Origin of the sequence: Streptomyces sp. NPDC048419 (assembly GCF_043200415.1) — a bacterium.
Lineage (GTDB): Bacteria > Actinomycetota > Actinomycetes > Streptomycetales > Streptomycetaceae > Streptomyces.
In genome coordinates this window covers 1-56,282 of record NZ_JBICXT010000024.1, presented here as the reverse complement: position 1 = coordinate 56,282, position 56,282 = coordinate 1, and the positions used below count along the sequence as shown (strand labels likewise).

At 69.8% G+C, this 56,282-nt stretch carries 50 protein-coding genes and 3 pseudogenes (1 of these 53 running past the window's edge); 35 read left to right on the top strand and 18 right to left on the bottom strand.

Annotated elements, in window-relative coordinates; genetic code table 11:
• Both ACGFYN_RS36575 and ACGFYN_RS36570 read left to right on the top strand, forming a co-directional pair.
• Positions 1-268, top strand: partial view of a LuxR C-terminal-related transcriptional regulator gene (locus ACGFYN_RS36575; RefSeq protein WP_393870263.1) — the final stretch only. The gene continues 386 nt to the left of window position 1, outside the view; the window shows 268 of its 654 coding nt (coding positions 387-654); its start codon lies off the left edge, out of view; it ends in the stop codon at positions 266-268.
• A gap of 189 nt (positions 269-457) precedes the next feature.
• Complete coding sequence (locus ACGFYN_RS36570; protein WP_393870262.1) at positions 458-2,014, top strand: DUF1996 domain-containing protein; 1,557 nt, start codon at positions 458-460, stop codon at positions 2,012-2,014.
• Positions 2,015-2,107: 93 nt separating this feature from the next.
• On the opposite strand, the gene ACGFYN_RS36565 is transcribed toward ACGFYN_RS36570, so the two are convergent.
• On the bottom strand, positions 2,108-2,524 hold the full coding sequence (locus ACGFYN_RS36565; RefSeq protein WP_393870261.1) for a hypothetical protein: 417 nt from the start codon (positions 2,522-2,524) through the stop codon (positions 2,108-2,110).
• Between the two features lie 115 nt (positions 2,525-2,639).
• Between ACGFYN_RS36565 and ACGFYN_RS36560 the strand changes: the two genes are divergently transcribed.
• From ACGFYN_RS36560 to ACGFYN_RS36540, 5 genes are all read left to right on the top strand, one after another.
• Positions 2,640-3,149, top strand: coding sequence for a tetratricopeptide repeat protein (locus tag ACGFYN_RS36560; protein ID WP_393870260.1), 510 nt, complete (start codon positions 2,640-2,642; stop codon positions 3,147-3,149).
• Between the two features lie 49 nt (positions 3,150-3,198).
• On the top strand, positions 3,199-5,145 hold the full coding sequence (locus ACGFYN_RS36555; protein WP_393870259.1) for a hypothetical protein: 1,947 nt from the start codon (positions 3,199-3,201) through the stop codon (positions 5,143-5,145).
• Between the two features lie 69 nt (positions 5,146-5,214).
• Positions 5,215-6,087: a metal-dependent hydrolase gene (locus ACGFYN_RS36550; protein WP_393870258.1), complete on the top strand. Its 873-nt coding sequence runs from the start codon at positions 5,215-5,217 to the stop codon at positions 6,085-6,087.
• Positions 6,087-7,163, top strand: coding sequence for a PDR/VanB family oxidoreductase (locus ACGFYN_RS36545; RefSeq protein ID WP_393870330.1), 1,077 nt, complete (start codon positions 6,087-6,089; stop codon positions 7,161-7,163). The genes ACGFYN_RS36550 and ACGFYN_RS36545 overlap by 1 nt, the downstream gene beginning before the upstream one ends.
• A 57-nt stretch (positions 7,164-7,220) precedes the next feature.
• On the top strand, positions 7,221-7,910 hold the full coding sequence (locus ACGFYN_RS36540; protein ID WP_393870257.1) for a TetR/AcrR family transcriptional regulator: 690 nt from the start codon (positions 7,221-7,223) through the stop codon (positions 7,908-7,910).
• Positions 7,911-7,939: 29 nt separating this feature from the next.
• Here ACGFYN_RS36540 and ACGFYN_RS36535 read toward each other — a convergent pair whose 3' ends face one another.
• The 3 genes from ACGFYN_RS36535 to pulA form a co-directional block, all read right to left on the bottom strand.
• Complete coding sequence (locus tag ACGFYN_RS36535; RefSeq protein WP_393870256.1) at positions 7,940-8,302, bottom strand: 5-carboxymethyl-2-hydroxymuconate Delta-isomerase; 363 nt, start codon at positions 8,300-8,302, stop codon at positions 7,940-7,942.
• 33 nt (positions 8,303-8,335) lie between these two features.
• Positions 8,336-9,958, bottom strand: coding sequence for a SpoIIE family protein phosphatase (locus tag ACGFYN_RS36530; protein ID WP_393870255.1), 1,623 nt, complete (start codon positions 9,956-9,958; stop codon positions 8,336-8,338).
• Positions 9,959-10,033: 75 nt separating this feature from the next.
• The gene (pulA, locus tag ACGFYN_RS36525; protein WP_393870254.1) at positions 10,034-15,403 is read right to left on the bottom strand and encodes a pullulanase-type alpha-1,6-glucosidase; all 5,370 of its coding nucleotides are present in this window, start codon (positions 15,401-15,403) and stop codon (positions 10,034-10,036) included.
• A gap of 297 nt (positions 15,404-15,700) precedes the next feature.
• Here pulA and ACGFYN_RS36520 point away from each other — a divergent pair, with 297 nt between their 5' ends.
• Positions 15,701-16,024 (top strand): carbohydrate-binding module family 20 domain-containing protein, encoded by a 324-nt coding sequence (locus ACGFYN_RS36520; RefSeq protein WP_393870329.1) that lies wholly within the window; start codon positions 15,701-15,703, stop codon positions 16,022-16,024.
• On the opposite strand, the gene ACGFYN_RS36515 is transcribed toward ACGFYN_RS36520, so the two are convergent.
• The 5 genes from ACGFYN_RS36515 to ACGFYN_RS36495 form a co-directional block, all read right to left on the bottom strand.
• On the bottom strand, positions 15,963-17,336 hold the full coding sequence (locus ACGFYN_RS36515) for an alpha-amylase family protein (protein WP_393870253.1): 1,374 nt from the start codon (positions 17,334-17,336) through the stop codon (positions 15,963-15,965). The genes ACGFYN_RS36520 and ACGFYN_RS36515 overlap by 62 nt on opposite strands.
• 123 nt (positions 17,337-17,459) lie before the next feature.
• Positions 17,460-19,139 (bottom strand): glycoside hydrolase family 13 protein, encoded by a 1,680-nt coding sequence (locus ACGFYN_RS36510; RefSeq protein WP_393870252.1) that lies wholly within the window; start codon positions 19,137-19,139, stop codon positions 17,460-17,462.
• A gap of 213 nt (positions 19,140-19,352) precedes the next feature.
• Entirely contained in the window at positions 19,353-20,261 is a 909-nt protein-coding gene (locus tag ACGFYN_RS36505) for a sugar ABC transporter permease (RefSeq protein ID WP_393870251.1), read from the bottom strand.
• A 13-nt stretch (positions 20,262-20,274) separates the two neighbouring features.
• Positions 20,275-21,282, bottom strand: coding sequence for a carbohydrate ABC transporter permease (locus tag ACGFYN_RS36500; protein ID WP_393870250.1), 1,008 nt, complete (start codon positions 21,280-21,282; stop codon positions 20,275-20,277).
• Positions 21,283-21,386: 104 nt separating this feature from the next.
• Complete coding sequence (locus ACGFYN_RS36495; RefSeq protein ID WP_393870249.1) at positions 21,387-22,661, bottom strand: extracellular solute-binding protein; 1,275 nt, start codon at positions 22,659-22,661, stop codon at positions 21,387-21,389.
• Positions 22,662-23,023: 362 nt separating this feature from the next.
• Here ACGFYN_RS36495 and ACGFYN_RS36490 point away from each other — a divergent pair, with 362 nt between their 5' ends.
• Positions 23,024-24,058 (top strand): LacI family DNA-binding transcriptional regulator, encoded by a 1,035-nt coding sequence (locus tag ACGFYN_RS36490; RefSeq protein ID WP_393870248.1) that lies wholly within the window; start codon positions 23,024-23,026, stop codon positions 24,056-24,058.
• Positions 24,059-24,189: 131 nt separating this feature from the next.
• On the top strand, positions 24,190-25,029 hold the full coding sequence (locus tag ACGFYN_RS36485; RefSeq protein ID WP_393870247.1) for a phosphatase PAP2 family protein: 840 nt from the start codon (positions 24,190-24,192) through the stop codon (positions 25,027-25,029).
• Between the two features lie 31 nt (positions 25,030-25,060).
• Here ACGFYN_RS36485 and ACGFYN_RS36480 read toward each other — a convergent pair.
• From ACGFYN_RS36480 to ACGFYN_RS36465, 4 genes and pseudogenes are all read right to left on the bottom strand, one after another.
• Positions 25,061-26,219, bottom strand: a pseudogene (locus ACGFYN_RS36480) (amidohydrolase family protein); the annotation flags it as partial.
• Positions 26,195-26,323, bottom strand: coding sequence for a hypothetical protein (locus tag ACGFYN_RS36475; protein WP_393870334.1), 129 nt, complete (start codon positions 26,321-26,323; stop codon positions 26,195-26,197). The pseudogene ACGFYN_RS36480 and the gene ACGFYN_RS36475, both read right to left, overlap by 25 nt.
• A gap of 69 nt (positions 26,324-26,392) precedes the next feature.
• The gene (locus ACGFYN_RS36470; RefSeq protein WP_393870246.1) at positions 26,393-29,419 is read right to left on the bottom strand and encodes a bifunctional [glutamine synthetase] adenylyltransferase/[glutamine synthetase]-adenylyl-L-tyrosine phosphorylase; all 3,027 of its coding nucleotides are present in this window, start codon (positions 29,417-29,419) and stop codon (positions 26,393-26,395) included.
• Between the two features lie 325 nt (positions 29,420-29,744).
• Positions 29,745-30,047: a hypothetical protein gene (locus tag ACGFYN_RS36465; protein ID WP_393870245.1), complete on the bottom strand. Its 303-nt coding sequence runs from the start codon at positions 30,045-30,047 to the stop codon at positions 29,745-29,747.
• A 146-nt stretch (positions 30,048-30,193) separates the two neighbouring features.
• Here ACGFYN_RS36465 and ACGFYN_RS36460 point away from each other — a divergent pair.
• The 7 genes and pseudogenes from ACGFYN_RS36460 to ACGFYN_RS36430 form a co-directional block, all read left to right on the top strand.
• Positions 30,194-30,259: pseudogene (locus ACGFYN_RS36460) on the top strand (hypothetical protein); the annotation flags it as partial.
• 166 nt (positions 30,260-30,425) lie between these two features.
• Positions 30,426-30,938, top strand: a complete 513-nt coding sequence (locus ACGFYN_RS36455; RefSeq protein ID WP_393870244.1) for a pyridoxamine 5'-phosphate oxidase family protein — start codon at positions 30,426-30,428, stop codon at positions 30,936-30,938.
• A gap of 22 nt (positions 30,939-30,960) precedes the next feature.
• Positions 30,961-31,401, top strand: a complete 441-nt coding sequence (locus tag ACGFYN_RS36450) for a VOC family protein (protein WP_393870243.1) — start codon at positions 30,961-30,963, stop codon at positions 31,399-31,401.
• A 140-nt stretch (positions 31,402-31,541) separates the two neighbouring features.
• Positions 31,542-32,444 (top strand): alkaline phosphatase family protein, encoded by a 903-nt coding sequence (locus ACGFYN_RS36445; RefSeq protein WP_393870242.1) that lies wholly within the window; start codon positions 31,542-31,544, stop codon positions 32,442-32,444.
• 1 nt (position 32,445) lies between these two features.
• Complete coding sequence (locus ACGFYN_RS36440) at positions 32,446-33,768, top strand: MFS transporter (protein WP_393870241.1); 1,323 nt, start codon at positions 32,446-32,448, stop codon at positions 33,766-33,768.
• Positions 33,765-34,784 carry a TolB family protein gene (locus ACGFYN_RS36435; RefSeq protein WP_393870240.1) on the top strand — a complete coding sequence of 340 codons (1,020 nt, stop codon included), beginning with the start codon at positions 33,765-33,767 and terminating at the stop codon, positions 34,782-34,784. The genes ACGFYN_RS36440 and ACGFYN_RS36435 overlap by 4 nt, the downstream gene beginning before the upstream one ends.
• 39 nt (positions 34,785-34,823) lie before the next feature.
• Positions 34,824-35,249 carry a VOC family protein gene (locus tag ACGFYN_RS36430; RefSeq protein WP_393870239.1) on the top strand — a complete coding sequence of 142 codons (426 nt, stop codon included), beginning with the start codon at positions 34,824-34,826 and terminating at the stop codon, positions 35,247-35,249.
• Between the two features lie 21 nt (positions 35,250-35,270).
• Here the strand turns inward: ACGFYN_RS36430 and ACGFYN_RS36425 are convergent, their stop codons facing one another.
• Positions 35,271-35,492: a hypothetical protein gene (locus tag ACGFYN_RS36425; protein WP_393870238.1), complete on the bottom strand. Its 222-nt coding sequence runs from the start codon at positions 35,490-35,492 to the stop codon at positions 35,271-35,273.
• 376 nt (positions 35,493-35,868) lie between these two features.
• Between ACGFYN_RS36425 and ACGFYN_RS36420 the strand changes: the two genes are divergently transcribed.
• Both ACGFYN_RS36420 and ACGFYN_RS36415 read left to right on the top strand, forming a co-directional pair.
• Entirely contained in the window at positions 35,869-36,417 is a 549-nt protein-coding gene (locus tag ACGFYN_RS36420) for a SigE family RNA polymerase sigma factor (protein ID WP_393870237.1), read from the top strand.
• Positions 36,414-37,133 (top strand): hypothetical protein, encoded by a 720-nt coding sequence (locus ACGFYN_RS36415; protein WP_393870236.1) that lies wholly within the window; start codon positions 36,414-36,416, stop codon positions 37,131-37,133. The genes ACGFYN_RS36420 and ACGFYN_RS36415 overlap by 4 nt, the downstream gene beginning before the upstream one ends.
• 129 nt (positions 37,134-37,262) lie before the next feature.
• Here the strand turns inward: ACGFYN_RS36415 and ACGFYN_RS36410 are convergent.
• Positions 37,263-37,349 (bottom strand): annotated as a pseudogene (locus ACGFYN_RS36410) (glutamine synthetase); the annotation flags it as partial.
• Positions 37,350-37,874: 525 nt separating this feature from the next.
• Between ACGFYN_RS36410 and ACGFYN_RS36405 the strand changes: the two are divergent.
• The 3 genes from ACGFYN_RS36405 (at position 37,875) to ACGFYN_RS36395 (ending at position 40,989) form a co-directional block, all read left to right on the top strand.
• Positions 37,875-38,978, top strand: a complete 1,104-nt coding sequence (locus ACGFYN_RS36405; protein ID WP_393870235.1) for a hypothetical protein — start codon at positions 37,875-37,877, stop codon at positions 38,976-38,978.
• Positions 38,979-39,193: 215 nt separating this feature from the next.
• On the top strand, positions 39,194-40,429 hold the full coding sequence (locus tag ACGFYN_RS36400) for a helix-turn-helix domain-containing protein (RefSeq protein WP_393870234.1): 1,236 nt from the start codon (positions 39,194-39,196) through the stop codon (positions 40,427-40,429).
• The gene (locus ACGFYN_RS36395; protein WP_393870233.1) at positions 40,426-40,989 is read left to right on the top strand and encodes a flavoprotein; all 564 of its coding nucleotides are present in this window, start codon (positions 40,426-40,428) and stop codon (positions 40,987-40,989) included. The genes ACGFYN_RS36400 and ACGFYN_RS36395 overlap by 4 nt, the downstream gene beginning before the upstream one ends.
• 216 nt (positions 40,990-41,205) lie before the next feature.
• Here the strand turns inward: ACGFYN_RS36395 and ACGFYN_RS36390 are convergent, their stop codons facing one another.
• The gene (locus ACGFYN_RS36390; RefSeq protein WP_393870232.1) at positions 41,206-41,601 is read right to left on the bottom strand and encodes a GntR family transcriptional regulator; all 396 of its coding nucleotides are present in this window, start codon (positions 41,599-41,601) and stop codon (positions 41,206-41,208) included.
• Positions 41,602-42,036: 435 nt separating this feature from the next.
• On the opposite strand from ACGFYN_RS36390, the gene ACGFYN_RS36385 reads away from it, so the two are divergent.
• The 10 genes from ACGFYN_RS36385 (at position 42,037) to ACGFYN_RS36340 (ending at position 50,753) form a co-directional block, all read left to right on the top strand.
• Positions 42,037-42,294, top strand: a complete 258-nt coding sequence (locus tag ACGFYN_RS36385; RefSeq protein WP_393870231.1) for a DUF6284 family protein — start codon at positions 42,037-42,039, stop codon at positions 42,292-42,294.
• A complete protein-coding gene (locus ACGFYN_RS36380; RefSeq protein WP_393870230.1) occupies positions 42,291-43,154 on the top strand; it encodes a DUF2637 domain-containing protein in 864 nt (287 codons plus the stop codon). Before ACGFYN_RS36385 ends, ACGFYN_RS36380 begins: the two co-directional genes overlap by 4 nt.
• The gene (locus tag ACGFYN_RS36375; RefSeq protein WP_393870229.1) at positions 43,154-43,543 is read left to right on the top strand and encodes an RRQRL motif-containing zinc-binding protein; all 390 of its coding nucleotides are present in this window, start codon (positions 43,154-43,156) and stop codon (positions 43,541-43,543) included. Before ACGFYN_RS36380 ends, ACGFYN_RS36375 begins: the two co-directional genes overlap by 1 nt.
• Positions 43,544-43,545: 2 nt before the next feature.
• On the top strand, positions 43,546-43,710 hold the full coding sequence (locus ACGFYN_RS36370) for a pRL2-8 (RefSeq protein WP_393870228.1): 165 nt from the start codon (positions 43,546-43,548) through the stop codon (positions 43,708-43,710).
• A 2-nt stretch (positions 43,711-43,712) separates the two neighbouring features.
• Entirely contained in the window at positions 43,713-44,027 is a 315-nt protein-coding gene (locus tag ACGFYN_RS36365) for a hypothetical protein (protein ID WP_393870328.1), read from the top strand.
• A gap of 304 nt (positions 44,028-44,331) precedes the next feature.
• The gene (locus tag ACGFYN_RS36360) at positions 44,332-46,230 is read left to right on the top strand and encodes an FtsK/SpoIIIE domain-containing protein (protein WP_393870227.1); all 1,899 of its coding nucleotides are present in this window, start codon (positions 44,332-44,334) and stop codon (positions 46,228-46,230) included.
• Positions 46,231-46,331: 101 nt separating this feature from the next.
• The gene (locus tag ACGFYN_RS36355) at positions 46,332-47,204 is read left to right on the top strand and encodes a bifunctional DNA primase/polymerase (RefSeq protein WP_393870226.1); all 873 of its coding nucleotides are present in this window, start codon (positions 46,332-46,334) and stop codon (positions 47,202-47,204) included.
• A gap of 2 nt (positions 47,205-47,206) precedes the next feature.
• Positions 47,207-48,679, top strand: a complete 1,473-nt coding sequence (locus tag ACGFYN_RS36350; protein ID WP_393870225.1) for an ATP-binding protein — start codon at positions 47,207-47,209, stop codon at positions 48,677-48,679.
• 485 nt (positions 48,680-49,164) lie between these two features.
• Complete coding sequence (locus ACGFYN_RS36345; RefSeq protein WP_393870224.1) at positions 49,165-49,404, top strand: helix-turn-helix domain-containing protein; 240 nt, start codon at positions 49,165-49,167, stop codon at positions 49,402-49,404.
• 80 nt (positions 49,405-49,484) lie between these two features.
• Positions 49,485-50,753, top strand: coding sequence for a tyrosine-type recombinase/integrase (locus tag ACGFYN_RS36340; RefSeq protein WP_393870223.1), 1,269 nt, complete (start codon positions 49,485-49,487; stop codon positions 50,751-50,753).
• Between the two features lie 75 nt (positions 50,754-50,828).
• On the opposite strand, the gene ACGFYN_RS36335 is transcribed toward ACGFYN_RS36340, so the two are convergent.
• A complete protein-coding gene (locus ACGFYN_RS36335) occupies positions 50,829-52,190 on the bottom strand; it encodes a glutamine synthetase family protein (RefSeq protein WP_393870222.1) in 1,362 nt (453 codons plus the stop codon).
• Between the two features lie 309 nt (positions 52,191-52,499).
• Between ACGFYN_RS36335 and ACGFYN_RS36330 the strand changes: the two genes are divergently transcribed.
• Positions 52,500-53,687: a globin domain-containing protein gene (locus tag ACGFYN_RS36330; RefSeq protein ID WP_393870221.1), complete on the top strand. Its 1,188-nt coding sequence runs from the start codon at positions 52,500-52,502 to the stop codon at positions 53,685-53,687.
• A gap of 414 nt (positions 53,688-54,101) precedes the next feature.
• Here the strand turns inward: ACGFYN_RS36330 and ACGFYN_RS36325 are convergent, their stop codons facing one another.
• Positions 54,102-54,536 (bottom strand): RrF2 family transcriptional regulator, encoded by a 435-nt coding sequence (locus ACGFYN_RS36325; RefSeq protein ID WP_393870220.1) that lies wholly within the window; start codon positions 54,534-54,536, stop codon positions 54,102-54,104.
• A gap of 177 nt (positions 54,537-54,713) precedes the next feature.
• Between ACGFYN_RS36325 and ACGFYN_RS36320 the strand changes: the two genes are divergently transcribed.
• Both ACGFYN_RS36320 and ACGFYN_RS36315 read left to right on the top strand, forming a co-directional pair.
• A complete protein-coding gene (locus ACGFYN_RS36320; RefSeq protein WP_393870219.1) occupies positions 54,714-55,382 on the top strand; it encodes a DUF3105 domain-containing protein in 669 nt (222 codons plus the stop codon).
• A gap of 1 nt (position 55,383) precedes the next feature.
• A complete protein-coding gene (locus tag ACGFYN_RS36315) occupies positions 55,384-56,013 on the top strand; it encodes a DUF305 domain-containing protein (protein ID WP_393870218.1) in 630 nt (209 codons plus the stop codon).
• Positions 56,014-56,282: the final 269 nt, after the last annotated feature.

Sequence of the window (56,282 nt, the reverse complement as noted above, 5' to 3'; positions counted from 1 at the left end):
GATGGACCCGCAGGTGATCCAGCAGTTGCTGTCGCGGCGGGCCGCCGACGACCGGCCGCTGGCCCGGCTGACACCCCGTGAGCGGGAGGTGCTGGAGCTGATGGCGCAGGGCCGCTCCAACGCGGCGATCGCCGGGCAGCTGGTGGTGACAGAACGGGCGATCGCCAAGCACACCTCCAACATCTTCACCAAACTGGACCTGGAGGTGTCGGACGACGACAATCGTCGCGTTCTGGCCGTCCTCGCCTATCTGGACCAGGGCCGGTGAGCGGCTGTTGATTCTCTGTAACTTCCGCTGTTCAAGGGGCGGTTGAGGCCGGTCGGCCGATCAATCCTCTGATTTGTTCGTGGGGCTGCTGAACACCGCTGGGACCCCGTCCGTATCCATGGGAGCCGCTTCACTCCTGTCGGGCGCCTTGATGCCCCGCCAAGCCCGCAAGGAAGTCAGAGGAGTTCCATGGGACGCAACACACGAAAACGCCGTACGCCGCTGGCCACCAAGGCCATAGCCGCATCGGCGGCCCTAGCGCTCGGTGGGGGCGGGCTGATCTGGGCGAACTTCTACGCCTCGGCGCACGAGTCGAACTCGGGACAGAACCAGACGAAGGCCGCCGCCGGTCAGGTGGCGACCATCTCCTGCCCCGACGTCGGCCAGAAGCTGACGAACGTGCCCCAGCGGGCCCGTCAGGGTGTGGCGACGGAGCTCGCGAACCTCGACAAGCAGATCACCGAGGCCTACGCCCGTCTCGCCTCCACCCGCCAGGCGCAGACGCAGGACGCCAACTTCGTGCAGAACGCGATCGTCGGTCCTCTTAAGGAGAAGCGGTCCGCGACCCTCGACCGGATCCGCCTCGACATCCAGCGTGTCGGCGGTCAGGTCGACACCTCCGGGCTGGGCGCTCTCGCCGCCTGTACGACGCAGTCCGCCAACCAGACCAACGCCGGTGGCCAGAACAACGGCGGTCAGCAGCAGGGCGGTCAGCAGCAGGGCGGCCAGGACAACGGTGGTCAGCAGCAGGGCGGCGGTCAGGCCTCGGCCGACCCGAGCGCCAGTGCCAGTGCCGGGGCCGGCCAGAACGTCGGCGGCCAGGCCGGCAACGGCCCCGTCGCGGCCGACTTCGTGGACATCACGAAGGTCGCCGCGAACGTCCAGGCCAAGCCGAACAAGTCCGGCCAGGCCTCGTCCGGCACCTTCACCACCCGGTGCGGCGTGAACGCGAACAAGAACCACAACACCGACAACGTCATCGTGGCGCCCGGCGTGACCAACGGCGCGCACCACCTTCACGACTACGTCGGCAACCAGAAGGTCAACGCGTTCGCGACCAACGACACGCTGATCGCGGACCAGACGAGCTGCCAGAACCAGGGCGACCTGTCGGCGTACTACTGGCCGGTGGTCCGGGTGCAGGACGGCACGCAGGACTTCGACCAGAACGCGGACGGCGGCGGCAAGGAAGGCAACGTCGGCAAGATCCTGACGCCGGTCCAGGCGCAGATCAAGTACGTCGGCAACCCGACCAGCAAGGTCACGGCGATGCCGCAGTTCCTGCGCATCATCACCGGTGACGCCAAGACCACCACCAACGGTCTGGCCAACGCCAACGCGCACTGGAGCTGCACCGGCTTCGAGAACAAGGTCCAGCTGACCGAGCAGTACCCGATCTGCCCGCAGGGCAGCAACGTGGTGCGCACGTTCGCCTTCCAGAGCTGCTGGGACGGCCAGAACATCGACAGCGCCAACCACCGTACGCACGTGGCCTTCGCGGACCCGGCGAGCGGTGCCTGCGGCAACGGCTTCAAGGCCATCCCGCAGCTGACGATGCGCCTGGTGTACAAGATCACCCCGCCGACCCTGCAGAACGGCCAGGTGAAGAACGCCTACGCGGTCGACGGATTCCCGGAACAGCTCCACAAGCCGTCCACCGACCACGACGACTTCATCGCGGTCTTCAAGAACAACCTGGCGAACAAGATCGCCAACTGCATCAACAACGGGCAGCGCTGCCAGTGAGCCGCCGGTGACGAGCCCCTGAGGAAGCGGGCGGTGGGAATCTCCCACCGCCCGCTTCCTCGTCCGTCCCGCCGAGGGAGGAGGCTGCGCGGCTCAGCCGCTGTGACCGGCGTGCGCGCTGTGGTTGGTGCCGATCTCCTCCTCGCCGCCGAGCGTGCCCTGCAGCGCCTTGACCACCTTGTCGTCGCCGACGGCGACCCACTTGCGGCCGACGAGGTAGAAACCGCCGTAGTCCTTCGCGTCGTTGATCCACTCGCGCTGGCCGCGGTCGGTGGCGAAGGTGGCGAAGACGTACTTGCCGTCGGACGTCTTGCAGATGGCCTGGCGGACCTCGTCGGAGTCGATCTGCATGTCCGGCTTGCACTTCGCCTTGGCCGCCAGGCTCTCCAGGCTGCCGGTGGCGGTCGTCGGCACCTTGGCCGCCGCGTCGCTGTCTCCGGATCCACAGCCCGCCAGCGCCAGGACGGCCGCGGCGCCGGCCACGGCGAGCATCGGTCGGGTCAACCTCATCTGTTCCTCCGGTCGCGTTGCTGGCCCTGAGGCCCGTCCCCTTCGATACGGCTGCGGGGCGCGGTGCGCTCAAATCCGGTGGGAGTGAGGGTACGGATGTGCGAACGTATGGCCCGTGAACCAAGACTGGGAAGATCGCGTGACCGCCGCCTGGGCCACCTTCGACGACTACGCCGAAGAGGACGCCGCCGATTTCCGGGCCGTGATCGACACACTCGCCGCCGAACTGCCGGACGGCAGCCCGCTCGGCCCCTTCGAGCGGGCCTGCGCCTGGGACTCGACGGGCCATTCGGACAAAGCGGTGCCGCTGTACCGGGAGGCGCTGGCGCGCGGGCTGAGCGAGGCCAGCGGTTACAAGGGGCGGCGCGCGAAGATCCAGTTGTCGAGTTCGCTGCGCAACATCGGGCAGGCCGAGGAGGGCGTCAAGCTGCTGACCCCCGAACTGGACGCCCCTTCCGACGAACTGGACGACGCGGTACGGGGCTGTCTGGCGCTGTGCCTGTCCAGCCTCGGCCGGGACCGCGAGGGACTCTCCCTCGTACTCGGCGCCCTGGCCCCTCATCTGCCGCGCTACCAGCGGTCCATGGCGAACTACGCGCGGGCCCTGGTCCAGCCCGGGGGCTGACTCACCCGGGCGGCGGTGACCATCGCACGATTCGCTCGTTCTGCTGAACGTGCAGTCACAGGATGTCGCCCCGCGCCCCGCACCTTCCTCCGCCGACCCGGTCGTCGACGTCGAGCAGGCGGAGGCCGCGCTCGTCGAGCACTACCCGCGGCTGGTCCGGCTCGCCTACCTGGTACTGCCGCCCGCCCTCGGCCGCAACCGGCGCGTGGTGACCGCACACTCCCTCACCCAGCGCGCCCTGCCCCGCGGCCGGACGGCCGCCCCCGCGATCCCGGCGCAGTCGACCGGCCGCGACGGCGATCCCGGGTACGCCTTCGTGCGCCGGCAGGTGCTGCGCACGGCGCTGGAGACGGGCCTGCCGCTGAAGCGCGCGGCCTGGCCCAAGCGCTCCCAGCTGCCGCCGCTGCTCCCCCAGGTGTGGGGCCTGCGGCTGTTCCCGCGCTCGGGCGGCGCGGATGAACTCGCCCTGGACCAGGCCCTGTCGACGCTGTCCGGGCCGGCCCGCGCGGCCTACGTGCTGCGCGGCCTGGAGCGGCTCGCCGACGCCGATGTGCGCGCGGTGCTGACCGCGGCCGGCTGCGCGGACCCGGCCGCCGCGCTGGCGGAGGCCGACGGCGTACCGGAGCAGTACGCGCTGCTGGACTCCCCCGAGTTCGACCCCTGCTCGCTGCAGGCCCGGCCCACCGACCTGATGCGGCGCAGGCAGCACGCCAAGGCCGCGCTCGCCGCCGCCGCGGCGCTCGCCGTGTGCGGGGCGCTGCTCGGCCTGCCCGGTGACGGCTGGGCCCCCGACGGCGCCGCCGCCCCCGCGTACGCGAAGAACCCGGCCGCCGAGGCCGCCCTCGATCCCGCGAAGCTGACCAGGGTCGCTCCCACCGCCTGGGAGGCCGCGACGCGCACGGACTTCTCCGTCTGGCCGGCCCGCGGCGACCTCACCGGCGACAAGGCCCTGCTGCGCCGCGCCCTCGCCGTGTGGGCCCGCCGCGGTGAGAGCGTCCAGGTCTCCGCGACCCCGGGCACCCCGTCCGGCGGCCCCTCCGGCCCGCCCCAACTGCTCTACGCCGGGAACGTCGACAGCGCCCGCGTGGTGATCCTCTACGACGGGCTGCGCATCGTGCGGTACGCCGAGCCGCAGGACGGCACCAAGGGCGCGGCCCTCGACTTCGCGCGCGCCGACGGCGCCGGCCGTGCGGACGCCAGCGCCCTGGTCCTGGACCGGGCCGACGGCAACGTCCGCTATCTGACGGCTCCCTGGGTGACCAAGGCCGCCGAGCGCGACCTGCTCAAGCCGGGCGCCGGCGTGATGGACCTGCCCATCACCGGCGGTGTCACGGCGCCGCTGGCGAGCGCCGCGGCGCAGAACGGCGGCTGCACCTCGTGGAACGTGATGCAGGTGACGGACGCCACCGGCACGCGCCTGTCGACCGACCTCGGCGAGCTCGTCCCCGCCCGTCTCACCACCGGACGCCCCGGCGCCACCCACGAGGTCTCCGGCGCGCAGGCGCTGCGCACCTGGGCGCCGTACGCCTGCTCGCTGGGCGCGCTGCGCTCGGCCGGGGTGCGCAGCGTCAACGCCTGGTCCTACGCCGAGCAGCCGCTGCCCGACGCGTGGGGGTCCCCCCGCCCGCAGGGTGGGGGAGGATCTGCGGACTGGGTGTGCACGCGGGCGGAGACCTGGCGCGGCGGCGGTACCCGGGTGCTGGCGCAGTTCCACACGCCGGGCAGCACGTACGGCGCGATCGCGGCGAAGGCGGAGAACGTCCCGGCGTGCGGCGCGAAGGACCCGCAGGTGCTCGCAGGGGTGCTGTGGAAGGCGGAGTCGGGCCACTGGTATCTGCTCGCGGCCGGGAGCAGGGGGACCGCGTCGATCAGCACGACGGGCGGGGTGCGGGCGAGCGCGCGCGGCAGTCTGCTGGCCGCGCGGGCCGAGCAGGGGGTCCGCGCCCAGCTCAAGGGCGTCACGGACGACGGGCAGCCGGTCACCGGGCTGGGCTAGCTGACGCCCGCGTCAGCAAGTACCCGCCGAAGGGTTCCCCTCGGACTTACCCGTCAGTACATTGACGCCATGTCTAATACGCAGGTCCACCTCAAGGCACGGAAGGTGTCCTTCTCGTGGGAGGAGACACCGCTGCACTGGGTGCCGGGGGATCCGTTCACCGCGCACACCATCAACGTGCTGCATCTGCTGCTGCCCGCCGGCGAGCGGTGGTTCGTGCACGTCTACAAGCAGGTGCTGCCGCTGATCCGGGACGACCGCCTGCGCGAGGACGTCATCGGGTTCATCGGGCAGGAGGCGATGCACTCGCAGGCCCACGACGAGGTGCTGCCGCATCTCAAGGAGCAGGGTCTCGATCCGACGCCGTACACCGCGCAGGTCGACTGGCTCTTCGAGAAGCTGCTCGGTGACCGGACGCTGCCGCCCGGCAGGGCGCGCAAGTGGTGGCTGCTGGAGCGGGTCGCGCTGATCGCGGCGATCGAGCACTACACCGCGTTCCTCGGCGACTGGGTGCTGAACGCCGAGGAGCTGGACCGGCGGGGAGCCGACCCCACCATGCTGGACCTGCTGCGCTGGCACGGCGCGGAGGAGGTCGAGCACCGGTCCGTGGCCTTCGACCTGTTCGAGCACCTCGACGGCAGCTACCGGCGGCGGGTGCGCACCTGGGCCACCGCGTTCACGGCGCTGGTGTTCCTGTGGCAGCGCGGGGCGCGCTTCTTCATGGCGAACGACCCCACGCTGACCGACGGAAAGGCGAGCTTCAAGGACTTCTACGTACGCGGCAGGCGGGGCACCCTGCCGGCCACCGGGGACATGCTCAGGTCCATACCGCGGTATCTCAGCCACTCCTACCACCCCTCCCAGGAGGGCTCCACCGAGCAGGCCGTCGCGTATCTGGCCTCCTCCCCCGCCGCGACGGCGGCCGAGAAGGGAGCGGCATGATGCCGAAGCTGCGCACGGTCGTGGCCGTCGCGGGCGCCGCGGTGCTGGTCAGACGGGCGATGCGGCGCCGTATCCGAAGCTCGCCGCTGTGGCCGATGCCCGCGCTGGAGGAACCGATCTCCGGGCGGCCCCGCTCGCGGGCGCTGAGGCTGACGGTCACCTCGTACGAGACCGTCGCCGACGGCGTCGTACAACTGCGGCTGGAGGGAAGCGACTTGCCGCGCTGGGAGCCCGGCGCGCATCTCGACCTCGTGCTGCCGTCCGGGCTCGTGCGGCAGTACTCGCTGTGCGGCGACCCGGAGGACACCTCCTCGTACACCGTCGCCACGCGGCTGATCGAGGACGGGCGCGGCGGCTCGCGCGAGGTGCACGAGCAGGTGCGCGCGGGCATGGAGCTGGAGGTGCGCGGGCCGCGGAACCGCTTCCCGCTCGTCGAGGCGTCCTCGTACGTCTTCGTCGCCGGCGGTATCGGGATCACGCCCGTGCTGCCGATGCTGCGGGCGCTCGGGGACGGCACGCCGTGGCGGCTGCTGTACGGCGGGCGGACGCGGGCCTCGATGCCGTTCCTGGAGGAGCTTCGGAAGCTGGGCGGCATGGAGGTCCCCCCGGGCGAGCGAAGCCGAGCCCGGGGGAGGGTGACCGTCGTCGCCGAGGACGAGGACGGACTGCCCGATCTGGACGGCCTGTTGGCGGATCTTCCCGAGGGCACCGCCGTGTACTGCTGCGGGCCCGAAGGGCTTCTCGCGGCCGTTCAGGAGCGCGTCCCGTCGGTCCGTCTCGAACGCTTCAGCCCCCGCGCCTCCGGCGACGGCAACGCCGCCTTCGAGGTCGAACTGCGGCGCAGCGGGCGGACGTTGACGGTCGCCGCCGACTCGACGGTGCTGGCCGCCGTGCGCGCCGAGCTGCCGGGCACCGCCTACTCCTGCGAGCAGGGCTTCTGCGGGACGTGCCAACGGCGGGTGCTGGAGGGAGAGGTGGAGCACCGGGACGAGCTGCTGACGGACGCCGAGCGCGCCGACTCGATGCTGATCTGTGTCTCGAGGGCACGTGGTGAGCGGCTGGTGCTGGACCTGTGAGCGGCCGGCGGTCGGTCCGGTCCGTCCACGGCCGGATCCGATCGGTAAGGTGTTCGCATGACTACCGGAGTGCGCCGCAGAATGGGAGTCGAGGAGCGGCGGCAGCAGTTGATCGGCGTCGCCCTCGAACTGTTCAGCCAACGCTCTCCCGACGACGTCTCGATCGACGAGATAGCGTCCGCCGCGGGCATCTCACGCCCGCTGGTCTACCACTACTTCCCCGGCAAACTCAGCCTGTACGAGGCCGCGTTGAGGCGTGCCGCGCAGGATCTCGCGGGCCGGTTCGACGAGCCGCGGGACGGGCCGGTGGGCGTCCGGCTACGCCGGGTGATGCACCGCTTCTTCGACTTCGTGGACGAGCACGGGCCGGGATTCTCGGCGCTGATGCGCGGCGGACCGGCGGTCGGCTCCTCGGCGACCAACGCCCTCATCGACTCCGTACGGCAGGCCGCGTATGACCAGATCCTTTCGCATCTGGACGTCGAGGACCCGCCCGCGCGACTGGAACTGGTCGTACGCTCCTGGATCTCGCTCGCCGAGTCGACCGCGCTGATCTGGCTGGACGGCCGTCGCATCCCGCGCGCCGAGCTGGAGGCCCAGCTGGTGCACGACTTCGCCGCGCTGGCCGCCGTGAGCGCCGCCCACGACGAGGAGATGGCCGGGCTGCTGCGCCGGATCCTCAAGGACGAGCCGGCCGACGGCCCCTTCACCGACCTGGTCGCCCGGCTGATCTCACTGGCGTCCTGAACGGCCTCCGGGACGTCTGCGGAAACGTCTCAGCGGTCGAACTTCCGGTAGGACGGGTCGAGGTCGCGCACCTCGGCCGAGGCGTGCAGCACGATCCCCTCGTCGGCGATGTGCTTGCGCAGCAGCTCCAGCACGGCCTCGGTCAGCTTCGCCTTGGTCTCCTCGGTGCGGCCGGCGAGCAGCCCCAGGGTGACGTGGACGATCCCGTGGCGCTGCTCGGCGGGGTCCTCGTAGCCGTAGGCGGTGAACTCACCCGGCCGGAACTGCGTCTTGCACGCCTCCGGCTTGGCCGCGGCGATCTCGACCGTCGCCTCGTGCAGGGCGCGGGCGAAGGCGTCCCGGTCGAAGGCGGGCGCGATCGTACGCGAGTAGTCGACGGTGATCTGCGGCATGGGCACTCCTGTTCTACGGCAACAGGGCCCACCCTAGTTCTTCAGCTGCACCGCGAGCATCGCGATGTCGTCCTCGCGGTCGTGGCCGAAGCAGCCCAGCAGGGTGTCGCACAGGGCGTCCAGTCCCGGCAGGGAGCCCATGGCCGCGCAGCGCAGCTGCTCCATGGAGACGGACAGGTCCGTGCCGCGGGTCTCGATCAGCCCGTCGGTGACCATGAGCAGCCGGTCGGCGGGTCCCAGGGTCAGCTCGGTGGGCTCCGGGTGGGGCAGCCCGAGCCCGAGCAGCGGGCCGTCGGCCTTGGCGTAGGCCACCTCGCCGCTCCCCCGCAGGATCAGCGGCGGCAGGTGGCCGGCGTTGGCGATCCGGGTGCGGCCGGTGGCGGGGTCGATCAGTGCCAGGCACACGGTGGCCGTGACCTCGGGGTGGTAGTGCTGGAGCATCCGGTCCAGGCGCGCGGCGAGCAGGGCCGGGTCGCTCTCCTCGACGCAGTAGGCGCGCAGGGCGTGCCGGATCTCGACCATGACGGTGGCGGCGTCCAGCGAGTGCCCCACGACGTCGCCGACCGCGGTGAGTACGCCCTCGCCGGTGCACAGGGCCGCGTAGAAGTCGCCGCCGATCTCGGTCTCCCGGGACGCGGGCACATAGCGGACCTCGATGTCGATGCCGGGCAGCGCGGAGAGCCGGTGCGGCCGGGGCAGGAAGCTGTGCTGGAGGGTGAGGGCGACATGCCGCTCGACCTGGTACATGAGCAGGGGCTCGGCGGCGAGCGCGGTGGCCTGCGCGAGCTGCGCCACCAGGGCCTCGTCGCCGGGGTTCAGCCGGCGCATGCCGCGGGTGGGCGTGGCCAGGCACACCGGCGCCCTGCCGTCCTGGGTGAGGATCAGCGCCAGCCGGGCGTCGTGCTGGACGCCGGGGCGGAAGAACCCGGCCGGCCACAGCGGGGCGGGCACCGTGGTGAGCTGCACCCCGGCCTGCCCCCGGGTGAGCCGGCGCAGCAGGCCGGCCACGGTCAGGTGGGCGCCCTCGTCCGGCAGGGCGAGGGAGGTGCGGTCCCGGGAGACGCCGCGGTAGAGCTCGTCTTCAGGACCGAGGACGAAGACGGCGGCGGGACCGCCGGTCAGCAGCGCGGTGCCGTCGGCGGCCGCGTCGGCGAGTTCCTGGAGGGAGCGCGCCGACTGGATGGTGATGATGATCTGCGACAGCATCGTCAGCCGGCGTACCAGCGCCTTGTCGTCGGCGCGCAGCCGCGCGGTGCACACCGCGGCCCGCACCACCGCCTCGATCTCCTCGGGTTCGGCGGGCACCGTCAGATAGGTCTCGGCGCCCGCGTCCAGCCCCCGGCAGCGGTCCCCCGGCGCCACCGCGGCGGCGGAGAAGTGTACGACGGGCAGGCCCGCCATGTGCGGCCGTTCCTTGACCCGGCGGCAGAGTTCGAAGCCGCTCATGTCCGGCAGGTCGACGTCGACGAGGGCCACGTCGGGCAGGATGCCCTTGCGCAGCCGTACGTCGAGCTCGACGAGCGCCTCCCGGCCGCTGGCGACTGGGACGACCTGATGTCCGGCGCGGCGCAGCACGGTGCCCATGGCGTACCGGCTGGCCGCCACGTCGTCCACGACCAGCACGGTCGTGTCTGTCAGCATGCCGTCGACGTCCATCTCCCGAACCCTTGGGAACAACAGCGGTGGGGCAGACCCGGGTTCTGGGTCTGCCCCACCAACGTAATGCCCTGATCAGGGGATCCGGGAGAATATTGCAACAGTGCGCCCCGGAACGGCGAACGTGCCCGATTCCCGATCATAAGCAGAGGACTTCACGACAGAGTCCGTCCCGGCCGACTGCACCGGGTGCAGCCGGTAGCCGGTTCCGGCCAGCGACGCGACGTGCTGCTCCTGCTTGTCCGGCGTCGCGTTGAACACGACGACCAGGTCGCCGAGTTCCATCGTGATCACGCCGGGCGTCTCGTCCTTCCCGGACAGCGGGAAGGACAGCGCGGACTGCACCTGCCCGGCCGTGCCGAGCGAGAACGCCTTCTCCGTGGACCGGATCTTCAGCAGGTCCTGGTACGCGGCCGAGGAGCCCTCGATCTGCGGGCAGCCCACCTGCACCGAGCTCAACAGCGGCTTGGCGTACGGCCACTTGGACTCGTTGTCGCCCGCCATCGGCAGCCCGCGGCCGAAGCCGTTGCCGTCGGCGCAGTTCCAGTGGATGGCGTTGAACCAGTCGCCGCTGTCGAAGGAGTTGCGGTCCAGGGACTTCGACCGCAGCAGGTCCGAGCCCGCCTGCGAGAGGGACGGGCCCTGCGAGAGGGCGGCCGTCGCCATCGCGAGGACCTGCATCCGGGCCCGGTCGGCCGCGGACGTGCCCTTGGGCAGCTTGTAGGTGAGGGCGTCGAACAGGGACTCGTTGTCGTGCGCGTCCGCGTAGGCGACGGCGTCGCCGGGCGCGTCCGCGTAGCCGGCGGGCTGGCCGTTGTAGTCGACCTCGGCGCCGGTGACCTCCTTGCCGTCGGTGTCGGTGAAGCGGTACTTGGCGAGGTTGCCGGAGAGCCCGACCTTGATCAGGTCCTGGTAGTGCAGCAGCCGGGCCTTCTGCTCGGCCGAAGTGCCGTTCGCCGTGGACGAGTTGGGGTCGGTGTAGAGACCGGACGCGAAGCCCTGGACGCCGGGGTCGGAGTCGAAGGGGCTGCCGCCGCGGACGGCGTCCCGGGCCCGGTCGGAGAAGGTCGCGATCCCGGTGCCCGCCATGTTCTTCTGTGTGGCCTGCACGAAGCGGGCGTCGTCGGCGACCTCGCCGAAGTTCCAGCCCTCGCCGTACATGATGATCTTCTTGCCGTCGACGCCGTCCTTCGCGAGGGTCAGGGCGTCGAGCGCCTTGCGGACCGCGAGGATGTTGGCCTTCGGCTGGTGTCCCATCAGGTCGAAGCGGAAGCCGTCGACCTTGTACTCCTTGGCCCAGGTGACGACGGAGTCGACGACCAGCTTGCCCATCATGGCGTTCTCGGTGGCCGTGTTGGCGCAGCAGGTGCTGTTCGCCACCGAGCCGTCCGCGAGGAGCCGCTGGTAGTACCCGGGCACGACCTTGTCCAGGACGCTGGTGTCCGCCTGGCCGGCGGCCGCCGTGTGGTTGTAGACGACGTCCATGACGACGCGCAGACCGTCCTGGTTCAGGGACTGGACCATCTTGCGGAACTGGACCGTGCGGCCCGTGCCGTCCGGGTCGGTCGCGTACGAGCCCTCGGGGACCGTGTAGTGGAACGGGTCGTAGCCCCAGTTGTAGGCGTCCTTCGCCGCAGCCTTCGCGACGCACTCCTGCTGCTTGTCGGAGTCGGCCGCGTACGAGGCGAGGTCGCAGTCGGGGCTCGCCTGGTCCGCCTTCTTCTCGGGGATGGTGGCGATGTCGAAGGCCGGGAGCAGATGCACGTACGAGGTCCCGGACCTGGCCAGTTCACGCAGGTGCGCTGAGCCGTCGCTGCCCTTGTCGGTGAAGGCGAGGTAGCTGCCGCGGTGAGCGGCCGGCACCGACTTGTCCTCGACCGAGAAGTCCCGGATGTGCAGCTCCTGGATCTCGGCGTCCTTCAGCGGCACCGCCTTGGGCTTGGGCAGGGACGACCAGCCCTTCGGCGCGAGGGACCCGTCGTGCAGGTCGACGACGAGGCTGCGCTCGGAGTTCGCGGTCAGGGCGACCGAGTAGGGGTCGGTGACCTTGTTGGTGACGACCTTCCGTACGGACGGCGCCCACACCTTCACGACGTACCGGTAGGGCTTGTTCTTCCAGGACTTGGACCCGGTGACCGACCAGACGCCGGTGGCGTCGTCGCGCTTCATCGTCTTCAGGGAGCCGTCGAGCTCCAGTGCGACGCTCTGCGCGGTCGGCGCCCACACGGAGAGCGTGGGGCGGCCCTTGTCGAACGTCGGCCCCAGCTTCGACCTGGTCGCGCTCGCGTACACGTCGTCCAGCACGCCGGCGATCTGCACGCCCGTCGCCGCCAGCACGGCGCCGTTCGCGGCGCGCTGCGAGGCGACGATCTGGCCGTCCAGTGCCGCGCGCACCCGGCCGCGGTCGCGCGGGTCGACGGAGAAGGCCGTGTAGTCCTTCAGATACGGGAACTTGGCCTTCTGGGCGTCGGTGAGCGTGGTCTTCGTCAGGCGCAGCCAGCGCTCGTCGTCGCTGGTCAGTGCCCCGTCCTTGACGGCGATCGAGCCGTCGTGGGAGTAGAGCAGCTGGGTGGAGACGGCGGCGTCGGAGCCGTTCCAGGCGACGGTGTCCCGGTCGATCCAGACCGCCTTGGAGGTGGTCAGGTCGAGCGCGGCCGAGGAGCCCGCGGGCTGCGGCAGCAGGTACTTCTCCTGGCCGTTGAGCAGCCACACCTCGTAGCCGTTCGCCTTGAGGTCCAGCGACTGGTCGGTGGAGAGGTCCTTCTCGTCGCCCTTGTGGATGATGTAACTGAGGCTGGTGGCACCGTCGGTGAGCGGTACCTCGAAGACCGCGCCGTAGGCGTCGGTCTTCACCGGCTTCAGCGGGCTCGACCAGTCCGTGGGGTTCGCGGCGCCGGTCCACACGTGCAGACCCCAGCCGTCGTAGTTCCCGTCGGCGCGGTGGTAGTGGACGACCGCCTTGGTCTTGTCCTGCGCCGGGTAGTCGGGCCGCGTCGTCTGCACGGCGTCCTTGCCCTGCTCGATCCAGACCTCGCCGGTCTTGGTCACGTCGATGGTGCGGTCGGCGGAGACGTCCTTGTTGCCGTCCTTGTCGACGACCAGGAAGCCGACGCTTGAGGCACCGGGCTTCAGCTTGACGTAGGCGAAGGCGCCGTAGGCGTCACGGCCGGTGAAGGGGTGGCCGGCCGGCCAGGTGGTCGCCTCGCCGTCGGCGAGGTCGCCCCAGGCGTACAGGCCCCACTTGTCGTAGTCGCCGTCGGTGCGCTTGTAGTGGACGACCGCGTAGTCGCGGGAGGAGGCGGTGGGCGTCTCCGGCGCGGGCGGGGTGCCGGTCGTCGAGGCGGCCGTGGCGCTCGCGGTGTGCCCGGCGGAGTCGACGGCAACCGCCTTGTAGCGCAGGGCGGTTCCGGCGGTCACCTTCTTGCCGATGGTCTGGGTGACCTTGTACGGCGCGTGGTCGGCGGAGCCCAGCGTCCGCCAGGCGCCGTTGCCGACCTGGGCGGCGAAGACGACGCGGTCGAGCCCGCCCCCGTCGACGCCGGCGGAGAGCTCGACCGTGCCGGTGGCGCCCGCGGCGGGGGCCTTGAGGGTGAGGGTCGGGGCCGTCGACGGCTTGGCGAGTTCGCCGGCCGCCTTGAGGACGACGGCGGACTCGGCCGGGACGGTGACCGTGACCTTCTTGTCGGCGCCGGAGGTGACGTCGTCCGAAGTGCCGTGGATACCGCGGTACTTCATGTCCGCCGAGCCTGCCGCGAAGGTGGCCGACTTCGCCTCGTCCGCGTTGTTGAAGGCGACGAGGTACTCCTGGCCGGTCTTCGCGTCGGTGCGGCTGAAGGCGTAGACGCCCGGGCCGTCGGCCGCGTAGCGCTCGGTCTGCACGCCGTCCGTCAGGGCCGGGTTGTCCTTGCGCAGCTTGCTCAGCGCGCTGATCTGCTCGTAGAGCGGCGCCTTGGTGTCGTACGCGTCGCTCGCGTGCGTGCGGTCGGTGCCGATCTCGTCGTCGTCGAGGTAGTCGGCGACCTTGGAGGCGAACATCGTCTGGCGGGCGTCCTTGTCGCCGCCGGAGCCGGTGAAGCCCTGCTCGTCGCCGTAGTAGACGACCGGGTTGCCGCGGCTGAGGAACATCAGCTCGTTCGCGAGCTCGTCCTTCTTCAGCAGCTGCGCGTCGGTGGCCTTCGGGTTGTCCTGGTCGAGGAAGTACCCGATGCGGCCCATGTCGTGGTTGCCGAGGAAGGTGACCTGCTCGTACGCGTTGGCCTTGTCACTCGTGTACTTGTAGTCGTCGCCGAAGACGGACGCGAGCTTCTGCGCACTGCCGCCCTGGGAGGCGTACGTGCGGGCGGCGTCCTGGAAGGGGAAGTCGAGGGTGGCGTCGAGCCGGCCCTGGGTGACGAACGGCGAGGTGACGGAGGTGTCGGCGGAGTAGACCTCGCCGAACATGAAGAAGTTCTTGCGGCCGTGCGCGGCGGCGTACTTGTCCAGCGCCGTCGCCCACTGCGTCCAGAACTCCGTGTCCACGTGCTTCACGGTGTCGATCCGGAAGCCGTCGATGCCGAAGTCCCGCACCCAGCGCTCGTAGATCTTCTCCATGCCGCTGACGACCTCGGGACGCTCGGTCCACAGGTCGTCGAGGCCGGAGAAGTCCCCGTAGGTGGTCGACTCGCCGGTGTAGGTCGAGTCACCGCGGTTGTGGTACATCGTCGGGTCGTTGAGCCAGGACGGGACCTTGCTGTCGCTCGTGACCGCAGGGGTGCGCGGGAAGGAGTCGCGGGTGACGGCCGGGAACTTCTTCGTGCCGTCCGCGTAGTCGCTGTCGTCGAACGGCTTGCCGTCCTTCGTCAGATACGGGAACGCCCCCTTGGAGAGGTAGTCGTAGGACTTCTCCTTGTAGTCGACGACGTCCGCCGTGTGGTTGGTGATGACGTCGAAGAAGACCTTCATGCCCTTGGCGTGCGCCTTGGAGATGAGGGTCTCGAGGTCCTTGTTGGTCCCGAAGTGCGGGTCGACCTGGGTGAAGTCGGTGATCCAGTAACCGTGGTAGCCGGCGGAGGCGTTGCTGCCCGTGCCCTGCACCGGACGGTTCTTGAAGATCGGGGCCATCCAGATGGAGGTGGTGCCGAGGCCCTTGATGTAGTCGAGCTTCTTGGTCAGGCCCTTGAGGTCACCGCCCTGGTAGAAGCCCTTGTCGGTGGGGTCGTAGCCGGTGCTGAGCCGCGAACCCGTCAGGCCGCCCTTGTCGTTGGACGTGTCGCCGTTGGCGAAACGGTCCGGCATCACGAAGTAGAACTGCTCGCGGGTGTCGTCGTGCCGGGCGGGCGCGGCGGCGAGCTTCGCGTCGGAGGGGGGCGGGGGCGGAGCGGCCGCCTGCGCGGCCAGTGGCTGGATCAGGGCGGCGGCAAGGGCCACGACGGTGACGGCCGCGACCCGTCTCGCTCTCGGTATCACAGGCGGGTACTCCTTGCGATGACGGCTCTGGTGGGTCCGACCCCGCGCGACCGTATCGCTGACGAAAGGCTTACAGCAAGAGTTTTGCAACCCATAGCAAGAAGTTTCAGCGGCAACCTTGACGGCCCTTCCCGACTCCCCCACGCCACCCAGGGCACGGCGCCGTACGTCTTCCAGGAGATCTACCCGGGCTCGACCCGCAGCCCGCCGACTTCTACGCCTCCGGTGACGTCCTGGACTTCACCTACGCGAGCAGGATGAAGTCGCCGCGGCCGCGGCGGCGCGGGCTTCTTCGCCCTGAACAACGGCTCGTCGTCGGCCGCTTACACCTTCACCTCGGACGCCACGGACGTCACCTTCAACGAGTCCGCGACGACCGACTGGGAGTCCTACCCCACCTGGAGCAAGCTGGTCATCGTCCCCAGGAGCACGGCCTTCACGTACAAGTACCTCAAGAAGGACGGCTCCGGGAACGTGACCGGGGAGTCCGGGACGAACCGCTCGTGCACGACGGGCGGTTCGTCCGGCTACACGACGAGCGACACCTGGAAGCAGGGCCTCAGCAGCTCGACTTCCCGGCGTAGATCGCCAGCGCCGTGTCGGCGCCCAAGGTGGCGGTGAACTGCCCACTGGAGTTCACCGCCACCGACGTGTTGTTCTGGACGTTGCAGTACGTTCCCGCCGGCAGCGACGTCTGGTAGGTCCGCGACAGTGAGCTCGTCTCGTGGTTGATGGCGACGTAGCCCTTGGTGCCGCGGCCGAAGGCGATGGCGTCGCCCCCGTTGTCCCACCAGTTGCTCAGCGCCTGGCCGCGGGTGGCGTTGCGGAAGGCCACCATGGACTTGATCTCCGGCCAGGCGTGCTGGCACTTCCAGCCGTCCTGCCAGCAGGCGTTGACGGTACCGCCGTTGGGCGGGCCCGCGTCCGCGTCGGACCACTCGTAGCCGGAGTTGATGTCCGGGGCGCCGTAGGGGTAGGCGAGCATGAAGACGTTGGCCAGCGTGTAGTTGGCGCCGTCCTTGTAGTTGAGCGTGCTGCCGTTGCGCTCGGTGTCGTGGTTGTCGACGAAGACACCGGCCACCGAGCTGCTCATGTAGCCCCAGCCCTCGCCGTAGTTCTTGAGATAGGCGAGGTTCTCGTTGTTGAACACGCGCTTGAGGTCGTAGGCGTAGCGGAACTCCTGGACGTCGCCGTTGCCCGTGTACTCGGTGGGCTGGACGGCCTCGCCGGCGCCGTAGATGACCTCCTGCTTCCAGTAGGCGTTCGGGTTCGTCAGCCGGGACTTGATGTTCGCCAGGTCGGCGGCGTCGATGTGCTTGGCCGCGTCGATGCGGAAGCCGTCGACGCCGAGCGTGAGCAGGTCGTTCAGGTAGCCGGCGATGGTCTTGCGGACGTACTCCTCGCCCGTGTCCAGGTCGGCCAGGCCCACGAGTTCGCAGTGCTGGACGTTCCAGCGGTCCTGGTAGTTGGTGACCTGCGAGGTGCAGTCGTCGAAGTCGTAGGAGGAGTACAGGCCCGGGTAGTCGTACTTGGTGTACGACGATCCGCCGGTGCCGGTGCCGCTGCCCGCGGACATGTGGTTGATGACGGTGTCGACGACGACCTTCACGCCGGCCGCGTGGCAGGTGCTGACCATGTTCTGGAAGGCGGCGCGGTCGCCGAGGCGGCCCGCGATCTTGTAGCTGACCGGCTGGTACGACGTCCACCACTGTGAGCCCTGTATGTGCTCGGCGGGTGGCGAGACCTGGACGTATCCGTAGCCGGCGGGGCCGATCGTGCTGGTGCACTCCTTGGCGACCGAGGCGTACTTCCACTCGAAGAGGACGGCGGTGACGTCCTTGGTGCCGGGGGGCGAGGCGTGTGCGGCCGTCGGGGTCATGACAAGGGCGGAGGCCATGAGGGCGACCGCCGCGGGGAGCGTTCTGCGTGCCATGTGGGGGCTCCTTCACCGTTGAAGGCTCTTGCTGCAAGTTTTCAACCAACTTGCGGTGACGGAGATGTTAAAGGCCCGCTGCCTGAAAAGGCAGCGGGCCGTGTGAAGTTGATGCAAGAAATTTCAGTGGCGGTCGGTGAACCACACCGCCGTGTCCGACGGCACCTTCGTCTCGCCGTCCGCCTCGGTCACCTCGCCGCTGGCGAGCAGGACGCGGCCGTACGCCGGAGTCGTCACCGACTCGCCGCCGGTGTTCGCGACGCACACGAACTTCCCGCGCCGGAAGGCGAGTACGCCCTCGGGGGCGCGCAGCCACTCCACCGCGTCGCCCGCGCCCAGGTCGGGCTGCTCGCGGCGGGCGGCGAGGGCGGCGCGGTACAGCTCCAGGGTCGAGTCCAGCACGCCCTGCTGCGCCTCGACGCTCAGCTCGCCCCAGCCCGCCGGCTGCGGCAGCCAGCTGCCACCGCCGCCGAAGCCGTAGGACGAGCCCTCGCGCGTCCACGGGATGGGCACCCGGCAGCCGTCGCGGAAGCCGTCCTGGCCGGCGCCGCGGAAGTAGGCCGGGTCCTGGCGCACCTCGTCCGGCAGGTCGACGACGTCCGGCAGGCCGAGCTCCTCGCCCTGGTAGACGTAGGCCGAGCCGGGCAGCGCCAGCATGAGCAGGCTCGCGGCCCTGGCGCGCCTGAGGCCCAGTTCGCGGTCGCCGGCCAGGCGGATCTGGGTGCCGAGGCCCGGCGGGTTGGCGAAGCGGGTGGCGTGCCGGGTGACGTCGTGGTTGGAGAGCACCCAGGTGGCGGGGGCGCCCACCGGGCGCATCGCCTCCAGCGTGCGGTCGATGACCTCGCGCAGTTCCCCGGCGTCCCAGGCGGTCGACAGGTACTGGAAGTTGAAGGCCTGGTGCAGCTCGTCGGGGCGGACGTAGTTCGCGGTGCGCTCGACGGTCGGGGTCCACGCCTCGGCGACGAAGATGCGCTCGCCCGCGTACTCGTCGAGGACGTGCCGCCACTGGCGGTAGATCTCGTGCACGCCGTCCTGGTCGAAGAAGGGCATGACATCGTTGCCCAGCAGTTTCAGCTGTTCGTGGGAGCCGAGGTCGGGCAGTCCGGCCGCCTTCACCAGGCCGTGGGCGACGTCGATGCGGAAGCCGTCGACGCCCATGTCCAGCCAGAAGCGCAGGATGGAGCGGAACTCGTCGCCCACCGCGGGGTGTTCCCAGTTGAAGTCGGGCTGCTCGGGGGCGAAGAGGTGGAGGTACCACTCGCCGGGCGTGCCGTCCGGCTCCGTCACCCGTGTCCACGCGGGGCCGCCGAAGATCGACTCCCAGTCGTTGGGCGGGAGTTCGCCGTCGTCGCCCTTGCCGGGACGGAAGTGGTAGCGCTCGCGCAGCGGCGAGCCCGGGCCCTCCCGCAGCGCGCGCTTGAACCACTCGTGGTGGTCGGAGGAGTGGTTGGGCACGAGGTCGACGATGATGCGCAGGCCCAGGTCGCGGGCGTCGCGGATCAGGGCGTCCGCGTCCAGCAGGTTGCCGAACATGGGGTCGACGGCACGGTAGTCGGCGACGTCGTAGCCGGCGTCGGCCTGTGGGGAGGCGTAGAAGGGGCTGAGCCACACGGCGTCCACGCCGAGGTCGCGCAGGTACGGGAGTCGGGAGCGTACGCCTTCCAGGTCGCCCATGCCGTCGCCGTTGCTGTCGGCGAAACTGCGCGGATAGACCTGGTAGATCACCGCGTCCCGCCACCAGTCGCTGCGCTTGGCTTCGGCGGAGTGCGGGGCCGGGGCAATGGCGGAGTGCTGCTGGCTCATGGCGTCCTTGGTACGTAACGGGGTCATGGGGTCAGGTGTGCATACATCGGTGGGACGAGACGGTCGCGGTGACTGCGGGGTCGGATGGGCACCGCGACCGTCTCGGGTCGAAGGGGGCTCGGGGGCAGCGCCCCCCGAAGGGGGGCGGGGAACTGCGCGACCAGCCACGACGGCGCCGCAGACGAACGACGACCCTCGCGGCCTGGCCGGCGGTCAGCCCTTCGTGCCGCCGGCGGTCAGGCCGGTCACCAGGTTCTTCTGCACGAGGTAGAAGAACGCGGAGACGGGTATCGCGATCAGCACGGCGGTGGCCGCCATCAGGTTGCGCTGGGCGTCGTGTTCGCTGACGAAGGTCTGCAGACCGACGGCGAGCGTGTACTTCTGGTCGTCCAGCATGAACGTGGTGGCGAAGGCGACCTCGCCGAACGCGGTGATGAAGCTGTAGAAGGCGGCGACCGCCAGACCTGGCTTGGCGAGCGGCAGGATCAGTCGCGCGAACGTTCCGAAGGGAGACAGTCCGTCGACGCGTCCGGCCTCGTCGATCTCGAACGGAATGGTGTCGAAGTAGCCCTTGAGCAGCCACGCGCAGTACGGCACCGCCGTCGAGCAGTAGACGAGGATGAGGCCGAGGTAGCTGTCGATCAGTTCGAGGTCGGACAGGATCTGGTACATCGGCACCATGAGTACGGCCACCGGGAACATCTGGGTGACCAGAAGCACCCACATGAACTTCCGGTAGCCCGGGAAACGCATGCGGGAGACCGCGTATCCGGTGGTGGCGGCGACCGTGACGCCGAGCACCGTGGTACCGAGCGAGACGATCAGGGAGCTCTTCAGCCAGTCGAAGAAGCTCGTGTGCTGCAGGACGAACGAGTAGTTGCCGAACGACATCTTCTTCCAGATGCCGCCCGGGTGGAGGTAGTCGTCCTTGTCCGGGCCGAGGGAGAGGAAGACGAGCCAGGCGATCGGGAAGAGCGCGATCACGCTTCCGGCGATCAGGATGCCGTGGGAGGTGAGGGACGCCGCGAGGCTGCGCTCGCCTCGGCCCCGGGTCGTGCGAGGGCTCTGCGCGGGGCCGTCGTCGTTCACCGCGGCGGAGGTCGCGACAGTGGTCGTACTCATGGAAGCTCCTGCCTCAGATCGCGAGCTGCTGCTCATTGCGGTTCAGCCAGCGGCGGTAGAACGAGGTGAAGACGATCAGGATGGCCAGCAGCAGGATGCCGTAGGAGGCCGATTGCGCGAAGTCGCGCGGCTGTTGCCCGAAGCCGAGGAAGTAGGCCCAGGTGACCAGGATCTGGGCATCCGGAGCCGAGTTCGCGCCGAACAGCAGGAAGATGACGGCGAACTGGTTGAAGGTCCAGATGATGCCGAGCAGGACGACGGTGGAGCTGACCGACCTGAGGCCCGGCAGGGTGACGTGGCGGAAGCGCTGCCAGGCGCTCGCGCCGTCCATCTCGGCGGCCTCGTACAGGGTGCCGTCGATGGACTGCAGGCCGCCGAGGAGCGAGACCATCATGAACGGCACGCCGCACCAGGTGTTGACCATGATGGCGGCGAACCGCTGCCAGAAGGTGTCCTCCAGCCAGGACGGCGCCGGCAGATGCAGCGTGTCGAGGAGGGTGTTGATGATCCCGCCGTCGGAGAGCATGATGCGCCAGCCGAAGACGGTGACGAACGTGGGGACGGCCCAGGGCACGATGAGCATCAGCCGGTAGAAGGTCCGGCCGCGCAGCTTCTGGTTGAGCAGCAGCGCGAGGCCGAGGCCGATGGTGTAGTGCAGTGCGACGCACAGGGCCGTCCATGCGACGGTCCAGATGAAGTGCGACCAGAAGCGGTCGTACGACAGCGGGCCGAACAGGATGTCCTTGTAGTTGCCGAGCCCGATGAACTTGTAGGTGGCGTCGATGTGGTTGACGCCGATCGTGCGCGCGGTGTTGAGGCTGTTGGCGTCGGTGAGGGTGAGATAGAGGCCGTACACCAGCGGATACAGCACGAGGACGCCGAGGACGATCACCACCGGGGTGATCATCGCGTACGCGTACCAGTACTTCTGGTAGCTGTGCTTGAAGCGCCGGCCCAGCCCGGGCCGTGGCGCGCGGTCACCGTGGCGTTTGCCGGTCGCGCGGTCGATGGCGACTGTCATGTTCGGCACCTTCTGGAAGTTCTACGGCTCTGAGAAGCGGCTGGGCGCAGGCGGATGGCCGTCGGATCCGTCCCCCCAAAACGGATCCGACGGCCACTCGGGGCTCACTTGCTGAAGTCGGGCACCAGCTTGGCGATGGCCAGTTCAGCGTTGCTCAGACCCTTGTCCAGGGACTCCTTGCCACCGGCGATCTTCGGCAGCTCGGTGTCCAGCGGACCCCACAGGGAGCTGTACTCGGGCAGCGCGGGCCGCGGCTGGGCGGCGGGCAGGACCGTCTGGAAGCCGGCGATGCCCGGGTCGGCCTTGACCTCGGCGGTGTAGGCGTCGTCGCGGGTGGGCAGCGTGGAGTTCTTCAGCGCGATCTGCGTCTGCGACTTCGCGGACGTCATGAAGTTGACGAACTTCAGCGCGGCCTTCTGGTGCGCGGAGTCCGAACCGGCGTAGACCGACAGGTTGTGGCCGCCGGTCGGGGCGCCGCCCTTGCCGGTGGAGCCGGCCGGGATGTTGGCGATGCCGAGGTTGGACTTGTCCTTGAAAGCCGAGCCCTTGTAGAAGTTCGTGATCTCCCAGGGGCCCTGGATGATCGAGGCGACCTTGCCGTTGACGAACGCGTCCTGGATGTGGGCGTAGGCGTCGGCGGTGGTGTCGGCCTTGTGCAGGCCCTGCCCCTTGAACAGGCTCAGCCAGGTGCCGTAGGCCTTCTGGGCCTCGGGCGAGTTCACGGTGACCTTCTTGGCGGAGGCGTCGACGGTGTCGGTGCCCTCGCCGTAGAGGAAGGTCTGCGCGTAGTAGGCCTGGGTGGAGCCCCAGTAGCCGTAGACCTTGGCCTTGGAGTCGACCTTGGCGGCGTCGGCCTTCAGCTCGTCCCAGGTCTTGGGGGCCTCGGTGATGCCGGCCTTCTTGAAGAGGGCCTTGTTGTAGACGAGCGCGAGGGTGTCGGTGACCAGCGGGACGCCGTAGGTCTTGCCCTCGTACTGGGCCTGCTTGATCAGGCTGGACTGGAACTTGCCCTGGTCCTTGAGGGCGTCGGTGCCGTCCAGCGGCAGGAAGTAGCCCTTCTTGGCGAAGGCGGGGGTCCAGCCCACCTCGGAACGCAGCACGTCCGGGGCGCCCTTGGAACCGGCGGCGGTGTCGAACTTGTTCTGCGCCTGGTCGAAGGGGACGTTGACGTAGTTGACCTTGACGCCCTTGTTGGCGGCCTCGAAGTCCTTGACCAGGGCCTTGTAGGTCGGCGCCTCATTGGTGGCGTTGGAGGTGTCCCACCAGGTGATGGTGACCGGCCCGCTGCTCTTGTCGCTGCCGCTGTCACTTCCGCCGCAGGCCGTCGCCGCGAGGGCGAGGGACGCCACCAGCGCGGTGGCCGCTATGCCACGCCGCATGAGTTCTCCTTGAGGGTGAAAGCCCGTGTGGTGCGGGAAGCGGCCCCGTCCGCCGCTCCCGTCTTGCCGACTGCGCCATTGCTGCCGCCGGGCGAGTGGGAACTTAACAGCGATGCAAGCGTTGCGAAAGACCTTGCAGAAAAAGAGTGCAAGAGACGACGGAAGTTACCTCGGCGTGACCCCTCGTCGACCGCCGCGAGACCCTTGTTCTACGGGGCTGAGCGGGGGTTGCCCCGGTTGTGCAAGACTCTGCAAGCTCTTGCCATCCTGCTCCCGCACGGGAATCATCCCCTTGCGGGACAAGGGGCACCGACCAGAACAGAGGGACCGCGATGACGATACGGCCGGTACAGTCCGGTGCCGTGACCACACGGCTTGCCGACATCGCTGCTCAGGCGGGGGTGAGCGAAGCGACCGTCAGCCGCGTCCTCAACGGGAAGCCCGGCGTCGCCGCCACCACCCGCCAGTCCGTGCTCGCCGCCCTCGACGTCCTGGGCTACGAGCGCCCGGTGCGTCTGCGGCAGCGCAGCGAGGGCCTGGTGGGCCTGATCACCCCGGAGCTGGAGAATCCGATATTCCCGGCGCTGGCCCAGGTGATCGGCCAGGCGCTGACCCGGCAGGGCTACACCCCGGTCCTCGCCACACAGACCCCCGGCGGCTCGACCGAGGACGAGCTGACGGAGATGCTCGTCGACCGCGGCGTCGCCGGCATCATCTACGTCTCCGGACTGCACGCGGACACCACCGCCGACATGGAGCGCTACGACCGCCTGCGCGCCCAGGGCGTGCCCTACGTGCTGGTGGACGGCTTCTCGCCGAAGGTGCAGGCGCCCTTCATCTCCCCCGACGACCGCGCGGCGATGACACTGGCGGTGACGCACCTGGCCTCGCTGGGGCACGCGCGGATCGGGCTGGCGCTCGGCCCCAAGCGGTTCGTGCCGGTGCAGCGCAAGATCGAGGGCTTCGTACGCGCCATGCAGGACCAGCTCGGCCTGGGCGCGGAGGCGGTCGAGACGGAGCTCGTGCAGCACTCGCTGTACACCCTGGAGGGCGGCCAGGCCGCCGCCGCCGCGCTGATCGGCCGCGACTGCACGGCGGTGGTGTGCGCGAGCGACATGATGGCGCTCGGCGCGATACGCGCGGCCCGGCAGAACGGCCTCGAAGTCCCGCGGGACATCTCGGTGGTGGGCTTCGACGACTCCCCGCTGATCGCCTTCACCGACCCGCCGCTGACCACGATCCGCAAGCCGGTCCCGGCGATGGGGCAGGCGGCGGTGCGGACGTTGCTGGAGGAGATCGGCGGAACGCCTGCGCCGCACAGTGAGTTCGTGTTCATGCCGGAGCTGGTGGTGCGCGGTTCGACCGCTTCGGCGCCTGGGGACCGGAATCGTCCTTAGGGCGGAGAATCCAGGGCGTTCCGCCATGCGCCGGGAGTAGGCGCGGGCGTCTCGGCGTTGTAGAACATGCGGGCCGAACCTGACCGGAGGATGATCGGTCGGACAGGACGTTTCTGGCAGACTTTGCGCCTATGGGTGATCCGACCGTGACCAGTCTGGAAGACCGTGATCAGGCGGCCGTTCCTGACTCCCTCGCGGCCGAAAAGAACCCCGGATTCCTGCGCCGGCTGCGCACCCCGCGCAAGCCCCGGCTGTGGTTCGAGATCCTTCTGATCGGGGTGAGTTACTGGACGTACTCACTCATCCGCAACGCGGTCCCCGAGCAGCGGGGCAAGGCGCTGCGCAACGCCGACTGGATCTGGCGGACCGAGCACCAACTGGGCATCGCCGTCGAGCAGTCGGTCAACCACGCGGTGAACTCGGTGTCTTGGCTCATCGTCGGCATGAACTACTACTACGCGACGCTGCACTTCGTGATCACGCTGAGCGTGCTGGTGTGGCTCTTCCGCAGTCATCCCGGGCGCTACGCGGCGACGCGGCTGGTGCTGTTCGCGACCACCGGTGTGGCCCTGGTCGGCTACTACCTGTATCCGCTCGCGCCCCCGCGGCTCATGAACGGCAGCCACTTCATCGACACCGTCATGGTCCACAGGACCTGGGGTTCGATGGCGTCGGGCGACCTGAAGCACATGTCGAACCAGTACGCCGCGATGCCGTCCATGCATATCGGGTGGTCCGTGTGGTGCGGGTTGACGATCTTCTTCCTGGCGAAGGTGCCGTGGGTTCGGGTGCTGGGGCTTCTCTACCCGGTGGCGACGCTGGTCGTGATCGTGGCGACGGCGAATCACTTCTGGCTGGACGCGGTGGGGGGCCTTTTGTGTCTCGCCTTCGGGTTCGGGGTGTCCTGGGCCTGGTACGGGGTCCTGCCGTACGCGCTGCCGAAGATGCCGCCTTCCGGGGTGCCGCGTTAGGTCGTCGGGTCGGCCCCAAAAGCTGCTGGTCACCGCGGTGGGTCACGTGGCCGCCCGTCACGGTCAGGCGCACCGGGGTCTCGGCCAGCTCGTCCGGTGGGGCTTTCACCGGGTCCAGGGCGAGGGCCGTCAGGTCGGCCCGGTGGCCGGGGGTGATGCGGCCGGCCGTCGCCGTCTCGCGTGCCGCCTGTGCGGCGTGGGTCGGGCAGCCTTCCAGGGCTTCCGGGCCGGTCAGGCCCGCTCGCGCCGAGGCCGCGCGGGGCCCGGGCCGTGGCCAGGACGGTGCGGGCGTCGTAGTGGGCGATGGGCCAGTCGGAGCCGAGGGCCACGGTCGCGCCCGCGTCGCGGAGGTCGCGCAGCCGCCAGGCGCGGGTGGTGCCGAGGCGGCGGGACCATTCGGCGATGCCGTCGGCCCGGGTGTAGCCGGTGTGCGGCGGCTGCATCGAGGCCGTCACGCCCAGGTCGGCGACGCGCGGGAGCAGCTCGTCGGGGGCCGTCTCGATGTGCTCGATGCGGTGCCGGTGGCGGCCGTCCCCGCCGAGGCCGGCGACGACGTCCAGGACGTGGCGTACGGCCGCGTCGCCGATGGCGTGCGTGGCGGTGCGGACACCGGCCGCGTGCAGGTGCCGTACGGCGGCGGCGTACGCCTCGGGGTCCGGCCGGAACGCCTCGGTGCCCTGGCCATGGCAGTCGGCGTGCTCCAGCCAGGCCGTGCCGACCTCCACGGTTCCGTCCATGAAGAAGTTCACCCCGCCGACCTGCCAGTGCCGGCCCCCGCGCCCCTGCGCGTCGACCAGCTCCCGCAGGCCCGTCCCGTCCACCCCGGGCATGCACCAGGGCGCGAACCGCAGCCGCACCGGCGGGACCGACGCACGGGCCACGGAACCGACCAGCTCCTCGTCCCCGCCGTCCATGACGTGCGACCCGGTCAGGCCGGTCGCCGCCACCGCCGACAGCAGCTCCACCAGACGGGCCCGGCGGGCCGCGTACTACGGCCGGGGCAGCACGTCGGCGAGGAGGTCCATCGCGGCGTGTTCGGCGAGGAGGTCCATCGCGGCGTGCTCGACGAGGAGGTCCATCGCGGCGTGCTCGACGAGGTGCCCGGTGGGGTGGCCGTCGGCGTCGCAGACCACCTGCGCGCGCTGGGCGAACGCGCGGGGCCCGGTCACGCCCGCCGCCTTGAGGACCGCGGCGACTCGACGGCGCCCCCCGGCTGGGCGAGGCCCTGGCGGCGGTCGGCGAGGGGCGGGCGGACCGGGCCTTCGAGGTGGGGCTGGCGGGGTTCCTGGCTCATGCGCGGGCGCTGCTTCTCGGCCCGTCCGGCGTGCGAGGACCCCGGGCGGCCTTTTCGACCGCCGGGGGCCTACGCCCCGTAGAAGAGCTCCTCCACCACCGTCCTGGCCCGCCGCGTGGAGCGCCGGTACGCGTCCAGCATGTCGCCCACGTGGCCGTCGCTGAAGCCCAAGTACCGCCCCACTGCGGCCAGTTCGCGCCCGTCCGACGGGAACGTGTCCCCGGCGCGGCCCCGCACCAGCATCACGGCGTTGCGCACGCGCGTGGCCAGCACCCAGGCCTCGTCCAGGATCGCGGCGTCCTCGGCGGAGATCAGCTCGGCCGCGCAGGCCGCCGCGAGCGCCTCGCGCGTACGGGTGGTGCGCAGGCCCGGCTCGGCCCAGCCGTGCTGCAACTGGAGCAGCTGGACGGTCCATTCGACGTCGGACAGGCCGCCGGGCCCGAGCTTGGTGTGCAGCTTGGGGTCGGCGCCGCGCGGCAGCCGCTCGGACTCCATGCGGGCCTTCAGCCGCCGGATCTCCCGTACCGCGTCCTCGCCGAGTCCTTCGGCCGGGTACCGCAGCGGGTCGATCAGCTCGATGAAGCGGCGGCCCAACTCCGCGTCCCCGGCGAAGGGTTCGGCCCGCAGCAGCGCCTGCGACTCCCAGACCAGGGACCAGCGGCGGTAGTAGGCCTCGTAGGACTTGAGCGTGCGGACCATCGGCCCGGACTTGCCCTCGGGGCGCAGGTCGGCGTCGATCAGCAGCGGCGGGTCCGCGCTCGGGATCTGCAGCAGGCGGCGCATCTCGGAGACGACCTTGCCCGCGGCGTCGGCGGCCGCCCGCTCGTCGGCGCCCTCGGGCGGCTCGTGCACGAAGAGCACGTCGGCGTCGGAGCCGTAGCCCAGTTCGTGTCCGCCGAAGCGGCCCATGCCGATGATCGCGAAGCGGGTCGGCAGGGTGTCGCCCCAGCCCTCGCGCACCACGGCGCGCAGCGTGCCCGCCAGTGTCGCCGCCGTCAGGTCGGAGACCGCGGCGCCCACCCGGTCCACCAGGGCGCCCTCGTCGGCCTCGGCGGGCTGGGTCTCGGTGCCGTAGGAGCCGACGATGTCGGCGGCGGCCGTACGGAACAGCTCCCGGCGGCGTACGCCGCGGGCCGCGGTGACCGCCTGCTGCGCGTTCTCCGCGCGGCGGACCGCGGCGATGATCTCCTGCTCCAAATGCTCCCGCCCGCGCGGCGCGAGGCCGCCGCCGTCCCCGTCACCGAGCAGGGCCACCGCCTCCGGGGCGCGCATCAGCAGGTCGGGGGCGAGGCGGCCGGCGGACAGCACGCGCGCGAGGTTCTCGGCGGCGGCGCCCTCGTCCCGGAGCAGCCGTAGATACCAGGGGGTCTTGCCCAGGGCGTCCGACACCTTGCGGAAGTTGAGCAGGCCCGCGTCCGGGTCGGCGGAGTCCGCGAACCAGCCCAGCAGGACGGGCAGCAGGGTGCGCTGGATGGCCGACTTGCGGGTGACGCCGGAGGCCAGCGCCTCCAGGTGGCGCAGGGCGGCGGCCGGGTCGTTGTACCCGAGCGCAACCAGCCGCTCCCGGGCCGCCTCCGGGCTCAACCGGGCTTCTCCGGGGGCGAGTTGGGCGACCGCGTCGAGCAGCGGGCGGTAGAAGAGCTTCTCGTGCAGCCGACGTACGACGGCGGCGTGGCGCCGCCACTCGCGGTTCAGCTCGGCGACCGGGTCGACGCGCAGGCCGAGCGAGCGGCCGATGCGGCGCTGGTCGGCCTCGTCCTCGGGGACGAGGTGGGTGCGGCGCAGCCGGTAGAGCTGGATGCGGTGCTCCATGGAGCGCAGGAAGCGGTACGCCTCGTCGAGCTGCACGGCGTCGGCGCGCCCCACGTAACCGCCCGCCGCCAGCGCCTGGAGGGCGTTGAGGGTGGTGCCGCTGCGCAGGCCCGCGTCCGCCCGGCCGTGTACCAACTGGAGGAGCTGGACGGCGAATTCGACGTCCCTGAGGCCGCCGGGGCCGAGCTTGAGCTCGCGGTCGATCTCGGCGGTGGGGATGTTCTCGACGACGCGGCGGCGCATCTTCTGCACGTCCGGCACGAAGTTCTCGCGCTCGGCGGCCTTCCACACGAGGGGTTCGAGGGCGGCGACGTACTCCTCGCCGAGCTCGATGTCGCCGGCCACCGGGCGGGCCTTGAGCAGGGCCTGGAACTCCCAGGTCTTGGCCCAGCGCTGGTAGTAGGCGAGGTGGCTGGAGAGGGTGCGCACCAGCGGGCCGTTCCTGCCCTCGGGCCGCAGGTTGGCGTCGACGGGCCAGATGGAGCCCTCGACGGTGGTCTCGGAGCAGATCCGCATCATGTGGGAGGCGAGTCTGGTGGCGGACCGCAGGGCCTTGTCCTCGTCGGCGCTTCCCCCAGTGCCTGAAAGGCCTGGGGGTGCCCCCAGGGCCTCTCCTACGAAGATCACGTCGACGTCGGAGACGTAGTTGAGCTCGTGGCCGCCGCACTTGCCCATCGCGATGACCGCGAGCCGGCACAGCGCGGCGTCCTCGGGCGCGGCGGCGCGGGCGATGGCGAGGGCGGCGCGCAGGGTGGCGGTGGCGAGGTCGGCGAGCTCGGCGGCGGTCTCGGCGAGGTCGGTGGTGCCGCACACGTCGCGGGCGGCGATGGACAGCAGGCAGCGGCGGTAGGCGACGCGCAGGGAGACGGGGTCGTCGGCCCCAGACAGACCGCCCTCGAACTCCTCGACGCCGGGGTGCAGGTCCCGTGGCTCGTAGGTGACCAGCGCCTCCCAGTCGCGCGGGTGCCGGGCCAGGTGGTCGCCGAGCGCGGCGGAGGCGCCGAGCACACCGAGCAGGCGGTCGCGCAGCGGCTTGGCCGCTATCAGCGTGTCCAGCAGCTCGCGGCGCGCGGTGGGGCTGGGCTGGGCCTCCAGCAGCCGTACGAGGCCGAGCAGCGCCAGGTCGGGATCGGCCGTCGCGCCCAGCGCCTCCAGCAGCACCGGGTCGTTGCGCACGGGCATCAGCTCGTCGCTGTCCAGCAGCCGCTCGGCGGCCGACGGATCGGTGAAACCGTGCCGGAGCAGCCGCGTGAAGGTACTGCTCCTGCGCCCCGGCACCGTCATCCCCGGTCCTTCCGTCGGATCAAGGTCGTACTGCCCGAGCCTAACCGGAAGCACTGGCACAAGCGCCGGGGCGGGGGTGCGGTTTCGGTGGGTGGAACGGGTGGATCCGCAGGTGCGGTCTCAGCGGCTCACCACCACCGTGGCCGGGCGGGACGGATCCACGAGGGCCTGGTCGCCGGGGGCGTTGCCGGGAGCGGTGTGCCGTGCGGGGGCACGGCGGCGGACGGGACGAGCCGTTCGGAGAGCGGCACCAGGACCTGCCGGACGGTGCCGGGCCGGCTTCCGCCAGGGGCGGAGGCGTACCGGACGTCGAGGCACGGGGCGCTCAGCCGGGCGAGTGCGTCCGGGACGTCCGTGCCCTGCTCGACCTTGGGCAGAAAGGCCCGTCGGGGGGTGTAGCCGTCGAGGTGTGCGCGCGCGTGCCGGGCGGCGGTGCGGGCTGCCCGTGCGGTCCGGACAGGGTGATCCGGGTGAGGTCGCCGGCCGCGGTGTCGGGGGCGTCGACGCGCAGGGTGTCGCGGTGCAGCCACTGCAGCCGGTTCCCGCCGAGGTCGGCCCGCACCCGGCCCGCGGTGTCGACGAGGAACCCGGTCTCGACGGCTCCCCGGTGCACGCCCGGGCCCGACATTCGAAGGAGGACGAAGTCCGGCCCCGGGAGGCCGACATGATCGCGGCGCGGCTCATGGCGCCCCATCTGTACGAGATCTGCAAAGAAGCCGCCGGCACCTTCCTCCCATACACCTGACGGTCCGGGAGCTGGACATCCTGCGCTGCGTGGCCCCTGGCCTCGGCACTTCGGAGATCGCCGGCCAGCTCGTCGTCGCCCCCAGCACCGTCCGCACACACCTGGAGAACGCCTTCGGCCGACTCGGTGTCACCAGCCGTACGGCAGCCGTGTGCCCGTGTGTTTCCCGAGGCCACGGTGGTCCGACCGGGCGACCGATGAGTAATTGCGCCGGCGACGGTCACCACTTGGTACGGATCTTCGGTATGAGGAGGACGGCCCATGGCGGACAACACCCCGCAGACCCATCTCGACACCCGCTACAGCGACCCCCGGGCGACCGCGACCGGCTGGCCGGACGCGGCGGCGCAGCTCGCGGATGCCGAGTTGTTCTGGATCTCGACGGTGCGGCCGGACGGGCGGCCGCATGTGACGCCCCTGCCCGCCGTGTGGGCGGACGGCGCGCTGCATTTCTGCACGGGACCAAAGGAGCGCAAGGCGAAGAACCTCGCGGCGAATCCGCACGTCACGCTCACGACCGGCAACAACACCTGGAACAAGGGGTACGACCTGGTCGTGGAGGGCGAGGCGGTCCGCGTGAGCGAGGAGGGCCGGCTGCGCGAGCTGGCCGCCGCATGGGAGGCCAAGTACGGCAGCTTCTGGCACTTCGAGGTGCGGGACGGGGCGTTCCACCACGCTCCCGGACCCGCTTTCGTCTTCTCGGTGGCGCCGCGGACCGTCTTCGGCTTCGGTAAGGGGGAGCCGTTCAGCCAGACGCGCTGGCGTTTCACCTGACGTACGCCGAAGGAGGCGTTCCATGGACATGAGTCTCGAAGTGCTGTTGATGCCCGTCTCGGACGTGGACCGGGCCAAGGAGTTCTACCGGGACAAGGTCGGTTTTCATGTGGACCTCGACGGTGAGGTGATGCCCGGCGTGCGGATCGTGCAGCTGACGCCGCCCGGGTCGGGGTGTTCGATCGCGCTCGTGGACGGGCTGGAGGTGCCGACCGGGACGCCGCGGCCGGGGACTTACCACGGGATGCAGCTGTGCGTGACGGACGCGAAGGCCGCGTACGAGGAGCTGACCGCGCGCGGCCTGGAGGTCACCGAGCCGCAGCAGTTCGCGCCGCAGGACGGGGCGACCTTCATGTACTTCAAGGACCCGGACGGCAACGGCTGGGCGATCCAGGAGTACCGGCGCCGGGAGAGCGAGCCGCTGCACAAGGTGCTGGCCGAACAGGCCACCCGGCAGGAGTAGTTGAGGGCGAAACGAGTCACCGAGGAGTAGTTCACCCGCTCTTCACCGGGCGGGTTGGGTGACGTGGGGAGGGGGAATCTTGGCGTGTGCATGCTCTGTCCGCACCGCCGCCCCCGCCCTTCCCCCCTCCGGAGGTTGATGTGTCCGGCAGTACCGCACGCTCCGCCAGCTCCACGTACCGCCGCGGCCGTACGGCGGTCGCGTCCGCGCTCGCCTTCACGGCGGCGGCCGCCGGCCTGTGGAGCGGCCTCGGCGGCTCCTCGTCCGCCGCGTCCGGCGTACCCACCCCCGACCATGTGGTCGTCGTGGTCATGGAGAACCACGCGTACAGCCAGGTGATCGACTCCTCCAGCGCCCCGTACCTCAACTCGCTCAAGTCCGGCGGCGCCAACCTGAGCCAGTCGTACGCCGAGACCCACCCGAGCCAGCCCAACTACTTCACCCTGTTCTCCGGCGCCACCCAGGGCATCACGGACGACAGCTGCTACACCCCCGGCTTCTCCTCGGCCCCGAACCTGGCCTCCGAGCTGATCGGGGCGGGCCGGACCTGGGCCAGCTACAACGAGACGCTGCCCAGCCAGGGCTCCACGACGTGCAGCAGCGGCAAGTACGCCCGCAAGCACAACCCGTGGTTCGGCTTCAGCAACGTGCCGACCTCGTCCGCCAAGACCTTCGCCCAGTTCCCGACGGACTACTCCACCCTCCCCGACGTCTCCTTCGTCACCCCCAACCTGTGCAGCGACATGCACGACTGCTCGGTGTCGACCGGCGACACCTGGCTGAAGAACAACCTCGGCGCGTACGCCACCTGGGCCAAGACCCACAACAGCCTGCTCGTCGTCACCTTCGACGAGGACAACAAGCTGTCCGGCAACCGCATCCCGACGGTCCTGTACGGCCAGCCGGTGACGGCCGGGTCCAGCAGCACCACCACGTACAACCACTACAACCTGCTCCGCACCCTCGAGGACTCGCAGGGCCTGACGGCCCACGCGGGCAACGCGTCCTCCGCGTCCGACATCACGGGGATCTGGGCTCCCTGACATGTACGTAGCGGACAGCCGCGCAAGCACTCCCGATGCGCCGGCGTCCGCGGACGGCGCCGCCCGGCCCCTCGCCGGGCGGCGCCGCGTCGCGGTCGCCCCCACGGTCCTCGCCCTCGGCTCGGTCAGCCTGATCACCGACGTGTCGTCGGAGATGGTGACGGCCGTCCTCCCCCTGTACCTGGTGACGGGCCTCGGCCTGTCCCCGCTGGGCTTCGGGCTCCTCGACGGGATCTACAACGGCTTCTCGGCGCTCGTACGCCTGGTGGGCGGCCACCTCGCCGACCGGGGCGGCGGCCGCCACAAGCGGGTGGCGGGGCTCGGCTACGGCCTCTCGGCGCTCTGCAAGCCGCTGCTCCTGCTCGCCCACTCCCTGACGCCGATCGGCCTGATCCTGGCCGCCGACCGCACCGGCAAGGGGCTGCGCACGGCCCCGCGCGACGCGCTGATCTCCCTGTCGTCCACACCGGAGAACCGCGGCCGCGCCTTCGGCGTGCACCGCGCGATGGACACCGCGGGCGCGCTGCTCGGCCCGCTGGCGGCCTTCCTGATCCTGCGGGCGACGGTGGACGGCTACGACGCCGTGTTCACGGTGAGCTTCTGCGTGGCGGTGCTCGGCGTCCTGGTGCTGGTGCTGTTCGTGCCGGGTTCGGCCAGGGCCCCGGCGAAGACGCCGGCGGCCGAGAAGGCCGTACGCCCCACCCTGCGCGCCGCACTCGGTCTGCTGGGCCGGCGCGACCTGCGCGGCATCGCCCTCTGCGCCCTGCTCCTGGGCCTGGCGACGGTCAGCGACTCCTTCGTCTACCTGCTCCTCCAGCGCCGCCTCGGCGTCCCCGACCGCTGGTTCGCACTGCTGCCGCTCGGCACCGCGGCGGCCTTCCTGCTGCTGGCCGTCCCGCTCGGCCGGCTGGCCGACCTCGTCGGCCGTCGGCGGATCTTCCTGGCCGGCCACGGCGCTCTGCTCGCGGCGTACGCCCTCCTGCTCACCTCGTGGCACGGCACGGCCCTGCCGTACGCCGTCCTGCTCCTGCACGGCTGCTTCTACGCGGCGACCGACGGCGTGCTGATGGCGGCGGCCTCGGACAGCGTGCCCGAGGAGCTGCGCTCGTCGGGTCTCGCGGTGGTGCAGACGGGACAGGCGGCGGCACGCTTCGTGTGCTCGCTGGGCTTCGGCGCCGCATGGACCCTGTGGGGCGACCGTACGGCGCTGCTGGCGTCGACGGCGGCGCTCGCGCTGTGCGCCGCCTTCTCCCTGACGATCCTGCGCCCCGCCGCCGCATCCGATGACGATGCCGACGCCGCTGCCCGGGAGGCCGCCGTATGACCGTACGCAACCGCGTCCTGATCCTGCTGTCCGCCGTCCTCGCCCTCGCGGCCGTCGCCGTGGCGTCGGTCCTGCACGCGTCGGCGCGCGCGGACCGCAGGGACCAGGCCCAGCCCGGCGGCCCCCGCGTGACCTCGGGGACGGTCACCCTGACCACGCCCGGCCGCATGGTCTTCCGCAACCTGGCCTGGGGCCCGCACCGCGACGAGCTGACGAGCGTCCCGGCGTCGGACCCGTCCGGCCCGCGCACCGCCTCCGGCGTCAAGTGCCTTCGTTTCTACGCCGCTTCGGGCACCGGCGTGTGTCTGCAGGCCGTGCACGGCGCGATGTCCGACACCTACCGCGCCCTGATCCTCGACGCGCACCTGAAGGTGAAGGACCGCTACGACGTCCCCGGCATCCCCTCCCGCGCCCGCGTCTCCCCCACAGGGCACTTCGCCGCCTGGACGGCGTTCGTCGGCGGCGACTCGTACGCGGGCACCGACTTCTCGACGCGCGCGGCGATCGTGGACGTGCGGACGGGCCGGCTGACCCCGTCCCTGGAGGCCTACCGCATCGTCAAGGACGGCCGCACCTACCACGCGGCGGACGTCAACTTCTGGGGCGTGACGTTCGCGCGGGACGACCGCACCTTCTACGCGACGCTGGCCACGAAGGGCCGGACCTACCTGGTCCGCGGCGACCTGCGCAGGCGCACGGTCACCACGCTGCACACGAACGTCGAGTGCCCGTCCCTCTCCCCCGACGGCACCCGTATCGCCTACAAGAAGCGCGTGCCGGGCCTCCCGAAGGACGCACCGTGGCGGCTGTACGTCCTCGACCTGCGCACGATGCGCGAGACCCCGCTCGCCGAGTCCCGCAGCGTCGACGACCAGGCCGTCTGGCGCGACGCCCGGACGCTGGTCTACGCCCTGGCCGGCGACTACGGGGCCGACCTGTACGAGGTCCCGGCCGACGGCACGGGGGCGTCACGGCGCGTCAGTACGGCTGCGGTGTCTCCCGCGTTCGTCGGCTGACCGCGCGCTCCTGGGCGCCGGGCAGGGCACAGTGGAGGGATGAGCGCAGACGACCCGAAGGCGATGGCCGGGGCCCGTGTGATGCCCCGGCTGCCCGCGAGCGACCTGGAGCGGGCACGGCGGTTCTACTCCGAGAAGCTCGGCCTCGACCCTGTCGACGAGCGGCCCGGCGGGCTGCTCTACCGGACCGCGGGCACGGAGTTCGTGGTGTTCCAGTCGACGGGCGCCTCACCCGGCACCTTCACGCAGATGGCGTGGGAGGTCGACGACCTGGACACCGTCGTGGCCGAACTCAGGTCCCGTGGCGTGCAGTTCGAGGACGTCGACGTCCCGGGCCTGCGCACCGTGAACGGCGTCACCGAGGTCCAGGGCCACTATCCAAGCAAGGGCGCCCGCGCCGAACGCGCCGCGTGGTTCCGCGACAGCGAAGGCAACCTGATGGGCATCGGCCAGCCGCTGCACTGACCCGCGGCTGCCGCCCTTCGCTCACTCCCCCTGCTGCCCTGCCCGTCTACGCCCCCTGGCGTCCAGGGCCTCCTGCACGGCGATCCACACGAACGCCAGCGAAGCGGCCAGCCACATCACGTCGCTCCACGAGTCCCCCAGCCAGTAGTGGGAGAAGACAGCGGCGCCGCCGAAGCCGACGACCGCCATGACCGACCGCACCACACGCCGCCCCCGCGGGGCCCGCACTCGTCCACCCGTCATCCTCAAGTCAGTAACACGAGGCGACAGTTCACCCCCGAGATCATCACGATCTGTGACAATCCCGGCAAACTATGGACACGTCAAGGAACGCTGGGCCGACCGATGTCCGGTGCGCGGTCAGCGCCTTGTCTGCGTTTCGGCCGCCGCGGCGGTCTCGAACCGCTGGTCGTCGCCGTGCCACGTGGGCCGGCCCAGCAGGCGGGGCCGTTCGGTGACCCAGGCCCGCGTGTCCGTCCCGACCTCCGCGTCGATGAGGTTCTCGAACAGGGCCCGGTAGCGCTCGAGTTTGGCGGTGGCGTGGTCGAGAAAGTCCGGCAGGCAGGGCAGTCGAACCTCCTTCCGTGCACGTCTTTAAAGGGGAACGAGGGAGGGCGCATTGAACGCCGACGAGGAACGCCAGTTCCGTGAGTTCGTGGCGGCGCGGTCGAGATCGCTGCTGCACACGGCATACCTGCTGACCGGGGACTGGGAGCAGGGCCGGGACCTGCTCCAGACCGCGCTTGCCTCCACCGCTCGGCGTTGGTCGAAGCTGCGCGACCGCGAGCAGCCGGAGATCTATGTGCGCCGGGCGCTCTACCACGCCCAGGTGGATCGCTTCCGACTCCTCAGCTGGGGACGGGAGACCGTCACGGACACCCTGCCGGACCAGCCGTCCGGGCAGGTCGCCGACTGGGCCGACACCGTGGTCCAGCGGCAGGACATCATGGCCGCGCTGCGGCGGCTGCCCAAGCGCCAGCGTGCGGTGATCGTGCTGCGGTACTTCGAGGACCGGCCGGACAACGAGATCGCCGCGATTCTGGGCGTTGCTCAGGGGACGGTCCGCAGCCAGACCCACAAGGCCCTCGCCTCTCTGCGCACCACCCTGGCCGAGGCAGGGCCGTCGGCCTCCTCTTCCACTGCCTCCGGAAGGGGCGTCGTCGCATGAACGGCTCGACCGAACACCCGCTGCACGAAACCCTGCTGCACGATGCCCTGCACGCGCATGTCCGGGAGAGCGGCGGTGGCACCGTCGGCGCCCATCTGGTCGGCCTGGCCGACGGCGCGTTGCGGGTCGCCCGGCGGCGTCGGCGGCTGGCCCGCACCGGGGTCGGCGTCGCCGCCGTCGCCGTGGTCGCCACCGCCTGGGTGGCCGTCGCGGACGGCGCGTCCCCTCGCGCGCACGTGGTTCAGCCCGCGGCAGAGGGCGGCACCGGGAACGCCGGGAAGGCGGCCCCGGTCTCCCTCCTGCCGGTCACCTCGTCCACGGAGCGGGCCTGCACTCATGGCAGCGGCCGCTACACCGTGCACGCCACCGCGACCCAACCGGCGCTCTGCGTCCGCGCCGACCGGGCCAGGGGCATGACCGACGTTCGTGTCGCCTCCGCGAAGGCGGAGAAAAGCACCATCGACGGTACCTGGCAGGTCGAGGTGACTCTCAGCCCCGCCGACCGGACCCGCTTCGCCGCCCTCACCGGCTCGATCGCGGGGACCCCGGTACCGCGCGACGAATTCGCCATCGTCATCGACGGCAAACTCTGGGGCAGGCCCTCCGTGACCTCCTCGCTCACCGGCGGCCGTTTCGAAATCGTCGGGGCCTACGTCGGAGACCTCACCAGCGCCACCGCCCACGACCTCGCCCACCGGCTGGATCCCGGCAGGTGAGCAGTCAACTCCCGCTATGGCGTTGACGCCCACCCGGGCGAAGACAGGAGGCAGGCCGCGCAGCAGAGGCGGCGCGCGCCGGCCCCACTCCACTCGTCACAACAGCGGGACACCCGCCCTGACCTGCCCCTACAGTACCGGCAGGTTCTTCCGCAGCTCGAACGCCGTCACCTCGGAGCGGTACTCGTGCCACTCCGCCTGCTTGTTGCGCAGGAAGTGGCGTCGGCCCGGAGCGACCTCACGTGATCGACGTCGGCGCAGCATTGACCTGTGATCGAACGGTCGTCATTGGCCGTCATTGGTCGCTGTGGGCCACCCTTCGACGGCCCACAGACGGCCCACAGACGGCCCGCGTCGCGATGCCCCTGGATCCGGGGTCAAGCAAGTCTCGCCAGGTCCAGCGAAGCTTAGATTCAGAGAATTGGCAGCGAAGCCGCCCATCACCATCCATACTGATCGGTTATGTCTCGTTCTCCATCTCGGATGCACCGCACTTCAACGACAGCGACTAGCAGGCTATCGCGCCGACTCACAAGTTGGGTGACCAAGTTGCGGAAATTCGGGCACCTAATTGGAGATGAATTCACCAACCTGGAGCCCTGGAGAAGCATTAGGCAAGAAATCCTCGAAACCGCCAGATGGAATTATCGCGAAAACTCCGAAATGGTTAACAACTTCGCCCGAAATCTCACAGACGCGAGCGAATTGGAGCGAATAAGGAAGAGGGTTGGACGGGGAGCAATGCGCCGCACCCTGAATCGCGCAAGAAAAGTCACCTGGACGATCGCATGGGTGTATTATCCATTCGCCATCCTGATTCCATGGGCAACATCGGTGCTCCCTTTCCTTGTCCGGGAATCCAACCCAAGAAGTCCTGATCTGCACGCCGACAACGTCCTGTCAGGGGAGTTTCTGCGTCTTTTGCTGCCTATACTTGCAGGTTACATTCTGATGTCTACGATCACATTGTGCAGCATAAACCCAAAGACCTTGCGAATCCCCATTATGACTAGAATTAAGGGGGCCAGATCCCGCATTCTGTCTACAATGACAATAGCTGACTCGTTTGTAATTTGGGCCGCCTCGGATACATCACACGCCGCTCGATTAGGGGTCCTGCCGGGCATCGGCTGGTTTTTGCTGGGAGCCCTAGTGGCGGGCACTCATATAATCGCGACCATCACCTTCATCAGCCTTTTGAAATTTCTGGTTTATTCCCGTATCGAGGATTTTGAGCACCCATACGATGCGCTACTTGTCGCGATGGCGACGGCATGCGCGGAAGCGCATACTCACAGAAGTCACTGGTTTAAGCCGACGAGCACGCGTGAAGTCCTTGCGTCTTTAGAAAGAGCTGCAAGCGCCGCAGAAATGCTGGCCGGAAAATTCTCGCGGTTGACCTCCATCACCGACATGGAAGCCCGAAAAACCGCCAAAGAAGAGGCTTTCGGCATTGCTGAACTAATCCGCAAACACAAGTACGCCATTTCACGGGCCAGCGGCCCCGGTTCATACGACCGAGTGATAGCATCGCTGTGGGCTGGAATCACCGCCCTAGTAAATGACGACTGGGCGGCTATGCTTACCGAGGTTAACCAAAGTCCTCGCATATCGAAACTTCACGCCGCGTGGCAACGTCTATTGCCTCCCGTTGTTCTACTCGGCGCCGCGTTTACCCTCCCCCTTATTCCTGATGTGGCAAATATTCCTGCAGTGGCAAGCAGCTTGCGAGTCACCCTGTTGATCACCGCCGCATTGACCCTAGTCCTTCCCCGTGAGTCCTCTGCTCGGGCTCCCATTCTCGATGCTCTCGGAAAAGCTCTGCCGATACGGCCAGACAAATAGTCGTTGCTTTCGAGCGTGCATGAGAAAGCGCGCAAAGGGCCGCCCGTGTGCACGTCATAAGATTCGATCGCTACCCGGACACTCTGTCCGGGTCTTCTGTTCTTTGTTCGCCGATGCTGGAAGCTGCCGATACACGGCAGTGAGGCCAACTACCCGGCCTGTCGCCAGCTCTGTACCGTAGGCAGGGCCCCCACACCCGCAGGAGGCAGCACATAGTGCGTGGTCTTGGAGATCACCTCAGCATAGGCGAACGCATCGCGTTCTACCGGAAGCGTCGCGGCTACACGCAAGAGGTGCTCGCTGGTCTGGTCGGGCGTAGCACAGACTGGTTGGCGAAGATCGAGACGGGGCGCCGGAAGCCTCCCCGGATCGACATGCTCGCGGAGCTGTCGCGCATCCTGCGCGTGCCTCTCGGGGATCTGCTTGGTCAGACAGTCCTCATGGAGGACGAGAAGCAGCAGGATGACGTCCCGGCCGTGCGCGACGCGCTCATGAGCCCGCGCCGACTGTCCCGTCTGCTCTTCGGCCCCGAGGCAGAGGTGCAGCTCCCCACGCCGGCGCCCGTAGCCGTGCGTGTGGAACAGGCATGGAATGACTATCAGGGCGGGCGGCTGGGCAGCGTTATCGCTGCTCTTCCCGCGCTCCTCCAGACCGCACAAGAGCTGGAGGAGCGAGCCGCACGGCACGGCGAGGACCGTGGCGACTGCTGGGCAGTGTCGGCCCGCACTCACCACCTCGCTGCAACGACTCTCGCGAAGATCGGCGAATCCGACATCTCTTGGCTCGCTGCCGAGCGAGCGATGCGTGCGGCAGACGAGTCAGACGACCCGTTCGTGTTGGCGTCCGCCGCGCGGTCTGGCACACACGCTCTGCTCGCCAACGGCCGGTACGACGACGCGTTGGAGCTGGGCAACACGGCCGCCGCGTGGCTGTCGTCTCAAGTGACCGACAGCGACCCTGCGGCACTGAGTCTGCTGGGGATGATCCACCTGCGGGCCGCTGTCGCAGCGGCCCGCCATCCGGACCGGCCCACCGCCACCAGCCTGCTGAATCGAGCCGAGGAACTAGCGGATGACCTCGGATCGGATGAGAACTACTGGCAGACCGGCTTCGGCCCCACCAACGTCCTGCTCCACCGCCTGTCGATCGAGCTGGACCTCGACAACGTGTCGTACGTGGTGGAACACGGCCGGATCAATGTCGATCACATGCCACAGGAACGCAGCGTCTCGCACCGCATCGACTTCGCGCGTGCTCTCTCGCTCAACGGACAGGGCGACGAAGCATTCACGGAACTCCGCACGGCTGAACGCACATCACCGCAGCTCGTACGCAACAATCCGAGGGTGCGCGAGACGCTGCGGGATCTGATCAAGCAATCACCGGTCACCGGCGGCTCGCGATCATCCGAGGTGTTCGTGATGGCTCAACGGTGTAGGGCGGTGCAGTGAGTTCAGGCAAGCGTGGGGTGCTCGGAGTCGTCGGTTCGGCGGCTGGAGGCGTAGACACACTGCGCACCGGCTTGGTTGAGCCCGCGATTGAGCGCGGCTGGCAAGTGGCCGTCACCCTGACGCCGACCGCAGGTCAGTGGCTACGGATGAGCGGCGAGGTCGAGCAGTTGGAGAAGCTGACCGGCCTGCCCGTGCGCGATGAACCGCGCCTGCCTGGCGAGGCACGACCGCACCCGCCGGTTGACGGGTACGTCGTAGCCCCCGCATCGGCCAACATGGTGGCCAAACTCGCCATGGGCCTGATGGACAATCAGGCGCTGACCCAGGTGGGCGAGGCGATCGGCACCCTTGGATTGCCCGTCGTGGTCTTCCCCCGCGTGAACGCGGCGCACGCCCGCCACCCGGCATGGCAGCACCACCTCGACACCCTTCGGGCGGGGGGCGTGCGCGTCATCTACGGCCCGGAGGTGTGGCCGCTGTACGAGCCGCGCGAGGCGCCGGCGGGACGTGAACTCCCCTGGAGAGCAGTTCTGGACGCCGTGGATGAGGTCACCAGGTAACGAGTCGTCAACCCTCCTGACCTGCAAGGAAAGAGGACCCGGACACTCTGTCCGGGTCCTCTGCCGTTCACGGCTCCATGCTCATTGGCATGCCAGGGATCAATGAGCGAAGCGGCGAACTGGAAAGCATGACTCCTGCTGAACTCGCTCTGACCAAAGCGAGTTTGAGGGACGCCTGCCTCAAGGTCGAACTACTGCTGAGGCGCGCAGACAAACTCACGGCGCAGGTGGAGTCTCGCTACCCACAAGCCGCTCAAGCCGGTCAAGCCGCTCCCCGAGCGAATGGAGAGCGTCATGGATCGTGCTGAGCTCTGCGGCCAGGGCCGCGAAGGCAGGACTGCTGCCCGGCTCGGTACCGAGCGGCACCGCAGGATCACGGACAAACGTCCCGCGTCCCTGCTGGCTGAGAACCAGCCCCTCGTCACGGAGTTGGCCGTACGCGCTCTGAACGGTCATGAGCTGCACGCCAAGTTGCTTGGCGAGCGAGCGAGCAGCCGGAAGCCGGTCCCCCGGGTCGTACTCGCGATCGGGGCCCATGATCTTCTCGCGGAACTGCGCCGCAATCTCCTTGGCCGTGGGCGTGGGCTTAGGCACCTCGGGGCTCTGATCCATACCCCCGAGAGTAACCGGACCTAGGTCAATCTCTCACTCTTCTGCCCAACCCTCTTGACGTTCAGATTGACATGGGTCAATCTGAACTCACCGGAACGCGAGGCCCGAAAGGGCTTCACCGGCTGTGCCGACGCCCGGAGGAAAGCCCGCAGGGGTGAGTACGAAGGAAGCGGTTGATCTTTGACAACTCCACACAGGGAACTGCCGGTAACCCGTGGTCCGCCTGCCCGAAGGGGTCGGAAACAAGGCGGAGAAGACCGGCGTGCCCCGCACGGCAGCCTGGCCGGTTCGAGTCCGGTCCGGGGCACTGCGGCCGCTGCTCAGCGGCCGCACCGCGCTTGACGCGCGGCTCTCTCCATCAACGGCGCGCACCCCCGGAGGGCCATCTCCGGGGGTGCTGTTCGGGCCGTCCCTACTGCCAAGGAGACACGACCCATGAGTCCCATCGTCACTGTTCAGGACGCTGTTACCGCGTTCACCGACTGGATCGAACCGACGGCCGCTGAGCTGGACGCGATCGAGCGGGAGTTGCCCGCGATCCTCGCGGACGTCGACCTGCTGGACGCACAGATCATCACCCTTGACCGCGTCCCGAGTGAGTTGGACGCCCGGCGCATCCGCCGCGCGCGTCGCAAGGTGCTGGCCGAGCGGCGCGCCCTGGCCAACCGCACCGCGGCGGGCGGTGCGGCATGAACCGCACCGGCCGAACCCTTCTTGTGCTCGCGCTGGTCGCCGTGGTCGGCATGGCGTTTCGGGTCTCCTGGAACGCACTGCGGGACATTGCCAATGCGATCGGTGCGGACCACACCGCCGCCACCCTCTACCCGTTCGTGGTCGACGGACTGATGGCGCTGGCGCTGGTCGCCACCCTCGTGCTGGTCGATAAGGATCGGACGTTCGCGCTGCGGGTGCTGGGCACCTACACCGGCGCCTCGCTGGTCCTCAACTACGTCCACGGCCTGGTCCCGGCGCTGCACGGTCGCGCGGTCGACTGGGGACGGTTGGCCGACTGGGACCCTGCCAACTGGGCGCTGGTCCTGCTGGCCACGTCTCTTCCGGTCGGGTCAATCTACTTCGGCTCCGATCTGGTCGCCAAGGTGCTGCACCACCGCCCGGCCCCGATCCCGACCGCAGACACGAATACGGAGGAATCCACCGAGACCGTGAGGAATCGGTCTACGGCTGACCTGCCCGAATCGACCCCGGACCCGATCACCGCCACGGCGGTGCGGCTGCCCGATCCGGTCGACTTCGTCAAGGCGACCGCATCGCTCAAGCCGGTCCGGGCAATCGCCCCGATCGAGCCGCCCAAGCTCCGCGCGGTGCCCGCTGAGTCGAGTCGCCCCCGGCGGGCGACCTACCGCGTCCCCGAGGCAGCCAGGACGCCCCGGACCAAGCGCACCCCGCAGCAGCTGCTCACCGAGGCGCGCACCGCGACGGCCGGTTGGCCGGACGCGCAGATCACCGCTGAGGGCATCCGCCGCGAGGTGCACACCTCGCCCGCGAACGCCCGGATGCTGCGGGACACGCTGCTTGCCGAGCGGGCCGTCTGATGTCGGCCGCGTGGGGCAAGTGCTTCGATCCGTCCGGCGCCCGCTACGGCGTCCCCACTTACCCGTGGCGGCTCGCCCCGGACGGGCTGTGCACCCGTCGGCAGTTACGAGCCCGTGGTCTGCGTCCGGGCGGTCAGCCGATCGCCGCGCAGGTCATGCGGATCAACCGGCGGGCCGGCGGGCCACGCGTGGCCTACCTCTACCGCGAGGACCTGGCGCTGCCGGTCCGGCCGATGACCTCGCGTAAGTGGGGGGCGCTGGCGCTGGCGATGCTCGCCCGCCGCACTTGCCCGTCCTGCGAGATCACCTACGACTACTGCATTTCCCGCCGCTACGGCCTGTGCGGGCTGTGCATCGACGCCAACTCTGCTTCCCAGAAGGGCAGTTGATCATGCCTAAAGACACGCCTCCTGGTGAGTGCCCGCAGTGCTGGCAGCACGCCTACGACAAGAGCATTCACCGCAGGCTCCGCCCCGACGAGGACTGCAAGCCGTGCCTGGACCACATGCACAACGGCTGCCCCTACTTCGTGCCCAAGAAGAAGAGCTGGTGGTGAGCATGGACCACCGCGACCCGCCGGGGATCATCGCCCCGCACATTCCCGCCGACGCCTACCGGCGCGCGGAGGCCACCGGACAGCCCGTCGTCATCGTCGTCCACACCACCGACCCGGCCGGACGCCCGATGCGCCACTACCTCTTCCCCATCGCCATCGCCGGAGCCGCCGCCATGGGCTGCTGGGGACTGGTCGCGGCCCTGTGCGCGCTACTCGACGCTGCGGCCCACGCCTTCACTGTCATCACGCAGACCGCCGGACCGATTGGGGCCGGTGGCATCACCTTCAAATTCGCCCGGAGCGGGCGGAAGTCGTAGGCGGCCCGTGGGGCGTCCGAGCCCCCTCGCGTGAGGGGGCAGAACCCCCGGGCCACGAACGGCCGTTCAGGGCCCCGCCAGGGGGTTGCGCGGCCTGATTTTCCGCCGCTCTACGCGCGCGTGCGCGTAGGGCCCCTCTCCTCGGAACGGCGCAACTCCGCAACTTCGCAGGTCAGATGCGGTTGCGGGGGTTCAACCGGCGTTGCCGACGCAACCGGCAGCGCCAACCATCCCAAATCGGGCGGGCCGGTGACGCCACGCAACGGCGCACCGGCCCTGATCCACGGTCTTGGAGGACCCTTTCGTGGACTGGAAACAAGCATGGTCGACCACCACCGCTACGACCAACAGCGCGTTGGATGCGCTCTCGCCGATGTGCGCGCCGTTCGCCGCGCGGTGGGACCGTGAGGCGGAGCGGCGGGCGCAGCTGCGGACGTCGGAGAATCTCAAGGCGCTCATGGTGGCGCAGCGCGAGCACAACTCCGCCCGCTCCACGCATGCGATGGCGCGCAACCAGCGCAGCGCGGCGCGCAAGGCGTCGAACAATCCGCTGTCGGGGACCCGTCGGGCCGCGCGCACGGCTCACAAGGCCGCGCGGCAGCATCACAGCCAGGCGCGGTCGGTGTTGAAGGAGGCGCGCAAGAACTACCCGGCGACCCTCGCGGCCCGCGCGGTGCAGACGCACGCCGCGCACGCGGTGCCCGGCGGGCTCGCGTCGTGGCTGATGTCGGAGGCGGCGCACGCGCTCACGCTGTGGCCGGCGTCCCTCTCCGCTGGGCTGATCGGCCTGAACGCCGCCGGGTTGTGGCTGGGCCGTCGTCAGTCGTCGGTGCGGCTCGATGACGGGATGACCGCAGAGGAGCGGCGCCTGGCCTCGCGGCTGGACCCGTCGTTCTGGGTCCAGAACGCCGACGCGCGCGGCCTGGCGGGCACCGTGCCGACCCCGGCCAAGCTCACCCCGGCCGGACTCGTCTCACACGTCCGCCTCGATGGCCGGTGGACGCCGAAAACGTTCCGGGCGAAGGCGGATGAGATCCGGGCCCTGCTCGGGGCGCGCACCGACCTACGCATGGAGATCACCTCGGGCAGCCACGGCGACCGGGCCACGATCACGCTGCGGACTCGCAGCGCGGCCGACGGCATCGACTTGTCTGGCTGGGCGCCCGGCGCCCCGTGGGGCGTCGACTCCGTGACGGGCGAGCCGGTCATGGTGCCGCTCGGGCGCCGGATGCTGGTCGCGGGCACCTCCGGGTCGGGCAAGTCCTGGTCGACCCGCGCGCTGCTGGCGGAGGGATCGGAGGCCGAGGATCACCGCCTGGTCGTCATCGACCCCAAGCGGGTGGAGGCCATCAACTGGCAGCACCGCGCCCGCACCGCCATCACCCCGGACGAGGTCCTGGACGTCACCGACGACCTGGTCGCGGAGATGCACGAGCGCCTGGAGCTCATCCCGCGCGGCCAGGACGTGATCGCCATCAGTCCGGAGCGGCCACGCATCACGGTGTTCGTGGACGAGGGCGCCGAGGTCATCTCCATGGCCGCAAAGACCCGCGCCAAGCCCACCAAGGACGACCCGGGGGATCCGGACTGGAGCCGGATCATGGAGAACCTGACCACCCTGGCCCGCATGGCGCGCGCCGCCGAGATCATCCTGATCTGGGCCACGCAGAAGCCGACCATGGACCGCAACGGCGGTATCGACCCGCAGATCAGCGCACAGATCACCTACCGGGCCGCCCTCGCCCTCAGCACCTCCGGGGAGTCCCGGGTCGTGTTCGGTGAGGACGCCACCGAGAGGGGTTGGCACGCACACGATCTGCCGATGCCCGGCGTGGCGATGCTGCGCTCCGGGCCGAAGGCCAAGCCGCATCCGATCAGCACCCGCGCGTTCTCCCCGGCCGACGTCATCGCCCTGCCCGACCGGCCCATCTGGCACCGCGGCTCCTCCAAGCCGACCGGATCCACGCTCCGACTGGTCAAGGAGCAGGCCACCCCGGCGGAGAACACGGCCCCTGTGGCGGAGACGAATCGGGACCGGGTGCTGCGGGCCGTGGCTGACGGTGCGCGCACCCTGCGGGACGTCACCGACCGGACCGGAATCAACAAGGGCACCGTCTCGCGCGAAATCAAGGCGCTCACCGCTGCGGGAGACCTCCGCAAGAGCGACGACGGGATGCTCCTGCCCGGCAAGGAAGCGGCCTGAGCACCCGCGCTTCACCCACTCGCACGCACGACAACGGCGGCCCCCTCACGCCAATGAAGCGGGGCCGCCGCCAATCCAGCAGAGAACTGGAGACCTCTAGCATGACCCAACTCACCGACATCCGGCGAGCCCGCAGCGTGAGTGAGCACCTGCACACCGTCGCCTTGGACCTCGCCGAATCCGACATTCCCGTGCTGCCCCTACGTGTGGGCAAGGTCCCCTTCGGCAACTGCCGCACCTGCGCGGGCAACGCGTGCGGCGGACGGCCGAACATGAAGACCGCCGGACCCTGCTACTGCCCGGCACCCTGCCACGCGTGGGCCGCCGCCACGACCGACCCGGACGTCATCAACTCCCGTCTGTGGCAGCGCGCATGGGGCCAGGCGGCGGCGGTCGCCTACCACCCGGGCGGCGCCGGACTGACGGTCGTCGACCTCGACAACGCCGACGCCATCACGTGGGCCCGCGCGACCCTACCCACCACGCAGACCGTGCCCACCACCCGGGGCGAGCACTGGCTCTACCAGGGCGTCATGCCCTCCGCCAACGCCGTACGACCCGGCGTCGACATCAAGTCGCTGATGCAGTACGCCCGTTGGCTCGGGCCCGGCACTGGCACCGCCACCGCCCTGCCGGACATCGTGCGCGCGCTGGTCGTCAAGGAACCCCGCGCCATCCGGCCGGTGGCCGTCCCCGTGCCCGCACCGGTCGGAGGCGGGGAGTGCCCGCACCGCACGCCGACCTATCTGGCTCGTGGCATCGCCATGGCGGAGCAGCGCATCACCGAGGCGCGCAGCGGGATTCACGCCGAGGTCTACCGGACCTTCCTCGCGGTGCTGTCCACACACGGCCGCTGCGGCTGCCTCACCGACGCCCACATCACGCGCCTGTTCACCGCCGCGCAGGCCAAGGGCGAAACGGCCCGGCACTGCACCGACGCGTGGACCAACGCCCGTACCAGGTTGGGACTGTAGCCATGTCCGAGGACGACAAGACCCCGGCCCGCGAGGTCATCGCCGACTACGCCCAAGAACACTTCCGCTACTTCCGCACCGCCGACGGCACCGTCTACGCACAGAAGAACGGCCACCCCGTGGCCCGCCCCATCCGCTCCCAAGGCACCACCGGCAGCCACCGCCAAGAACTCATGGTCGGCCTGTTCAAAGACGGGCGCGGCGTCTTCAACGGCACCGCCCTCAAGGAGGCGTTGGATTTGATCGAAGCACTCGCCCTGTCCGAGGACGTACAGCCCGTGCACATCCGCGTAGCCCCCGGATTCGACAGGGCAACCTGGCTCGACCTGGGCCGCAGCGACGGACAGTCCGTCCGCATCCACCCCACCGGCTGGGACATCGCCACCCCCGACCCGCACGAGGTCTGCTGGCGGCGCACCCAACTCACCGGCGAACTGCCCCTGCCCGTCAAGGACACCGACGGCAAAGGCATCGACCTGCTACTCCGGCTGTGCAACTTCGCCACCGCCGAGACCGAATGCCTGGCCATCGCCTGGCTGATCGGCTGCCTCGGGCCGTCCGTGCCCGTGCCGGCACCATTCCTCACCGGGCCGCAGGGCGCGGGCAAGTCCACCGGCGGGCGGATGCTCGTGCGGATCATCGAGGGCATGAGCGGCGACCTACGCCGCGCCCCCAGGGACGAGGAAAACCTGATCGCAGCCGTGGCGGCGGGCTGGGTCACCGCGCTGGACAACCTCTCCCACCTCACCCCGGAACTCTCCGACGCCGTGTGCTGCGTCGTCACCGGAGCCGAAAGCGTCAAGCGCGCCCTGTTCACCGACGGGGACGTCTTCCGCGTCGGCTACCGCCGCCCGCTGCTGCTGACCGGCATCGACGTCGGTGTCATCCGCGGCGACCTGGCCGAACGGCTCCTGCCGCTGCGATTGGAGCGGCCCAAGGTCCGGCGCACCGAAGCGGAGCTGTGGGCGGAGTACGCGGAGGCGCTGCCCGTCGTCCTCGGCTCGCTCCTGGATCTCGCGGTCAAGGTGCGCGCCGTTGAGGCGGAGACCCCGACCGACCTGCGGATGGCAGACTTCGCCCACCTGTGCGCCCAGCTCGATGCCGCAACCGGGCTCGGGGCACTCCCCGCCTACCGGGCCAGCCTCGATGACCTCAATGACGACGTCATCGAGGGCGACCTCCTGGCGCAGACCGTGCTCAAGCATGCGGAGACCATCGAGCCGGGCGGCGTCCAGCGGATGACGTCCACCGAGTGGCTGCACCTCCTCAGCGGCCTCTACAGCAACGACGAGCCGCGCCCCCTGCCCAAGGGCTGGCCGACCACCGGCAAAGTCCTCTCCGACCGGCTCAAGCGCCTCCAACCAACCCTGGCCGCACGGGGCGTGCTCATCGACTCGGGCCGCACCCGGACGGGCCGCTACCTCGAAATGACCCGCCCGGCCACTTCGCCGCCCCACGAGCAGCAGGCGTTCTGACTCGCCGCGCGCCCGCCCGGACAAGCAAGAAGAGCACCAGGCGGCGCGTGCTCCTCTTGCTGTTCGGCGCCATGCGCCGCCCAAAGGACGCGCCGCGCAGCGGCCCGTTACTGCTGTTCCGGCGGCCCCGCCGCCGCCCCAGGGTCGCGCCGCGAAGCGGCTCCTTCTTCACGCTTTAAGGCGCCGCTGCCACTACGACAGACACCCCCTCTTTTGTCTTAAGAGGGAAGACGCTGCGTCACGTGCGTCACGCACGCCGGAAAACGGCCCCTGAGCTGCGGCAACAGGCGTGACGCAGACGGCATCCTCTGCGTCATCCTGCGTCATCTGCGTCACGCGATGACGCAGCCCGTGACGCGCCGATGACGCACCCTCTCGGCGCCGCGTCACACAAAGTCGCAGGTCAGAAGCCCAAATGACGCTGGTGACGCCGTGACGCAGAAATCCGCACCTCGGACAGACGCGGCCATCCCGCTTGGAGCCCCATGACAAAGCCGATAGATCCCGACCCGCGCGCCACTCTCCGTGGCGGCCTCCCTGACCGGTACCTCACCCCCGACGACATCGCCGAGGTGTTCGAGGTGCCCCTAGAGACCGTCTACCAGTGGCGCAAAAAGCGCACCGGCCCGCCCGGCTTCCGCATCGGCAAGCACCTCCGCTACGACCCCGCCGACGTACGCGCGTACGTCACCGGCCGCAAGGACGCCGATCGCAACGCCGCCTGACCAACCACCCGCCAAGTAGAGCAGGGAGAGCCGCTACCAGCGGCTCTCCCTGCGCCTTGTTGAGGAAGGACCGCCACCGCATGGCTGGCCACATCCAAGACCGCTGGTACAAGACCGAAACTGACGCCAATGGCAAGACCGTCCGTGCGCGAACTGACCGATACGGCAAAGGCCTGCGATACCGCGCCCGGTACATCGGTCCGGACGGCACCGAGAAGAGCAAGTCATTCCCCGATGGACAGAAGCGGCTGGCCGACCAGTGGCTTGCCCACATCGAGGCTGACATGTCGCGCGGCCAGTACATCGATCCCGCCGCTAGCCGGATGACCTTTCGGCAGTACGCCGAGAAGTGGCTCAACACCCAGACCACCGACTTGACTACGCGCGCGTCAGTCGATTCCGCGATTCGCGGCCACGCGATCCCATACCTGGGACCGCGCCCGCTCGGGTCCTTCAAGCCGGAACACATCCGAGACTGGCTCAGCGAACTGGAGCGAGTCGTACCCGCGTCGTCGTACCGGCGAGTGATCTACAACAACGTGTCGACGGTCCTCAACGCGGCTGTTGACGACGGCCACTTGTCGAAGAACCCGTGCCACGCGCAATCCGTGCGGCCACCTGCTGCGGGAACTGGTCGCGTTGTGCCGTGGGCCGCAGAGCGCGTCTTCGCCGTACAGGCAGCACTGCCGGAGCGCTACCGCGCGACAGTCGACCTTGGAGGCGGATGCGGGCTCCGGCAAGGGGAGGTCTTCGGGCTCCCGGTCGACGAAATCGGATTTGACTCCGGCTGGCTGCACATCGCGAATCAGGTGAAGGTGACGAAGCAGGGTCTCGTATTCTCCCCACCGAAGCGGAACAAGATTCGCGACGTTCCCTTGCCGGACCGCGTGGCGCACATCCTCAAGAGGCACATAGAGGCATTCCCCCCGGTCGAGGTCACGCTGCCGTGGCTCCGGCCGGACGGCCCCCTCATCACCAAGCGTCTGCTCTTCACCCGCCTCGACGGCTCAGGCGCAGTCCGACGGACCGACTTCAATGACCGCACGTGGAAGCCCGCTCTCGTCGCGGCCGGAGTCATCCCCGCCCCGAAGCCGGGCGAGCGTCACCAGGCCGCCCGCGAACACGGCATGCACGCGCTCAGGCACTTCTACGCTTCGGTCCTGCTGGACGCCGGCGAGAACATCAAAGCCCTGAGTCACTACCTCGGACACAACGATCCGGGGTTCACACTCCGGGTCTACACGCACCTCATGCCGAGCAGCGACGCACGCGCCCGCAAGGCCGTGGACAGCCTGTACGAGGGCACCGATCCAGCGCACGACGGCCCAGAGACGGCCCAGGGGCAGTGAGACGCCATGGGGCCGACGGTCCGTGACCGTCGGCCCCATTCGCCGATTCAGCAGGAAACCCGTCCCGACCTGCCCTTACAGCACCGGCAGGTTCTTCCGCAGCTCGAACGCCGTCACCTCGGACCGGTACTCGTGCCACTCCGCCTGCTTGTTGCGCAGGAAGAAGTCGAAGACGTGTTCGCCGAGGGTTTCGGCGACCAGGTCGCTGCGTTCCATCAGGGCCAGGGCCTCGCCGAGGTTCTGCGGGAGGGGCTCGATGCCCATGGCGCGGCGCTCGGCGTCCGAGAGGGCCCAGACGTCGTCCTCGGCTCCCGGCGGGAGCTCGTAGCCCTCCTCGATGCCCTTGAGGCCGGCAGCCAGCAGGACGGCGTAGGCGAGGTAGGGGTTGGTGCCGGAGTCGATGGAGCGGACCTCCACGCGCGCGGAACCGGTCTTGCCCGGCTTGTACATCGGTACCCGGACCAGGGCGCTGCGGTTGTTGTGGCCCCAGCAGATGTACGACGGGGCCTCGCCGCCGGCACCTGCCGTGCGCTCCGAGCCGCCCCAGATGCGCTTGTAGGAGTTCACCCACTGGTTGGTGACCGCGGAGATCTCCGCCGCGTGCCGGAGCAGACCGGCGATGAAGGAGCGGCCGACCTTGGAGAGCTGGTACTCCGAGCCGGACTCGTAGAACGCGTTGCGGTCGCCCTCGAAGAGCGAGAGGTGGGTGTGCATGCCGCTGCCCGGGTACTCCGAGAACGGCTTCGGCATGAACGTCGCCTGGACGCCCTGCTCCAGCGCCACCTGCTTCATGACCAGGCGGAAGGTCATGATGTTGTCCGCGGTGGACAGCGCGTCGGCGTAGCGCAGGTCGATCTCCTGCTGGCCCGGGGCGCCCTCGTGGTGGGAGAACTCGACCGAGATGCCCATCGACTCCAGCATGGTGATCGCCTGGCGGCGGAAGTCCATACCGATGTTCTGCGGGGTGTGGTCGAAGTAGCCGGAGTTGTCGGCCGGGGTCGGACGCGTGCCGTCGAGCGGGCGGTCCTTGAGCAGGTAGAACTCGATCTCCGGGTGGGTGTAGAAGGTGAAGCCCAGGTCGGAGCCGCGGGTCAGGGCGCGCTTGAGGACATAGCGCGGGTCGGCGAAGGACGGGGAGCCGTCCGGCATGAGGATGTCGCAGAACATGCGGGCGGTGCCGGGGGCCTCGGCGCGCCAGGGCAGGATCTGGAAGGTCGAGGGGTCCGGCTTGGCGATCATGTCCGACTCGTAGACCCGGGCGAAGCCCTCGATCGCGGAGCCGTCGAATCCGATGCCCTCGTCGAAGGCCTGCTCGAGCTCGGCCGGGGCCACGGCGACGGACTTGAGGAAGCCCAGCACGTCCGTGAACCACAGGCGTACGAACCGGATGTCGCGCTCCTCCAAGGTCCGGAGCACGAACTCCTGCTGCTTGTCCATCTTCCGCTTCCCCATCCTTGCTGATCAGGCCGCCTGTCTCCGTGTCCCGCAGGAGGCGGTCGGGCACCTGAGCATCACACCACAACAGCATTTCATGCGCGTTGCAGACCTTGATCGATGTGGACGACGTGGGTCTGAATGCCTCGCATACGGCGGGTGTACGGCTCTGCTGCCCATCTTGCCTGCTCGGACTGACATCCGTAATGCCCCGCCCCACCTCGCACGTGAGGAGCGCCACGCCGCTTTAATTTGCGTCTCAGATGCAAGTTTAACTAGCGTTCGGTCGTCCCGAGTTCACGAGGAGCCCCGATGCTTTCCGAACCAGCCGCCGCCACCGTCCGCGCCACCCTTCCCGCCGTCGGCGCCTCGCTCGCCGAGATCACGGAGCGGTTCTACGCCGGGCTGTTCGCCGCCCGCCCCGAACTGCTGCGCGACCTCTTCAACCGCGGGAACCAGGCCGCCGGTACCCAGCGCCAGGCGCTGGCCGGCTCGATCGCCGCGTTCGCGACGCACCTGCTGGAGCACCCGGACCGGCGGCCGGACGCGATGCTGTCCCGGATCGCCCACAAGCACGCCTCGCTGGGCATCACCCCCGAGCAGTACGAGCTCGTCCACGAACACCTCTTCGCCGCCATCGCCGAGGTCCTGGGCGAGGCCGTCACCCTCGAGGTCGCGGCCGCATGGGACGAGGTCTACTGGCTGATGGCGAACGCCCTCGCGGCCATCGAGAAGCGGCTGTACGAGGAGTCCGCCGAGACCGGCCGGCGGTGCTGGGAGGTCGTGGAGCGGTTCGCGGAGACCGCGGACGTGGCCACGTTCCGGCTGCGCCCGGTGGACGGCGGGGAGGTCGCGGACTTCCGCGCGGGCCAGTACGTGTCGGTGCGCGTCGAGCTTGCGGACGGGGCCCGTCAGATACGGCAGTACAGCCTCTCCGGGGCGCCCGGCTCGACGATCCGGCAGATCAGCGTCAAGCGGGTGCCCGGCGAGGCTGCGGCGCCCGACGGCGAGGTCTCGAACCACCTGCACGCGCGCGTGCGGGAGGGTGACGTCCTGGAGCTGTCCGCCCCGTACGGCGACCTCGTCCTCGACGACAGCGACGGCACGCCCCTGCTGCTCGCCTCCGCGGGCATCGGCGTGACCCCGATGGTCGCCATGCTCGCGCGGCTCGCCGAGACCGGTCACCGCACCCCGGTCACCGTCGTGCACGGCGACCGCTCCCCCGCGGACCACGCCCTGCGCGTCGACCACGAGGCCTACGCCGAGAAGCTCCCGGACGCCTCCGCGCACTTCTGGTACGAGGCGGACGCGGCCCCGGGCTCCCGCACCGGGCTCGTCGACCTCACCGACGTCGCCGTCCCCGAGGGCACGCGCGCGTACCTGTGCGGCCCCCTCCCCTTCATGCGCGCGGTCCGCACCCAGCTCATCGAGAAGGGCCTCGCCCCGGCCGACATCCACTACGAGGTCTTCGGCCCGGACCTCTGGCTGACCCGGGCCTGAGCCGAAAGCAGTGCGGGGCGGGCCGGCATCCCTGCGGGGTGCCGGCCCACCCCGTCACACAAGGGGCTCGAGCCCAAGAGGCGGTGGGGGTCGACCGGCGTACCTGCATCCCGACAGAGCGCCCGCGCGCTCGCGGCCGCCGAGGCGAGCCGTTCACAGGACGGGCGCCGCACAGCCCCCACCCCCGCCGAAGTGCCCCACGACCCGCCACACCGCCGTAAGGCAAAAGCGAATTCCGCCCCCCGCAACGGTCAACAAACCGCCCGCATCCCGGCAAGGCGCCCGGGCCGCGCGGCCGCCGAGGCGAGCCGGATCAGGGGGCAGGCACGGCACACAGCCGGCGCCCCCGCCGATGTGCCCCACGGCCCGCACCCTCGCCGTAAGGGCAAAGGCACCGTCCGGCCCCCGCACGGGTCAACGAACCCCCGGCATCCCCAGCAACAGCGCCCCCGTGGGCCCGGCCGCGATGTCCTCCACCGTCACCGGGTCCAGCGAGGCGAAGAACGCCTCCTGGGCGCGGCGGAGTTCGCCGCGGAGGCGGCAGGCTGGGGCGAGGGGGCAGGGGGTGGAGCCCTCGCAGTCGACGACGTCGCCGTCGCCCTCGAAGGCGCGGACGACGGCGCCCGCGGAGGCCGTGCGGCCCTTGGCGGTGAGCGAGAGGCCGCCGCCCCGGCCGCGACGGGCGTCGAGCAGCGCCATGTGCTGGAGTTCGGCCACGACCTTCGCCGCATGGGTGTAGGGCACGTCCATGTCGGCGGCGACGTCACGGGTGGTGGGAGTGGTCTCACCGGCGACCGCGAGCCGCATGAGCACGCGCAGAGCGAGGTCGGTGGATCGGAGGAGCCGCATACCACCAGCCTAAATAATGTGCATCTCGGGTTCAACTTATCGGCGGTGCGTCCCGCCGGCCGGTTCCTGTCGGGTTCCTGTCGATCCGGCCAATCCTGTGGCCTGCCTGCGAGACGTCCCTCCCGCCCCATTACCATCAGCGAACCCGACCGTCCCTTTTCCCCGAAGGACACCCCCATGGGCTCCGCCAACAAGACCACCGGTGCGGCACGCAAGGCGCGGATAGAGGAGATGCGGCGCGCCGAGCAGTCCCGGCAGCGGCGCAACAGGATCCTGACGGTCGCGGCGAGCGTGGTGGTCGTCGCCGGTCTGGTGGTGGGCGGCGTCTACGTCGTGAAGTCGCAGGACGACGGCAAGAAGGACACCGCGAGCGACTCCAAGGCCCAGGGCTCGGGGCACTTCGTCACCGGCGCGGACGGCGTGCGCACCTGGACGGGCAAGCTGACCCGCAACCACGTCCAGACGATCGTGAAGTACCCCATGCACCCTCCGGTCGGCGGCGACCACAACCCGGTCTGGCTCAACTGCAACGGCAACGTCTACACCAAGGCCGTGAAGGACGAGAACGCCGTGCACGCGCTGGAGCACGGCGCGGTCTGGGTGACGTACACCGACAAGGCGGCGAAGAAGGACGTGGCCGCGCTCGCGGCGAAGGTCAAGCAGACGCCGTACTCGCTGATGAGCCCGTACGCGGACCAGTCCGCGCCGATCGAACTGTCGGCCTGGGGCCACCAGTTGAGCGTCAAGAGCGCCGACGACCCGAAGGTCGCCAAGTTCTTCGAGACGTACGTGCAGGGCAAGCAGACCCCGGAGCCGGGCGCCTCCTGCACGGGCGGGACGATGTGACGTGAAGGCGTACATCGGCTGGATCACAGGGACCACCGCGGCGGTGCTCGTCGCGGCCGGCGCCATCACCTACGCGGTCGCCGAGGACGGCGGCGACTCCGCCCCGGGCACGCCTGCGGCCGAGTCCGCCGACGCCGGCTTCGCCCGCGACATGGCGGTGCACCACCAGCAGGCCGTCGAGATGTCGTACATCGTCCGCGATCGCACGAAGAACACCGAAGTGCGGCGGCTCGCCTACGACATCGCGCAGACGCAGGCCAACCAGCGTGGCATGCTGCTCGGCTGGCTGGATCTGTGGGGGCTGCCGAAGGTTTCGGCGAAACCGCCGATGTCCTGGATGGGCATGGGCGGCATGCCCGAGCGCGGGGACGGCTCGCTGATGCCCGGGATGGCGACCGACACCGAGATGAAGAAGCTCGGCACCCTCAACGGCAGGCAGGCGGAGGTCTTCTACCTCCAGCTGATGACGGACCATCACAAGGGCGGCATCCACATGGCCGAGGGCTGCGTCGCCAAGTGCACGGTCGGCGTGGAGAAGGACCTCGCGCAGGGCATGGTGAACTCCCAGCAGTCGGAGATCACATTGATGGCGGACATGCTCAAGGAACGTGGCGCACAGGCCCGTTCTTAACGCCATTGATGGAACGAAAGCCTCAAATCGCCCAACCTGACGGTTCCTTGGGCTTCTCTTGGCTTACCCATTCCCCTGGCATGAACGGTTCATCGCAAGAGTGGCCCCTATCGCTTGATCCACTGCCCGCGCCTCCGCCGCGGTGTGGGGCACCAGAGGCAGGCGCGACCGACACATGCGAAGAACCGCATCGCAGGGGGTTCTATGAGATCCAACCGCGCCACGATGCGCGCCGCGAGCATGGCAGCGACACTGCCCATGATCGCCGG

Excerpts from the sequence above, each read along its gene's own strand:
- ACGFYN_RS36510 (WP_393870252.1), bottom strand. The coding sequence starts at position 19,139 with ATGAGCCAGCAGCACTCCGCCATTGCCCCGGCCCCGCACTCCGCCGAA.
- ACGFYN_RS36500 (WP_393870250.1), bottom strand. The coding sequence starts at position 21,282 with ATGACAGTCGCCATCGACCGCGCGACCGGCAAACGCCACGGTGACCGC.
- ACGFYN_RS36385 (WP_393870231.1), top strand. The coding sequence starts at position 42,037 with ATGAGTCCCATCGTCACTGTTCAGGACGCTGTTACCGCGTTCACCGAC.
- ACGFYN_RS36365 (WP_393870328.1), top strand. The coding sequence starts at position 43,713 with ATGGACCACCGCGACCCGCCGGGGATCATCGCCCCGCACATTCCCGCC.
- ACGFYN_RS36320 (WP_393870219.1), top strand. The coding sequence starts at position 54,714 with ATGGGCTCCGCCAACAAGACCACCGGTGCGGCACGCAAGGCGCGGATA.
- ACGFYN_RS36350 (WP_393870225.1), top strand. The coding sequence starts at position 47,207 with ATGTCCGAGGACGACAAGACCCCGGCCCGCGAGGTCATCGCCGACTAC.
- ACGFYN_RS36535 (WP_393870256.1), bottom strand. The coding sequence starts at position 8,302 with ATGCCGCAGATCACCGTCGACTACTCGCGTACGATCGCGCCCGCCTTC.
- ACGFYN_RS36515 (WP_393870253.1), bottom strand. The coding sequence starts at position 17,336 with ATGGCACGCAGAACGCTCCCCGCGGCGGTCGCCCTCATGGCCTCCGCC.
- ACGFYN_RS36505 (WP_393870251.1), bottom strand. The coding sequence starts at position 20,261 with ATGAGTACGACCACTGTCGCGACCTCCGCCGCGGTGAACGACGACGGC.
- ACGFYN_RS36570 (WP_393870262.1), top strand. The coding sequence starts at position 458 with ATGGGACGCAACACACGAAAACGCCGTACGCCGCTGGCCACCAAGGCC.
- ACGFYN_RS36495 (WP_393870249.1), bottom strand. The coding sequence starts at position 22,661 with ATGCGGCGTGGCATAGCGGCCACCGCGCTGGTGGCGTCCCTCGCCCTC.
- ACGFYN_RS36485 (WP_393870247.1), top strand. The coding sequence starts at position 24,190 with ATGGGTGATCCGACCGTGACCAGTCTGGAAGACCGTGATCAGGCGGCC.
- ACGFYN_RS36415 (WP_393870236.1), top strand. The coding sequence starts at position 36,414 with ATGAACGGCTCGACCGAACACCCGCTGCACGAAACCCTGCTGCACGAT.
- ACGFYN_RS36455 (WP_393870244.1), top strand. The coding sequence starts at position 30,426 with ATGGCGGACAACACCCCGCAGACCCATCTCGACACCCGCTACAGCGAC.
- ACGFYN_RS36375 (WP_393870229.1), top strand. The coding sequence starts at position 43,154 with ATGTCGGCCGCGTGGGGCAAGTGCTTCGATCCGTCCGGCGCCCGCTAC.
- ACGFYN_RS36340 (WP_393870223.1), top strand. The coding sequence starts at position 49,485 with ATGGCTGGCCACATCCAAGACCGCTGGTACAAGACCGAAACTGACGCC.
- ACGFYN_RS36425 (WP_393870238.1), bottom strand. The coding sequence starts at position 35,492 with ATGACGGGTGGACGAGTGCGGGCCCCGCGGGGGCGGCGTGTGGTGCGG.
- ACGFYN_RS36465 (WP_393870245.1), bottom strand. The coding sequence starts at position 30,047 with ATGTCGGGCCCGGGCGTGCACCGGGGAGCCGTCGAGACCGGGTTCCTC.
- ACGFYN_RS36370 (WP_393870228.1), top strand. The coding sequence starts at position 43,546 with ATGCCTAAAGACACGCCTCCTGGTGAGTGCCCGCAGTGCTGGCAGCAC.
- ACGFYN_RS36545 (WP_393870330.1), top strand. The coding sequence starts at position 6,087 with ATGCCGAAGCTGCGCACGGTCGTGGCCGTCGCGGGCGCCGCGGTGCTG.
- ACGFYN_RS36380 (WP_393870230.1), top strand. The coding sequence starts at position 42,291 with ATGAACCGCACCGGCCGAACCCTTCTTGTGCTCGCGCTGGTCGCCGTG.
- ACGFYN_RS36325 (WP_393870220.1), bottom strand. The coding sequence starts at position 54,536 with ATGCGGCTCCTCCGATCCACCGACCTCGCTCTGCGCGTGCTCATGCGG.
- ACGFYN_RS36345 (WP_393870224.1), top strand. The coding sequence starts at position 49,165 with ATGACAAAGCCGATAGATCCCGACCCGCGCGCCACTCTCCGTGGCGGC.
- ACGFYN_RS36405 (WP_393870235.1), top strand. The coding sequence starts at position 37,875 with ATGCGCCGCACCCTGAATCGCGCAAGAAAAGTCACCTGGACGATCGCA.
- ACGFYN_RS36440 (WP_393870241.1), top strand. The coding sequence starts at position 32,446 with ATGTACGTAGCGGACAGCCGCGCAAGCACTCCCGATGCGCCGGCGTCC.
- ACGFYN_RS36470 (WP_393870246.1), bottom strand. The coding sequence starts at position 29,419 with ATGACGGTGCCGGGGCGCAGGAGCAGTACCTTCACGCGGCTGCTCCGG.
- ACGFYN_RS36330 (WP_393870221.1), top strand. The coding sequence starts at position 52,500 with ATGCTTTCCGAACCAGCCGCCGCCACCGTCCGCGCCACCCTTCCCGCC.
- ACGFYN_RS36435 (WP_393870240.1), top strand. The coding sequence starts at position 33,765 with ATGACCGTACGCAACCGCGTCCTGATCCTGCTGTCCGCCGTCCTCGCC.
- ACGFYN_RS36450 (WP_393870243.1), top strand. The coding sequence starts at position 30,961 with ATGGACATGAGTCTCGAAGTGCTGTTGATGCCCGTCTCGGACGTGGAC.
- ACGFYN_RS36550 (WP_393870258.1), top strand. The coding sequence starts at position 5,215 with ATGTCTAATACGCAGGTCCACCTCAAGGCACGGAAGGTGTCCTTCTCG.
- ACGFYN_RS36540 (WP_393870257.1), top strand. The coding sequence starts at position 7,221 with ATGACTACCGGAGTGCGCCGCAGAATGGGAGTCGAGGAGCGGCGGCAG.
- ACGFYN_RS36430 (WP_393870239.1), top strand. The coding sequence starts at position 34,824 with ATGAGCGCAGACGACCCGAAGGCGATGGCCGGGGCCCGTGTGATGCCC.
- ACGFYN_RS36530 (WP_393870255.1), bottom strand. The coding sequence starts at position 9,958 with ATGGACGTCGACGGCATGCTGACAGACACGACCGTGCTGGTCGTGGAC.
- ACGFYN_RS36335 (WP_393870222.1), bottom strand. The coding sequence starts at position 52,190 with ATGGACAAGCAGCAGGAGTTCGTGCTCCGGACCTTGGAGGAGCGCGAC.
- ACGFYN_RS36475 (WP_393870334.1), bottom strand. The coding sequence starts at position 26,323 with ATGAGCCAGGAACCCCGCCAGCCCCACCTCGAAGGCCCGGTCCGCCCG.
- ACGFYN_RS36355 (WP_393870226.1), top strand. The coding sequence starts at position 46,332 with ATGACCCAACTCACCGACATCCGGCGAGCCCGCAGCGTGAGTGAGCAC.
- ACGFYN_RS36565 (WP_393870261.1), bottom strand. The coding sequence starts at position 2,524 with ATGAGGTTGACCCGACCGATGCTCGCCGTGGCCGGCGCCGCGGCCGTC.
- ACGFYN_RS36390 (WP_393870232.1), bottom strand. The coding sequence starts at position 41,601 with ATGGATCAGAGCCCCGAGGTGCCTAAGCCCACGCCCACGGCCAAGGAG.